This is a genomic window from Rhizobium phaseoli, from assembly GCF_001664385.1.
GTDB lineage: Bacteria > Pseudomonadota > Alphaproteobacteria > Rhizobiales > Rhizobiaceae > Rhizobium > Rhizobium phaseoli.
The window spans coordinates 341583-398335 of record NZ_CP013534.1 but is presented as its reverse complement, the minus strand read 5'-3'; the positions used below and the strand labels follow the sequence as shown (position 1 = coordinate 398335).

The window sequence follows — 56753 nt, the reverse complement described above, 5'->3', positions numbered from 1 at the left end:
AACGGCGAGCGGATCGAAGCCGATCTCGCGCTTGTCGGCATCGGCGCCCGGCCGAATGTCGAGATCGCCGAAAGGGCGGGGCTGACGATCGAAAACGGTATCGCCGTCGACAGCTATCTCCAGACCTCGGCGCCGGATGTTTTTGCGGCTGGCGACTGCTGCTCCTTTCCTTTGCCGATCTATGGCGGTCGCCGGGTGCGGCTCGAATCCTGGCGCAACGCCCAGGAGCAGGGCACATTGGCCGCGGCCAACATGCTCGGCCGTGGCGAAGCGGTCTCCGCCGTGCCGTGGTTCTGGTCGGATCAATACGACATGACGCTGCAGATAGCAGGCCTTGCCGAAGGGGCGGCCACGCACCAGCGCCGCGACCTCGGGGCGGGCGCCTTCATTCTGTTCCATCTCGATGCCGACGGACGATTGATCGCCGCGAGCGGCATCGGACCGGGCAATGCGGTGGCGCGCGATATCCGCCTTGCCGAGATGCTGATCGCAGCACGTGCCCATCCGGACCCGGCCGCACTCGCGGCCAGCGACATCAAACTGAAATCCCTGCTGGCCGCCTGAGCCGCCCGATATATTCAAAGGAATTGACGATGAAGAAACACAAGCGCGCGACCGTCGCCGACCTGCTGGCGGAAAAAGGCAAGCGCCAGCTCACCATGCTGCGCGTCACCTCGCTGGAGGAGGCGGAAGCGGCTGAAAAGGCGGGGATCGACATCGTCTCGGTGCCGCCATCGCTGCTCGGCCCGGTCTTCCGCGAGATTGCGCCGACGCCCTTTGCCATTCCCGGGCTCGAATATGGCGACCATGTCTCGGCGGAAGACTATCTGCGCGCCGCCTTTGCGGCGCTGAAGGCCGGCGGAGACGCGGTTTATTGCGCCGCCAGCCTGCAGACGATCCGGCGCATGCGCGATGAGGGCATCCCGGTCTGCGGCCATCTCGGGCTGATCCCGTCGAAGGCGACATGGACCGGCGGCTTCCGCGCCGTCGGCAAGACGGCGGCAAGTGCAGCCGAGATCTGGCGGCAGACCAAGGCGCTGGAAGAGGCCGGCGCCTTTGCCGCCGAAATCGAAGTCGTGCCGGGCGATGTCGCTGCCGCGATCAGCAGCAACACCTCGATGCTGATGATCTCCATGGGCGCCGGCAGCGGCTGCGACGCCCAATATCTCTTCGCCGACGACGTGCTCGGCGCCAATCGCGACCACTATCCGCGCCATGCCAAGGTCTACCGCAATTTCGCCGCCGAACACGACCGGCTGCAGCGCGAACGCATCGCCGCCTTCACCGAATTCGCCGAGGATGTCCGCACCGGCGCCTACCCGGAGAAGCGCCATCTCGTCGGTATCGACGAGGCGGAATTGAACGCTTTCCTGGATCGGCTGAACGGCGAGACGGGGAATAGCTTATAGTATTTGCTGGCTGAGGACTGAAAGATGCCTTTCGCTTGCCGCTCAAGGCGTTCGTCGCTGACGCTCCTCACCCCCTCATCTGCCCTACGGGCATCTTCTCCCCGCTGAGGAGAAGGGGAGCAAGCTGCACGATCGTCATTCCTTGGCCTCAAAGGAACGAGGCATTGCCACGATTCCCCTTCTCCCCAGCGGGGAGAAGATGCCGGCAGGCAGATGAGGGGGCGAGCGGCGAAGCCGCGAATGCGCTGGGCAAGCGAAGGGCCATATGCCGACGTGCCCTCTCTCCAGCCTCATCCTGAGAGCTTGTGAAGCTTTTGAGTTGGTGCGGTTCTGGCCGGTCTTGGCTGACCGATGCAATCGAACGTTAGACGATTGCGCGGTGCGTGCGGATGGTCGCTAGTTGGCGTTTGGGTGATGGCACTAGCTATCCATTGGCAAGCCGACGGCCTTGCAAGATATTGTTGGTGAGTGCGTAGCAGAGCACGACGGCACGGACCTTTTCGATACCGCGGACCGTCAATTGTCGCAGATTCCAGTTGCGCCAGCGGGCATGGATGCATTCGCAGATCGATCGGGGTTTGTACTGAGCCTTGCCCGCCTCGCTTGCCATGCGGGCCCGCCAGGTCGACACACCCGGACCGTCGCCGCGCCGCGGCAAGAAGGGATCGGTTCCGTGCTTGGACTGAGTGGGCGGACAAAAGACCTCAACCCCTTCGCCGTGCGCCCACTCGATATCTTCAGCGCTGCCAAAGCCGCCATCGGCGAGATAGCGCCGCGGCAGATGGCCGCTTAACGCGCGCAACCGCTCCAGCATCGGCCGCATGAGGCCGCGATCGGAGCCGGCATTGGTCACCTCGAGCCCGACCACGAACTGCTCACCGGCCGTGCTCGCAACCTGCACATTATAACCCGGACGGAAGCCGCCGTCGGCCATCTTCATCACCCGCGCCTGTGCATCCGTGCTGGAGGCGCGCGGCTCCTTCGGCTTTTTGCCATTGCCGCGCTTTTCTTCGCGCGCCTGACGCTGGCGCTGGATCTCGTCAAGAGCGACCTGGGCTGCTCTGACCCGCTCACCACGCTCGCGCGCCGCTCGTTCCCTGGCCGCTTTGATACGCCGAGTGCTGGCATCCGAACGCGCATCAACCTCGTGCTTGAGCTGATCCACAACCGCCTCGGCAATCGAAAGATGTCGATCAAGCTTCGCCTTGCGGCCGAACGAGGCGGCCCCCGCGCTCGCCCGGATCCGCACGCCATCCTGCGCCAGACTGTCGAGAGTGACGAGGCCGGCATCGGCAAGCGCCGCCAGATGCTCGGCCAGCAGCCGGTCGAGCAGATCGGCGCAACCAACCCGAAAATCCGACAGCGTGTGATAGTTCACCGAGACACCGCCGCACAGCCAGCGATAGACGTCGTGGCTCTCGCACAGCCGTTCCAGAGCCCGCGCGCTGCCTACACCGTCGCTGCTGGCATAGAGCCACAGCGCCAGCAAAAGCCGTGGCGAAATCGGCGGATGGCCCGGCCGGTGCTCGCGCGCTTTGATCCGACCTTCAAGCGCGCTCAGATCCAGCCCCTCGACATAGCTCCAAATGACGCGCACCGCGTGATCCTGGCCGATCAAGCTGTCGATATCGACGGCACGCAACTCGATCTGATCGCGCACCGGCTCACGCATGCGCGCCGCTCCGCGTCCCACCTGAGCACTGCGCCGCGCTCCATGCACCGGCAATCCTTCGAACAGGTCGTCGCCCACCATCATCCCCCAAGCAAATCAACGACCAAACAGAATCACAATCCAATCGCCTCCGCTACAAACATTCACAGGCTCTGAGGCGCGTAGCCCACAGGGCGAAGCCTCAAAGGGCGAGGCTGGCCACCGGACTCGGCAAATGAGGATGGTGTGGGCATCACCCCGAACTCATCGGCGCGCCATTGGCTTCCGTCCCGGCCTGTGTCAGGAATGGCCCATTCGGAACGGAGTATTCGGCCCCCTGTGACGATCGGCTTTGCGCATGCGGAATTGATTGCAGTGCTCGTCGCGGTGACGGGGGATGAGCCGCGTGTGCTGACGATCCGTTCCGGCAATGCGCTGCCGTCCGGCCCGTTCGAAATGGGCCATCGCACCCTGCAATCGGGCCTGCGCGAATGGGTGCAGGAGCAGACGGAACATCCGGTCGGCTATCTCGAGCAGCTCTACACCTTCGCCGACCGCGACCGGAACAATGACATTCCCGGCGGCCGGACGATCTCGATCAGCTATCTCGGCCTCGTCAACGAGCAGGCCGGCGCCGGCCGGCCGGGCTGGCACGGCTGGTACGACTATTTTCCCTGGGAAGACCACCGGCACGGCCGCCCGGCCGTGCTCGGCGAGATCATGACGCGTCTGAAGAGCTGGGCCGATGCCGATCCGGCCCGGCGCGACCTGCGCCATCGCCGCGCCGATTTCACCTTCGGCCTCGACGGCGGCGGCTGGAACGAGGATCTCGCCCTGCAACGCTACGAACTGCTCTATGAAGCCGGGCTTGTGGCCGAAGCCGGATGTTCTGCCGAGGCCAATCTCGGCCGGGCGATGTTTGCCGACCATCGCCGGATTCTCGCGACCGGTATCGCCAGGCTGCGCGCCAAGATCAAATACCGCCCTGTTGTCTTCGAGCTGATGCCGGAGAGTTTCACGCTTCTGCGGCTGCAGCGTACCATCGAGGCGCTCGCCGGGCTGACATTGCACAAGCAGAACTTCCGCCGCCTGATCGAACAGCAGGAATTGGTCGAGGAAACCGGCGGCACGGAAAGCGAAACCGGCGGCCGGCCGGCCAAGCTTTTCCGCTTCCGCCACACCGTGCTCGAGGAACGGGCGCTCGCCGGAACGAAATTACCGCTCTCCCGCAATTGACATATGCTCAGGACGAGAATATCTCTTTGCTCACGATATGCTCAGATAGAGTATAATTAGGAGCCGGCCATGAACCATCCTGTTTCCGCATCCTCGCTCTATGAGCGCGTCAGCCGCGTCATTCCCAAAGCCGAATGGATGTCGTTCGAGAACGATGTCGACGCCATCCTCGACCTCAAGCGCCGGCGCAATGCCGTCATTCTCGCCCATAATTATCAGACGCCGGAAATCTTTCACGGTGTCGCCGATATCGTCGGCGACAGCCTGGCGCTCGCCCGCAAAGCGATCGAGGTCGATGCCGATGTCATCGTGCTGGCCGGCGTGCATTTCATGGCCGAGACGGCCAAGCTCTTGAATCCGGAGAAAACCGTGCTGATCCCGGATCTCGGCGCCGGTTGTTCGCTGGCGGATTCGATCACGCCGGAGGACATCGCGCTGCTGCGCCAGGCCCATCCCGGCGTGCCTATCGTCACCTATGTCAATACTTCCGCCGCGGTGAAGGCCGCCTCCGACATCTGCTGCACCTCCGGCAATGCCAAGCAGGTGGTGGAATCGCTCGGCGTGCCGAAGGTGCTGATGATCCCGGACGAATATCTCGCCCGCAATGTTGCCCGCGAAACCGACGTCGAGATCATCGCCTGGCATGGGCATTGCGAGGTGCATGAACTTTTCACCGCCGACGATGTCCGCCAGCTGCGCGAAAATCACCCCGGCGTGACGGTGCTCGCCCATCCGGAATGCCCGCCCGACGTCGTGGCCGAGGCCGATTTCGCCGGCTCCACCGCCGTGATGTCGGACTATGTCGGCAGCCGGAAACCGGCCCGCGTCGTGCTGCTGACCGAATGCTCGATGAGCGACAACGTCGCCGTGCACCATCCTGATGTCGAGTTCATCCGGCCCTGCAATCTCTGCCCGCATATGAAGCGGATCACCCTCGCCAATATTCGCGCCGCACTTCAGGAAAACCGCCATGAAGTGACGGTCGATCCGGCAATCGCCGCAGCGGCGCGGCGCGCCGTCGAAAGGATGCTGGCGATATGAGCGAACGTCTCGATCATCTTGCCGGGCGCACCGTCATCGTCGGCAGCGGCCTGGCCGGGCTGATGACGGCACTGACGCTGGCGCCGGAACCCTCCGTCATCGTCACCCGCGCCGCCCTCGGCACACAGACCTCAAGCGCCTGGGCGCAGGGCGGCATTGCCGCCAGCATCGGCGCCGATGATAGTGCGGCGCTGCATCTTTCCGATACGCTTGCGGCCGGCGACGGGCTCTGCGACCGGACCGTCGCGGCCGGCATCATTGCCGAGGCGCCGGCGGCAATTGCCGCACTGGAACAGGCCGGCGTGCGCTTCGACCGCAATGCGAAGGGAGAATTCTCACTCGGATTGGAGGCGGCTCATAACCGCCGCCGCATCGTCCATGCCGAAGGCGATGGTTCGGGTGCGGCAATCATCGCCCCATTGGTACGGGCCGTGGCGCAGTCGCCTGCCATTTCAGTGCTCGAAGGCTTCGAAGCGCGGCGGATTCTGATGGACGGAGAAGGGGTCGCCGGCCTGCTCTGCGCGACCGCGGATGGGACTGCCATCCTGCCGACCGCGAAGGTGGTGCTGGCCACTGGCGGTATCGGCGGCCTTTATGATGCGACCACCAATCCGATCGGCAATTTCGGCCAGGGGATTGCGCTCGCGGCACGGGCGGGTGCCGACCTTGCCGACATGGAATTCGTCCAGTTCCATCCGACGGCGCTCGATTCTCGCCGCAGGCCCTTGGCCCTGGTCAGCGAGGCGGTGCGCGGCGAGGGGGCTCTGCTCGTCAATGAAAGCGGCGAACGGTTCATGGCCCGAATCCCGGGCGCCGAGCTTGCGCCGCGCGATGTGGTTGCGCGCGCCATCAGTGCCGAGATCGCCCGCGGCGGCAGGGTCTTCCTCGATGCCCGCGACGCGCTCGGCAGCCGGTTCGCTACACGCTTCCCTGTGATCGCAGCCCTTTGCGGCGAAGCCGGAATCGATCCGGCGAAAGAGCTCATTCCGGTGCGCCCGGCCGTTCACTACCACATGGGCGGCGTCGCAACCGATGCCAATAGCCGCAGCTCCGTTCCCGGCCTCTGGGTTGCCGGGGAGGCGGCCTCGACCGGCCTGCACGGCGCAAACCGGCTGGCCAGCAATTCGCTGCTGGAAGCGGCGGTCATGGGCATGCGGGCGGCGCGCGACATAGCGGGAATGCCGGCACGAACCGGCAGTCCCTTCCAATCCGAAAGGCTGCCGGCGCCGGCCGACGCATCGCTGGTCCGGCCGGTCGTCTCGCGCCATCTCGGCGTGCTGCGCAATGGCGGCGCGGTGCAGGACGCGATTGCCGCCCTGCTGCCGCTTGCCGAAATTGACGGCCCGGCCGCCGATCCGGCCATCGTCGCGCTTCTGATCGCCGTCTTTGCCGGTCTGCGGATGGAATCGCGCGGCGCCCATGCCCGCACCGATTTTCCGCTGAAGCTCGCCGATATCAAGCGTCGTCGGATGCGTCTGTCCGAGGCGCTGGAGATCGCCCGTGCAACACCGTCCTATGCCCTTGCCAGGAGTGCCTGAGATGAGCCTTACTCCCCTTCCGCGCCTGATCGTCGAGCCGCTGGTGCGGGCGGCATTGCTCGAGGATCTCGGCCTTGCCGGCGACATCACCTCGGCAGCGGTCATCCCCGGCGAGCATCGCTCGACGATGATGATGGCCGCCCGTCAGCCGGGCGTGATCGCCGGTCTCGACGCGGCCGAGCTCGCCTTCACCCTCGTTGATCCCGAGATCGTCATGCGACGCCATATCGAGGATGGCGACGCGGTCAAAACAGGCGACGTCATCGCCACGATCGAGGGTCCGTCGCGCGGCCTGCTCACCGCCGAGCGCACCGCGCTGAATTTCCTCGGCCATCTCTCCGGCATTGCCACCGTGACGGCAGAGATTGCCGCCGCCATCAGCGGCAGCAAAGCGTCTGTCGCCTGCACGCGCAAGACGACCCCGGGGTTGAGGGCGCTGGAAAAATACGCGGTGCGGGCCGGCGGCGGCATGAACCACCGTTTCGCACTTTATGACGCGGTGCTGATCAAGGACAATCACGTGGCGATATCAGGCGGCGTTGCCGAGGCGATCCGCCGGGCCCGGGCCGGCGTCGGCCATCTGGTGAAGGTCGAGGTCGAAGTGGACCGGCTCGATCAGCTGCATGAAGCGATGGAAACAGGCGTCGATGCCGTCCTGCTCGACAATATGACGCCGGATCAGCTGCGCGAGGCGGTCGCCATCGTCGCCGGCCGGGCCATCACCGAGGCATCCGGCCGGGTGATGCCGGCAACGGCCGCGGCCATCGCGGCTTCCGGTGTCGACCTGATTTCCGTCGGCTGGCTGACGCACAGCGCGCCGGTGCTGGATATCGGCCTCGATTTCGTCGCGGCCGCAACCGCGGCGGAAACTCGCGCCAAACGCGTCGCATCAGCGCTGTGAACCCTCGGCTGTGTCTGCTGAATTGCCGGCCAGCAAGCCTCGCCCGCCTGAAATAACGCAAGGCAATCCGCGTCGCCTACAAAGTGTTGGCAAGCATTTCCTGTCGGCCGACGCGAAAAAAATACAAATATTCGACGAAAAATTCGTTTTTCGATAGCAATACCGCTATGCGCGGACCGCATATGGCTCTAACATGTACCTGCGGGTGCGCACGCGCGCTTGGCTTTCAGGGGTGAGAAGCGGGATGCAACGGACATCCGGACAGATGCCGACGAATAGGCTCTGCCTGCTCGGAAGGCCGCGACTGCTGGCAGCGGGGAGGGAACTCTCCTTGCCGGAGAAGTCTTATTTTCTCCTCGCCATGCTCGCCGCCGAAGCCAATCTCGAACTCGACCGCGAGACCGTCAGGCGTCAGCTCTGGCAATCGGAATTGCCGGAAAAGCGCGCCGGCAGTCTGCGCCAACTCCTGGCGCGTATCGAGCAGAGCATTCCCGCCGACCTTCCGCCGCTGCTGGCGGCGACCCGAACCCATATCGGGCTTGCCGACGGCTGGGAAGTCGACGTTCATTTGCTGAAGCAGCGGGGGCCGCTCGCAGCAGAGGACATCGGCATCTTGAATGGCGAACTGCTTGAAGGCGCCAAGTCGCCGACCCAGGGGGCGGAGGACTGGCTGACCTTCGAGCGCCAGCGTGTCGACGAATTGCGTGCCGCCCATCTCACCCGGCTGGTCGAGACCGCCGAAGACAGATCGGACGAAGAACAGGTCGCCTTTGCCCGGCGGCTGCTGGAACTCGACCCAGCCAGCGAGACGGCTTATCGCGCCCTGATGCGCCTCTATGTCAGGATGAACGATCCGGCCGCGGCTCGTCAGGCCTATCTGAAGTGCAAGAGCCAGCTGAAGGACGACTTCGACACCGAACCGGAAGAAAGCACCACCGCGCTTGCCCGCGAACTCGGCCTGACCCCGGCCGCACAGGCCGCGGTCGAGCGCCCTTCTTCGACGCTCGGTGGCTTCGCCGGTCCACTCGGCGAGCCGCGGATCATCATCCTGCCGCCTGAAAGTATTTTTACCGATCCGCTGATGGAGCGCGTCGGCCGGGCGCTTCTCGAAGATGTCACCATCGGTCTCAGCCAGCAGCGCGGCTTCAAGGTGATCGCGGCCCATACGAGCCTCGAGATCCTCAGCCGCGCGGTCGATCCGGCGCGCGCCGTCCCCGGCCCGCTCGATCTCAGCTTCGATTATGCGGTCTATGTTACCATCCAGGGCCGTGACGAGGATGTCTATGCGACCTGCCGGCTGACGCGGACGACGACGTCGGAGGTGATCTGGGCCTTAGAACTGCCGCTGGTCATGCAAAAGATCAGCGAATCCTTCGCGCATCTGACACGGCGGATCGTTTCCTCGCTCGCCGACACGATCGAGCGCCACGAACTGGCGATGCCGATCGGTGATGCGCCGCCATCGGCCTACCGTCTGTATCTCGAAGGCAAGCGGCTGATCGCCCAGACCGATCTGCAGCATCTGCGCCAGGCGCGCAAATGGTTCAAATCCTCGCTCAATCGTTATGAACACTTCTCGGCCGCCCATGCCGGCGTGTCGCGCGCGCTCGGCATGGAATGGCTGATCCGCGGCATGCAGGACACGGATCTGCTCGACGAGGCGAATGGCGCCGCGCGGCTCGCCCAGCAGTCCGACCCGAATAGCGGCCGGGCCTTCCGCGAGCTCGGCTTCGTGGCGCTGTACCGGCGCCGTTTCGACGAGAGCCTGGAATACTTCCAGCAGGCCCAGGATCTCAATCCCAACGATGCCGACATCCTCGCCGATTATGCCGATGCCCTCTCCCATGACGGCGATTTCGATCGCGCACTGGAGCTCAGCCGCGCGGCCTTCAAGCTCAATCCGTTGCCGCCGGACTATTATTACTGGAACCTCGGCGGCATCCACTTCATGCGTGAAGAATATGAAAAGGCAATCAAGGCGCTGGAGCCGGTAAAGACCAAGCAGGCGACCGCTCGCCTGCTCGCCGCCTCCCATGCCATGGCAGGCGAAAAGGGGAAGGCCGGCAATTACGCCCGCGTGGTGCTCGAAAACTTCCCCGATTTCCGCAGTGAAGATATTCGCCATTTCGTCCCCGATCGCGATCCCGCCTTTACGGAACCGTTGATAAAAGGCCTACAATTGGCCGGTCTTCCTTAATTGCACGGCCTTTTAACGAAGCCTGTAACGCTTAAATGACGCGGACAATGTTTCTCTCCGATGGTTAACGGCAGCAACGCGCCGTCCAGCCAATTGGAGATGAACATGCAGACGAACGCTGAAACCAATGCTCAGACACAGTCCTTGCGCTTTTCCGCAGCGGCCAAAGCAGCCCTGAAGCAGGACCAACTCAACGTTTCTGCCAATGCGCTTGAGAGCCTGACGCATGCGCTGAGGTTCCGATAGGGACGAGATCGGTATGTCCGCTTTCGCCGACCTTGAAACGCTAGCCGATGACCTCGAACGATCATCGGCCGGCGTCAGCGACTATCATGACCGCGCGGTCACGCCGGCGCAGACATTGGCCGCCGTCAGGCCGCATCTGCGCGAATTCGGCATTACCCGCATCGGCCTGCTGACCGCCCTCGACGTGCTGAACATTCCCGTCGCCTTCGCGACGAGGCCGAACAGCCATACGCTTTCGGTCTTCCAGGGCAAAGGCATCGACAATGAGGCCGCCATGGCATCGGCGGCCATGGAGGCGATCGAGACGCGGATCGCGGAAATTGCGCCAGCCGATCTGACACGGGCGACCGTCGACAGCATGCGGGCGGAAGGTGCCGCCATGATCGATCTCGACAATGTTGCGCGCTGCGCGCCCGATGACATCGGCGGCGGCGCCATCCCCTGGTGCTCCGGGCTCGACATCCTCTCCGGCAGCAGCGTCTTCGTCCCCTGGTGGCTCGTCGGCCTCGACCATCGCGGCGAGCGGCCGTCGGGCTTCGAGCAGTCGAGTGATGGGCTCGCCTCCGGTAACACGCCGTCCGAAGCGGTCCTGCACGGGCTTTGCGAGCTGGTGGAGCGCGACGCCTGGGCCCTGACCCAGCTGAAATCGCCGCAGCGCCTCAAGGAAAGCCGCATCGACCCCGCCTCGTTCAGCGATGCGGTCATCGATGTCATGACCGACCGGATTTCGCGCGCCGGCATGCGCCTGCTGCTGCTCGACATGACCACGGATATCGGCGTCCCCGCCTTTCTGGCCGTGATCATGCCCGGCAATCTGTCCGATCGCGTCGATGCGCGCTGGACCCATGTCTGCGGCGGCTGCGGCTGCCATCCTGATCCCGTGCGTGCCGCGCTGCGCGCCATCACCGAAGCGGCGCAGAGCCGACTGACGGCGATCGCCGGCAGCCGCGATGATTTCTCGCCGCGCATCTACCAGCGGCTCGACAAGAGTGCGGCGATGCAGCAGGTGGTCGAACTCTGCGCGGGCGATGGCCGAATGCGCGCCTTCCAGCCCCGCCATCGCCGTCCCGCAACCATCCAGGAGACCATCGGCCATATTGCCGACCGGCTGACGGCGACCGGCATCGAGCAGATCGTCGTCGTCCCGTTTCCGCAACATCAGGCCCTGCCGGTCTCCGTCGTCAGGGTGATCGTACCGGGCCTCGAGGTGGATATATCAGGTCAGTACATCCAGCTCGGCCTGCGCGCCGTAAACACCATGAGAGGAGCCCAATCATGAAGGTTCTGTTCGTCGGTCCGAGCCTTGGTAGCGGCCTTGCCACAGCGAGAAACATGTCCCCCTGTATCGATTTCCGGCCGCCGGCCGCCTGCGGCGACATTCTCAAAGCGGTGGAGGACGGCGCCACGGCGATCGGTCTGGTCGACGGCTATTTCGGCGATCTGCCTTCGGTCTGGCACAAGGAAATTCTCTACGCGCTCGAACAGGATGTCGCCGTTGCCGGCGGCGCCAGCATGGGCGCATTGCGGGCGGCCGAATGCGCGCCTTTCGGCATGGTCGGGCTCGGCTCGATCTTCGAAGATTACCAGTCCGGGCGGTTGCTCGATGACGAGGCCGTGGCGCTGGTGCATGCGCCGCAGGCGCTCGGCTGGCTACCGCTTTCGGTGCCCTGGGTCGATTTCGAGCCGACGATCAACGCCCTTCATGCTGGCGGAGAGATTTCGTCGGGCGAGCGCAAGAAACTGCTGCTCTCCGGTCGCTTCCTGCATTTCTCCGAGCGGACCTATGCCAGGGTGGTGGACGAATGCCATTTCCGCAAGGCGCGCCGCGACTATCTCCTCGCCGCCCTGCGCAAGAACCGGGTCGAACGCAAGCGGGACGACGCGCGGCTGGTGCTGGAATGGCTGAACCGTGACGAATTCATGCCCGTCGACCGTGACTGGCACTTTGCCGCGACCTCTCACTGGGAGCTTTTGCACGCCGAAGTCACGCGCAATGTGACTGCTGTAACGCTTGTATAACGGTCACGGCGAAAAGATGCAGCGGTGATGGAATCTGAGGCCTTCATGGCCAAAGGGGCGGGACAATGTTTGAACAGCATAACGAAGGCACAGGCAGCGAATACGCAAGGATCTTCCGGCTGCTGTCGGCAGCCAAGGAGGAGGCTGAAAAGCTTCAGCTGCGCAACCTGATGCACCTGACGAACATGGCGCTGCTGCAGGTCGTCATCGATTGGGACGGCATAGATCCGGACAGGGAGCTAGACGTCAACCTCGAGAAACTGCTCGGCAGCAAGGCCAAGATCGCAATGAAGGACGCCAGCGAAAATCTGATCCTGATTGATCGCCATTGACCTTCATGCAGTCCGGTGGGATCGCGTGAAGGAGATCCGGCCTATTCGGCCGCTTCACCGTCCATCTGTTCGGTGTGGGCGATTGCCTGGACGAGCTTCAGGATCTTCTTGCGAAGCGCTTCGTTCTTGATCGAGAAGAACGCGGCGTTGAGAAGGACGCCCTCGCGCGAAATAACGAATTCCTCGCTGGGAGCGGGGTTGTCGTTGGCCGTATCAGGCGTGGACAGGTCGTCGAAGAACGTCCTGACGTCGACCTTCAGCGCGCCGGCGATTTCAACCAGCATGCTGGCGGAAACGCGATTGGAGCCTTTTTCGTATTTTTGAATCTGTTGGAATGTCACGCCGACGCGATCGCCCAATTCGGTCTGCGAAACTTTCCGCAGCAGACGCTGTATGCGGATGGTCTTCCCGACATGAACATCCACTGCATGCGGTTCTTCTTTCATTTTGTTTTCCCTCCTGAGGACACGGAGATGAGGTTATTCGCCATATCCGTGTCTGACAACTTTTACCTGAGTTACACAAAGCTAGCAATTGCCCGGCTGTAAGTCGTCCCAAACCGAAACATCACCTTGCTTCATATTAACAGGAGCAAAAAGCATGCCAAAGCAGTACTTTTGGACGACACATCACCTGATTTTGGGATGTGGCGTAGTCTCCGGGAGAGAGGGACGCTACCAATGGTGGCGACCGCCGGCATGCTCGGGGAATTACAGCGCCGCGGGCCGGAAAAGCTGCACAAAAGGCGCTGTAATATTTCGAATTAATTACCCTGAAATCGGTGCGATTTCGCAATTATGCCCCGCAAGAAAGGCGACTGGCGGACGTTGCCAGGCAAACCGTCGATCGAGCCCTACGCTCCTGTTGTCAGAGTGGAGATCTGATCGGCGTCGTAGCGGCGCCGAAGGTCGGCAAGCGCCGCCGGATCCGGAGAATCCTGGGCAGCGAGCGTGGCGAGCGCTTCGAAATAATGTTCGTGCCCAGGTGGAGAAAGAGTCATCAGCACGCGCGCAGGCTTGTCGCTGACATTGGTGATGTTGTGCGGCACGCCAGGCGGAATGAACAGGAAGGTGCCCGGCGTCGCGCGGATCGTCTTTCCGCCGACGTGCCAGACGCATTCGCCATCAAGCACATAAAAGGTTTCCTCCTGCACCCGATGGATATGGACGCCGGTGACGAACCCGGCCGGTATCGTCCAGTCGAACATGCTCGTGTGTTTGGTATCCTCGCCGGTGACAAGAAACACCGTGGGATGGCCACGCAGCATGACCCCCTTATTCTCGTTGGGCATGCGGATGACAGGGGAGGCGCAGCGGGGCATGCGGCTAAGCGCGTTTGACCCATGGGCCTTTGCCGCCTTCGATGCGCAGGCGATGAGCCATTTGCTGGGTGGCCGCTATGATGAAGCCTGTCTCGCCGCCTACCGGTCTGTTCAAGCCAATCCGGCACATAGCATCACGCATGTACAACTGGCCGCCGCGCTCGCCAAGCTCGGCCGGCCGGCGGAAGCGAGGGCGGCTGCCGCGCGGGTCGTCGAGCTGCATCCGACGTTCCGCTTCGGTCGCCAGTTCGCCAGCGTCGACTGCGCGCCGGCGCTCGCGAAATGCCTTGGGGACGCGCTGCGGGCCGCCGGTCTGCCGGAGTAGCCGGTAAAAGCCGCGTCAGAGTGACCAGAGCCGTCGGGCATTGGCGAAGAGCAGCTTCGAACGCTCCGCCTCGCTGCTGCCGGAGAGCGCGGCATGGGTCGCCGCGACCCAGGTGGAAAGGCCGCCGCCGAGCGTGCAGACCGGCCAATCGCTGCCCCAGACGACCCGGTCCCAGCCGAAACTTGCAATGACATGTTCGATATAGGGCCGCAGCGTCTGCGCCGTCCACGTCTCGGCATCGGCATAGGCGACGACGCCGGAAATCTTGCAGATGACGTTCGGCCGCCGGGCGATCTCCGATATGCCGGCCTTCCACGGCTGAAAGGCGTCCGAGCGGATATCGGGCACGCCGCAATGGTCGAGCACGAACTGGACGTCCGGCGCAAGATCGACGAGGGCGGCGACGCGTCCGGCCTGATGCGGCAACGTGCAGAGGTCGAAGGTCAGGCCGCTGCCGCCGATGCGCCTGATGTTTTCGCGAAACAGCGCGCCTTCCGAGACGTCGTCGGCCACGACATGCAGCACGCGGCGAAATCCCTTGACGAAGGGATTGGTCTTCTGCCGCTCGAGATAGGCGGCAAAGCCTTCATCTTCCGGCCGGCAGGAAACGATGGCGCCGGCAATCAGGCTGCCGGGCTTTTGGGCGATGCCGGCAATGTGGTCGGTCTCTGCCTGCATGGCAGCCGGATCGACATCGACTTCCATATGCAGCGCCGTGGTGATGCCGCAGCGGCGCGCTTCGGCTGCATAGGTCTCGTAGAGAAAATCCTGGTCGAGCGCAGGCACGCCGGAGAGCCAGGGGTAGGGGAGCGCCGACCGATCGATGATATGCAGATGGGTGTCGATGAGCACGGGTTCCTCCAAGGCTGGCTTGCGGCAACCTATCTCTGGTGAATGGATTGTTCAAATAAAAATTCCCGAGCTCAGGCCGGGATGATGACGTCGGCGCCGGCAAGCTGCGAGAGTTCGGCGGCGGTCTTCTGCACCAGCGTGATCGTCTGCGTGATGTCGGGGGCCGACGGTGCATTGACGAGCGCGATGAAAGGACAGGTCAGCGCGGCAATGCAGCGCCGATCCGGCCCGAGAACCGGCGCCGACAGATTGTAGACGCCGGAGGTCTGGGCGCTCGCCATCATTTCGTAGCCACGCTCGCGGATCTGATCGAGGCGATCGTAGAATTCGGCGCCGAGCTCGATATCGGCGCGGTTGCGCACATGTTCCGATATCATCATCTCCCGCTCCTCGTTACCGCGAAAGGCGAGCAGCACATGCCCCGAACCAGTGTCGAACAGGCTGATATGAGCGCCGATGCGGATCGAGAATCCCCAATAATCCGGCGCCTCCTGCTGGGCGATGACAACGGCGGCGCCGCGATCGAAAACGGCCAGGTGATTGGCCTGACGCGCGCGCTGGGCGAGATCGCGCATCAGCGGCGTGGCGTAGGAGGCGAGCCGTCGCACCGGCGCATGCAGCTGCGCAAGCCCGAAAAGCTTCAGCGTCAGCGAATAACGATCGCCGTCCAGCCGGGTGACGTAGCCGCGACGCACCAAGCGGTCGAGCATGCGATAGAATTCGTTGGGGCTGCGGTCGAGCCGCTTGGCGATTTCCGCCTGGGTAAGGCCGCTGTCGACGCCGGCCAGCAGTTCCAGGATGTCGAGGCCCTTGTCGAGGGCAGGAGCGCGGTAGCGGTCTGACTCGTCGGGCTCCATTCCATCCTCCTGTGAATATTAATCTGCATATACGCAGAACCGCGGCCGGAAAAGCAAAACTTCGCGCTTGACCCTTGGCCAATCGTCTGTTTGTCTATAAACAGACAAATTATTGCTGAAGACAGCTGCTCGACGGAACCGACGAGAAGCCCGGTATCGTGCCTCGCTTCAGGCGGGCCGCAACGCGCAAAGAGGGAAAATGGCAGGCGCTGACGGACAAGCTATTCCATCTCAGCCCGGCCTTCGCCAAGATATGACTATACGCACCGCCCGCGCAGACAATTCCAGAAAAGGCCCGTGACATGACAAACAGACTTTCCGGCAAGACCGTTCTCATCACCGCCGCCGGCCAGGGCATCGGCCGGGCAACGGCGGCAGCCTTTGCCGCGAACGGCGCCAAGGTCCACGCCACCGATATCAACACCGAGGCGCTGGCGACGCTGGCGGCCGAAACCGGCGTTTCGACCCACAAGCTGAACGTGCTCGAAGACGATGCGGTCAAGGCCCTCGTCGCCGAGATCGGCGCGGTCGACGTGCTGTTCAACTGCGCCGGCTTCGTCCATGCCGGATCGATCCTGGAGATGAAGGATGCCGATCTCGAATTCGCCCTCGACCTCAACGTCAAGGCGATGATCCGCACCATCCGGGCCGTGCTGCCTGGCATGCTCGCGCGCAAGGACGGGGCGATCATCAACATGGCCTCGGTCGCCTCCAGCATCAAGGGCGTGCCGAACCGCTTCGCCTATGGCGTCACCAAGGCGGCTGTGATCGGCCTCACCAAATCCGTCGCCGCCGATTATGTCGCCGACGGCATCCGCTGCAACGCCATCTGCCCAGGCACGGTGGAAAGTCCGTCGCTGCAGGACCGGATGCGCGCCGGCGGCGACTACGATGCGGCCCGCGCCGCCTTCATCGCCCGCCAGCCGATGGGCCGGCTCGGCTCGCCGGAAGAGATTGCCGACCTCGCCGTCTACCTCGCCGGCGCGACCTACACCTCGGGCCAGGCGATCGCCATCGACGGCGGCTGGACGATCTGACCCAGCGCATGTCGCGCAAGATCGTGCAGCGGTTTGCGATGACGACATGCGAAAACAAGAACTGAAAGCGCGGGGCGCGAAGATCGCAACGCACTTTCGCCGATGGGGAGGCCGGCAGGCTGCCGGTCGATCCGGCCATCGCAATCGGGAGGAACAACATGACCCGCATCACCGACCTTCGCGTCTTCGATCTCCGCTTTCCCACCTCACAAAGCCTGGACGGGTCCGATGCGATGAACCCCGATCCGGATTATTCGGCCGCCTATGTCATTCTCGATACGGACGCGCCTGATCTTGCCGGCCACGGCCTGACCTTCACCATCGGCCGCGGCAACGACATTTGCTGCATGGCGATCGAGGCGATGCGCCACCTCGTCGTCGGCGTCGAGCTTGCCGAGGTGCTCGCCCATCCCGGCAAATTCTGGCGGCATCTGACCAGCGACAGCCAGCTGCGCTGGATCGGCCCGGAAAAGGGCGCCATCCATCTGGCGACCGGCGCCGTCGTCAACGCCGTCTGGGATCTGCTCGCCAAGCAGGCGGGCAAACCGGTCTGGCGGCTCGTCGCCGAGATGTCGCCGGAAGAGATCGCCGATATCGTCGATTACCGCTATCTGACCGATGTGCTGACGCGCGCCGAAGCCGTCGAGATCCTCAAGCGCGCCGAAGCGGGCAAGGCCGAACGCATCGCTCTCCTCGAAAAGCAGGGCTATGCCTGCTACACCACCTCGGCCGGCTGGCTCGGTTATGAGGACGAGAAACTGCGCCGCCTCTGCCAGGAGGCGATCGACGCCGGCTTCAACCATATCAAGATGAAGGTCGGCCGCGATCTGGAAGACGATATCCGCCGTCTGCGGATCGCCCGCGAGGTGATCGGCCCCGACCGTTACCTGATGATCGATGCCAACCAGGTCTGGGACGTCGGCCAGGCGATCGACTGGGTCAAAGCGCTCGCCTTTGCCAAGCCCTTCTTCATCGAGGAACCCACCAGCCCAGATGACGTCGCCGGCCACCGCAAGATCCGCCAGGCAATCGGCCCGGTGAAGGTCGCGACCGGCGAGATGTGCCAGAACCGCATCATGTTCAAGCAGTTCATCGCCGAGGGCGCGATCGACATCGTCCAGATCGATTCCTGCCGCATGGGCGGGCTGAACGAGGTCCTCTCTGTGTTGCTGATCGCCGCCAAGTTCGGCCTGCCGGTCTGGCCGCACGCCGGCGGCGTCGGCCTCTGCGAATATGTGCAGCACCTGTCGATGATCGACTACGTCGCAGTGTCAGGCACCAAGGATGGCCGCGTCATCGAGTATGTCGATCACCTGCACGAACACTTCCTCGACCCCTGCCGGATCGAGAACGCCGCCTACATGCCGCCGACCCTGCCGGGCTTCTCCATCGAGATGAAACCGGCTTCGATTAGCGGCTATACATTTCGAGGCTGAGGAGCGCCGGCGGCGCGCTCGTCCCCGCCAGAACCCGGAGAGGGAATTCTCTGCTCTCAAACCAGCATCGACTGCTGGGCGGAGATACCTGCCGTCGCGCCCTGCGATATTGCCGTGGTGACCGAGTTCATGGCTGGGTTTGCGAGATCGCCGGCGGCGTAGATGCCCGGCATGCTGGTTTCGCGGCGCTCGTCGACCTTGAGGGCGATGCCGAAGGGCGTATCGACCGTGGCGAGGCCCAGTGATTCATGCAGGCTTGCGGACGGCTTGTTGCGCGGATGCGCAAACAGGATATCGACCCCGGCGTTGCGGCCGCTCTCGAGATTAACGGTGGTGATATGGCCCCGGTGTTGGGCGATTTCGGCGATCCGGCCGTCGATGACAGGTATATTGCGGCGCGCCAGGTCGGCGCGGATATCGGGCGCAATGTCGTGACCATCGGCGAAGACCGTCAACGTGTCGGTCCAGTCGTGATACAGCCTGACATAATTGTGCGACGGCGGACCGGACCAGACGAGGCCCCAATGCTGGTCGGCGACTTCAAAGCCGTCGCAATAGGGGCAGGGCACGATGGAAGTGCCCCAGCTTTCAGCAAAGCCGGGAACATCAGGCATCTGATCGGCGACGCCATAGCTCAGGATGAGGCGGCGCGCCCCAAGGCTTTCGCCATCGCCAGTGAGGACGGAGAAATCATCGATGGCGCCGGAGATGCTGTCAGCCCGGGCATTGACCAGCCTGACCGCGGGATAACGCGCCAGCTGCTTCCGCGCCTCGGCCAGGATGTCCAGCGGTGGCTTGTGATCGTGGCCGAGCAAGCCATGCGAGTGACCGGCGAAGCGATTGCGCGGCAGGCCCGTATCGAGAACGGTGACCCTGCGGCGGGCACGGCCGAGCTGAAGGGCGGCGGCGAGACCGGCAAAGCTGCCGCCGATGATGATGACGTCATCCATGGTGATAAGCTCCGTGCTGTTGAGCGAGTGTGATTGGCTGAGCCTTGACGCGTCTCGTCCACCGATCCGCATCGATATGGCCAAGCGGCTTAGAGACTCGATCTATGGGACAGGATAAAATCCGTTCGTTGGCTTGCATATTTCCGATACTGCGTGGTATCGTAAGACATGAATAACGATACTGTCAAGGATCTTAATGGTCGTGACCGAAAATAGTCGAGGCCGGCGCGGCCGGCCAGCCAACGAGGCGCTTGGCCAAACGATAGTCGACGCAGCATACGAACTCTTTGTGGAATTGGGTTTTCAAGCGACGACATTGGACAAGGTCACCCAGCGCGCGAAGATATCCAAGCTCAGCATCTATCGGCACTTCGAGAACAAAGAGGCGCTGTTCAGCGCGGCCATCGCGGACCGCTGCCATCAGTTTGCACCACAGGCCCTTTTTGAAGGCGTCGACGGTTCGGCCGAAGAGCAGCTCATGGCGGTGGGATCATCCCTGCTTCGCACGCTGTTGAGCCCGGACGTCCGTAGTGTCGAAGCCATGGTCATGGCCGACAAGACGAATCAAAAGTCGTTGAGCAAGCTCTATTACGAAGCCGGCCCCGCCCATGTCATCGCCCAAATCGAGGCCCTGTTGCGTCAGTTGCACGCGAAGGCGGTTCTGAACGTGCCCGATCCTCTCCAGTCCGCCCGCTTGTTTGGCGCGCTTTTCAAAGGATCCGATCTCCTGATTATTGCGCGCTTCGATCCGGCAAGAGCAGAGGACGACAACGAAATCGAATCCTATTGCCGGTCGGCCGTCGCCATGTTCATCGCCGCGCACGGTGGCAGCGGCCACGCGGGCGGATAACCCAGTCAAGAACGGATCAGAACAGGATATGGCATGGCAGAGAAAAATATTTATCAGGTAGCCGACTGGAATGGCCAAAGCGGGGAGCGCTGGGTCGCTTACCAGGCCCGGCTCGATGCCATGATGGCGGTGTTCGGCCAGGCCGCGATCGAAGCCGCCGCGCCCGCCATAGGCGAACGCGTGCTGGACGTCGGCTGCGGCGCGGGGGCGTCTAGTCTGGATTTGGCCGCCAGGGTCGGCGCGGGGGGCCAAGTGCTGGGCGTGGACATATCCGAACCGCTGATCGGCAGAGCGCGCGAGCGAGCGCCGCAGGACACGCCGGTCCTGTTCCAGGTGGCTGACGCCAGCAGCGCCGAGCTGCCCGAGGGCGCGTTCGATATCCTGTTCTCGCGCTTCGGGGTGATGTTCTTCGACGATCCGACAGGGGCGTTCGCCCATATGCGCCGTACGCTCAAGCCGGGCGGGCGGGTCGCTTTCGTCTGCTGGCGCGGCATGGCCGAGAACGATTGGGTGCGCCTGCCGATGGGCGCGATCAAGGGCATCCTCCCGCCGACCGCGCCGCCCGATCCCGAAGCATCCGGACCGTTCTCGTTCGGCGACCGGGGGCGGGTGGCGCGTATCCTGACGGCGGCTGGCTTCACCGATATCGCCATCGCGCCCTTCGATGCCTCCATCGCGTTCGGCGAGGGTGGGACGCGGGACGCGGCAATCGACGACGCGGTGGAGATGACGCTCAAGGTCGGCCCGCTGTCGCGCGCTCTCGCTGATCAGCCCGACGACATCCGCGCCCGCGCCTCGGCCGCGGTTCGTGCCGCCTTCGCGGACCGCCCCGGCGAGCGGTCGGTAATGATCGACGGCGCGGCGTGGATCGTCACGGCGCGCAATCCGGGAGGTTGACAGAGATTAACAGAGGAGACACGCCCCCGCTTTGAACAAAGTCAAAGGCGACAACCGCCCTATGTCTGAGCGTGCATTTGAGGGAAGGCAAGCCTGGTTGCCTTCCCTCTGTGTTTACCGGCGCTTTTTACGCCAGGGCGCATTCTGCTGCCAGTCGCCGGCCATGATGCTCCCGTAGGGGATCACCTCGTCGACCACTTCGGCGAGGCCGTAGTGCTCGATCTGCGCCCGCACGTTCGCAGCGCTCTTGTAGGCACTCGGCAGTTCCGACAGATCGGCGAAACCGGAGAAGAACCGCGTGTCGAGACCGCTTGTTTCCTTCTCCAGGATAGCCGCGATGTTGTTCGGGCTCAGACCTCGCGAATCCGCCCCATACTCCGCGGACAGCTGCCGCATATGGGCGCTGCGTGAAAAGTTGCGGCCGGCGCCATGCGGCGAGAAGCCGAGGCCATGGGCAGCGTTCGAGCCGCGAACGATCAGGATCGGCTCCGCCATATTGAGCGGAATGATGGTCAGATCGGTCGCGTCATGCGCCCAGTTGTCGAAGGCAGGGGTGGCACCCTTCCCGTGGTAGAACAGCCCGTCCGACTTCCGGAAGACGAAATTATGCTCGTTCCAGAAGCGGTCCGCGACCTTGGCCGAGAGCTTTTCCGCCGCCATGTCGTGAAGGACATAGTGGTTCTCTTTCGTCCACTGGCGGATCGTCTGCAGCGCCGACCAGTAAAGCTCACCCTCCTCGGTATCCGCCGGAATCCAGGCATTTTCCCGATGCGTCTCGGGCGAAATGCGCTCCCGAAACTGGTTGGCGACCTTCATGCCCTTGTCGTAGAGCCGCGCGCCCGGCGCTCGCGAGCCGTGGTGGGTCACAAGCGCGCTTTCACCGGTCGACTTCATCGTTCCGACATAGGCGAAATGATTGCCGTCGCCCTGGGTGGCGAAATGCTCGATGCCAGCGCTCAGCGCACCATCGCGCAGATAGGGATTCTGCTGGAAGGCCGAAAGCGTCGCCTCGGAAGGCTTGAGCTGCGCGCCGCGCGCACGACCGCCCGGACCGAAATGCGTCACCGCGTGCATGGCATCCAGGAGCGACTTCGGATCCACGCCAGGAAAGATCGAAATCGCCATGGAGCAGCAGATATCGGCCGAATGCATGCCGGGATGGATCGCTTCGGACGCCACTACGCCGCCGACCGGGATCGTTCCGACCGGACCGGCCGGGCAGGCGTCCGGCATGATCGCCGCGGCCCGGACGACCGGCGTGCGCACCAGCGCCCGCATCGTCGCGTTGACCTTCTCGACATTGTCCTGCTCGAAGGCGTTCTCGGCGCGGATATTGGAATAGATCTCGATATCGTTATCGGCCTTCAAGGCAAGCGTCGGCCCGGGCTGGAAGGCCCTTGCCGCCTCCAGCGCATCGGTCACCGAGCCACCCTGGCTCAAAACCGCGTTGGCCGCATCGAGAGCCGGGCGAAACCACTTCCCCTGGCTCATGCCGGCATCGATCAAATCCTGTCCGCTCATTACCGCTATCATTGTCTTTTCTGCGTCTGCAGTCCTTCTTGTTCAGTTTGCTTCTCTTCACCTGCCGGCATTCGCCGGGGTAGTCCGTTCCTGCATGTCAGGAGCTTGCAGCGGCGACGAGGGTGGACGAAACCGGATGGCCTCGCTCGTGCCAGAGAGCGTATGCCCAGGAGGAGTCGAACCTGCCAGACCATCCAACTTTGGAGGCTGTAGTTCCGTCCGGCATTCGCCACTGCAATCTTCGTCATGACGACAAGTGTCCGGGGAACAGCTTGCTCTACCAACTGAGCTACAGGACCAGGCCCTGGCGAGAATCGAGCTCGCGACACAGATGTAGTTCCCCATGCATTCGCCATGTCATTCCATGTCCGTGACGACAAGGTGTGGTGAAACGTCCTGCTCTATCCGCTGAGCTACGGGTCCGTGAACTGGAGGACCCGACGGGATTCGAACCCGCGACCAGGAGATTAACGATCTGTAGTTTCATCCGGCATTCGTCACGGCTCCCCGCGCCGTTCACGGCGGCGCGAGGATATGCTTCCTGTGAGCCCGTCAGAGCTCGATTGCCTCGATGGCTTTCACCCAGCCATCCGCTCCTTTGCTGTTGGCCGCGAAAGCCGTGATCACCCCGTAGATGGAGTCCGAGAAGCCACCGATGTTGAGCACGTCTTCCCGCGTCGGCGCCTGCGTCGTGGCGTGGGGCTGGATGTCGAGGCAGACCAGCTTTGCAGCCGGGTTGACCCGCTTGATCCTGGCCCATTCCGTCATGACTGCCGTCGGCTGGCCGCTGCCGCGCGCATCCACCCAGGACTGATTGTCCGAGATGAACACCACGAGATCGACCTTGGTCTTCTCGTTTGCCAGCATCTTCAGCGGTGCGGAGCGCTTGGTTCCGCCGCCACCGATTTTCGCCAGCTTACCGGCATTGGTCATCACCGAATCCCGCTTGTTGAGGCTGACGCGCACCACGTCATTCTCGAACGGCAGCACCCGCGCCTTCGGGTTGCGCTGCAGGAACGCCGCGGTCATCAGACCGGCGACGTCGATGCAACGGACCGAGGACGTCCCGCCCTTCCGGTAGCCGGTCACGGGCGAGCCCATAGAGCCCGACACGTCGGGGCAGAGCACCACGTTGCCCATCACGGACGGCACATTGGCGATGGCGATATCCATCGCGTCCTGAAGCGCATCCCGCACGACATCCGGAACTTGGCCATCGACCATCTTCCACGCCATCATCAACTGATAGGGGAAGACCTTTGCCTTGCGGATTTCCTCCGGATCGGCAAGCCGCGCCGCCAGCGCCTCGGCAAAACCCTCGACCTCGAACACGCCGTTGCGTGCAAAGGTGTTGAGGTTCTGCCGCACCATCTGCCAGCCGCCCTTGCGGGCGATCTCGACCCAATGCTCTCGCGTCAGCGGCAGCGAGGTCAGCATCTGAAACGGCACATCAGGCACCGGCCCGGTCTGGTCACGCCGGAACGCTTCCAATGCCTTGATGAGTTCCGGCAGCGCCGCGTAGTCGTGCGGCTTGCCGATCGCCCAGGCATAAAGCGCCTTGCGCTCCCCTGTGGCCGGCTTCGGATGCACCATGCGGATGACGTCGGCGAGCGAAGGATCGTTTCCGACCATCGCACGCAGGATCTGCTCGGTGCTGGCCCGTTCGAGCCATGCCTGCACCACCTTTTTCGGGCGTGTGCCGAGCGACTTGCGACCCGTGGCGCCGGAGCGCATGACCTGCACGAAGCCGCGCAGCATCTTGCCGCTCTTCACCACCCGCGGAAATGCACGGGCGAAGGCATCGCTCTGAAGGCTGGAGAGCATGGCGAGCAGCGTCACCGGCATGTCCTTCATGTGACCTTTTCGGCGGCGTAAACAGCCAGCTTGGCGAGAAATTCCGGCTCGACCTGAAGGGCGAGCGTCTTTACCGCTTCGAGCTGCTCAGCCCCGTCTGCATAGAAGGTGCCGTTGAAGGTGCCGGTAACGGCATACTGCGCCAGCGCCTCACGCGGCGTTAGCCGGTAGGCAGGGGCCGCCTCATGATTTTTTGTGTCCGTTCCCGGAAGCAGTTTTCCGAGGTAGGTTTTGAAGATCGCCTTGTTGACCATGACAGCCCCTCTTGTGTGGTTCGTGCCAGATACCTTTCAAGACGCGTGCCAGTTTCAAGAAAAGAACATCTCCCGCCTGCATTTTTATTTTATCTGTTTGTTTTAAAATATTAAATCTTTCAGAGCCTTCACGCACAATCATGAATTGCGAAATCCACATCCCGATTATATTATCGCAAACTATATAGCTTTATAATTTTGGATAAGCCATGAAGCGCCGCGTCGCCATCAGCATATTGGGAACCACCCTGGACGCAGGGAAATGGGAAAATCGCTGGAGCCGCTGGCGGCCGAATGTCGCGCTCTGCCAGCAAGCGGGCCTGTTCATCGACCGACTGGAGCTGATCCACGACAACCACTCGCAAGCTCTCTGTCACCGTATCGTTGCCGACATCGGGACCGTGGCGCCGGCAACGGAGGTGCGGAGCAATGTCATCAATTTTCGGGATCCCTGGGATTTTTCGGAGGTCTATACCAACCTCAGGGACTTTGCCCGCAACTACAACTTCGACCCCGAAACGGAAGACTATCTCGTCAACATCACCACCGGCACCCATGTCGCACAGATCTGCTGGTTCTTGCTGACCGAAGCCCGCATCATTCCCGGCCAGCTGCTGCAGCTCTCGCCGCCGCGCGACCGCGAGCCGGAGCAGGATTTCGCCGGCACGCACCGGATCATCGACCTCGATCTGTCCCGCTATGACGAGATCGCCAAGCGCTTCGCTTCCGAGCGGGAAGACGCTGCTTCTTTCCTGAAATCCGGAATTTCGACCCGCAACGCCGCCTTCAACAGAATGATCGACGAGATCGAAAGGGTGGTGATCCGCTCGACGGCGCCCGTTCTGCTGACCGGGCCGACCGGTGCCGGCAAGTCGCAACTCGCCCGCAGGATCTACGAGCTGAAGAAGAGCCAGCGCAAGGTCAGCGGTCCGTTCATCGAGGTCAACTGCGCGACGCTGCGCGGCGACCAGGCCATGTCCACCCTGTTCGGCCATGTGAAGGGCGCCTTTACCGGCGCGGCCGGCGAGCGTGCCGGCCTGCTCAAGTCCGCCGACAAAGGCGTGCTGTTCCTCGACGAGATTGGCGAACTCGGCCTTGACGAACAGGCCATGTGCCTGCGCGCGATCGAGGAAAAGAAGTTCCTGCCTGTGGGCGCTGATCGGGAGGCGTCCGCAGACTTCCAGCTGCTTGCCGGCACCAATCGCGATCTTGGCGAGGATGTGCGCAAAGGCAGGTTCCGCGAAGATCTCTATGCCCGGCTGAATCTCTGGACGTTCCGGCTGCCGGCCCTGCGCGAGCGCAAGGAGGACATAGAACCCAATCTCGACTTCGAGCTCCGGCGCTATCTGGAACGAGAAGGCGAAAATGTGACTTTCAACAAGGAAGCACGCAACCGCTACCTGACTTTCGCAACTGGCCCACAAGCCGTCTGGAGCGCCAACTTTCGCGATCTCTCGGCGTCGGTGACGCGTATGGCGACCCTCGCGCCGCATGGGCGCATCACGACCGACGTCGTTGATAATGAAGTCCGGCGGTTGAATGCGTTTTGGCGCAGTTCGATTGACGACGGCAGGGTGGATCTGATCATTGACGAAGCGCTGGGTGCAGAGACGGCCGCTCGCCTCGATCGCTTCGACACGGCCCAGCTTGCCACCGTTCTTCACACCTGCCGTCAACACGCCACGGCAAGTGCTGCGGGCAGAGCCCTGTTTGCGATGTCGCGACTGGAGAAAAAGAGCAGCAACGACGCCGATCGCCTGAGTAAATATCTCGCGCGCTTCGGCCTCAGATTCGAGGATATTAGGAAAGCCGGATAAAGGCTTGTGGTAACCGGTGCTCCACTCCCACGCTGCCCTGTCTGGGCTAATCTGTGATCGGCTTTCCATGGACGAGCAACGGGAGTTTCTCCATGGAGAGTACATTAGAGGTTTTCACGACCAGGAAGCCTGGGCGTGAGGTTCACCTATCGAACGCCTTCTGGAGCAAAGCACACGTTCCACTTGATGCCGCTATTTAACGCATTATTGCTTCAATGTCACAGCCGAAGAACCTCTCCGCCGAGGCCTTCTCCAATCCTGCATTCACGCCAGAGCTACTGTACGCTGCAAATCTACGATGTTGCCTCATCAATGACACGCCCCATGGCATATGACGGCTGGTAACCTGGCAACACGTTACCAGTGGGTCTGATGGAACGCATCAACGCGTCTCGGGACTTGCCTACGATTGCACCTGCTTTTCGCAAGCCAAAAACGTATGGACCCACGTCAGCAGGCAGTGAATTGAGCGACAATCCCAACTCTTTATCGGAAAGATGGGCGACAGATGCTGCCAGTTCAGCGACCTTCCTTTCCATCGCCGCGTATTCCTTCGTCAGGAGGAGTACGATGTTGTCAAAATCGCTCCAAAACTCTTCCGGCAAATCACGACGAATCGCGGCCATGTCGTCCCCAGCGGCCATTGCTTCCCACATTGCCAATGGCGTGCAGCGTGAGATCAACGCGTGGATACGACGGTACTCGGAGCCTTTGAGTTTGAGGCGCAAGCCATTTGTGAATCTAACGACAAATCCCTCGTTGTCGCGTGGGAGCGTTGCAGTATGGAGCATCATGTCCGCGATATTCCCGAACTCATGGCGTTCGGCCGCACGCCATCCCAACGCTTGGCTGGTCGTTCGAACCTCGTCGTAGGTTACTTCAAGACCTGAAGCGTGGTAGGCCGCCAACATCACCATGGCAGGCTCCGCATATCGCACGACAATTCTGTTTTCCGGATATACCGCCTCGAACAGATATGTCGTATCCGGCGACAGACCGGAGAGATCGTGGGCATCCAAGCGTGCTTGAGCCCATAGGGCCTGTTCGGAGTCGAACGCGCCTTTGGTGGCTGCGTGCCAACGGCCAGCATCATTGAATACGATTATCAGGCTACCATCGAGCTTTTCGAACGTCTCAAACGGCAGATCGGGTACTTCGCCATGCCGCTCGCCGACATTGAAAAACTTCGGAAACGGCGTGGCAACGACCCGACCAGCGCCCTCGTCCACAATGAGACCGCGAGCGATTAGCGAAAACTGATCCCAACCATCCTCATATACGCACCGGGGGGTATAGATGTAGAGCTGCAAAGTACCGGTTGCGTTCTGACGGCGATGGACATGGCCGAGCCCTTGGGCTCGCTTCAAGCCAGCGATAAGGTCGGGAAACGGGATTTGGCGTGCAGGGTGTATCGGGTCGTTCATCTTTTCACAGCACCCTCTTTTATCGCCTTCAGAATTAATTTTGGCTCAATTTATCAATTGTTCAGCCGTTCCGCGCCGTCAAACGCGAATTACTAATGGATTTGATTGTCCGCTCTGATGGATGCAACGCCTATTGGGTTCGGACACAGCCTTTGCCAATCATTTCGCTACTGGCGTTCGCGATCCCCGCGTCGAAGCGTGAAACCGATCCGAGAGAACGGGTCGATCAATCATGCTAATTTCGCTCAATCGTCGATCTTTGTGCCGGCACGGCCCTCACGCGCCTTCCTTTTCAGCGCTCGCCGCCATATGCCTGAGTTCGTCCCAGAGGCTTTCGGCGAAGCTGCGCAGAACGGTGAGTTCGAAGCTGTCATCGCCGGTGCGGACGATCTGGACGGAGATATGGCCGACCATGGTCATCGCCGAACTGCCTTCCGGGAAAACGGCGGGATCGAGATCGATGGCGGTGCCTTTTGAGAGAAGCAGCCGCGAGGATCGGCCTGAGATGCCGATGCGCACGCGCCCGTGGCTCTGGTCCATGACGAAGGCTTTTCCCGCAAGTGCTGCCGCAAGGGCGGCAAGGCTGGTGGGGGAAAGCGGCTCGTTGCCGGCGACGAACCATTGGCGGAAGCCAGCCTTGCGGATCGAACTGTTCGCAAGGCCGGCTTTGGCCAGCTCGGTGGCCAGTGCCGGCGGCTCGATCGCGCCGAGCACGTGCAGCAGATGGCCTTCCGGCAGGGCTTCCAACCGGAGGCCGGACCCTGACATGCCGTTATATCTGGCGTCGGCGAGAACCGGTCTGTGCTGGGCAAGATCAGGCATGAAGCTTCTCGTTTTCGGGGTCGATGAAGACGGGATGGCAGAGCACCGCATCGGTGTATTCATTGTGCAGGCCGTTCCAGACCGTCACCTTCTCACCGATGCGCTCCGGCCCGCGCCGGACGAGCGCCAGGCCGATCTTATGGCCGAGCGTCGGCGAAAAGGCGCTTGAGGTGACGTAGCCCTGATCGTTTTCGAGCGTCGCCGCCGCACCCTCGGCAAGGATATGCGAGCCGGTGCGGAAGCTGCTTACCGGATTGAGCGGCTTGACGCCGACGAGGCGCGGGCGCTCGGGATCCTGCAGGCCTTCGCGGGCAAGCATCGCCTTTCCGATGAAATCCGGCTTGGTTGATGAGACCATGCGCCCGAAGCCGAGATCGCCTGGCGTGACCGTGCCGTTGATCTCGGCATGAGTGACATGGCCCTTTTCGATGCGCAGGACGCCAAGCGCTTCGGCGCCGTAGGCGCAGATGCCGTGTTTCTCGCCCGCCGCCATGATGGCGTCGGCAACGCTCTCGCCGTAGCCGGCCGGCACGGCCAGCTCGTAGGCGAGTTCGCCGGAGAAGGAGATCCGGAACAGCCGGCCTTCGAGCCGGCCTGCGAATAGCGACACCTTGCGGGCGCTCATGAACGGGAAGGCCGCATCGGAAAGATCCTCGTCGACGATTTCCGAGAGGATCGCGCGCGACTTCGGCCCGGCCACGGCCATCTGCGCCCATTGATCGGTCGAGGAGGCGAAGCAGACGTCGAGTTCCGGCCACAGCGTCTGGGCGCAGAATTCGAGATGGGTCAGCACGCCGGCGGCCAGCGCCGTCGTCGTCGTCATGAAGAAATGGTCGTCGCTGAAGCGGCTGGTGGTGCCGTCGTCATAGATGAAGCCGTCCTCACGCAGCATGATGCCGTAACGCGCCTTGCCGACGGGAAGCTTGGCGAAGCCGTTGCAATAGACGCGATCGAGGAAGATCGCGGCGTCGCGGCCGAAGATTTCGATCTTGCCGAGCGTCGAGACGTCGCAGAGGCCGGCATTTTCGCGGATATTCAGCACTTCGCGGTCGACGCTGTCGCGCCACGTCGTCTCGCCGGCGCGCGGGAACCAGGAGGAGCGATACCAGAGGCCGGTTTCGACGAAGACCGCACCATTCTTCTCAGCCCAGCCATGCAGCGGCGATTTGCGCGCCGGCTGGAAATCCTTGCCGCGCGACGCGCCGGTCAGAGCGCCGAAGGAAACCGGCGTATAAAAGGGCCGGAAGGTCGTCGTTCCCACTTCGGCGGGCGAAACGCCGCGCGCCTCGGCCAGAATGCCGATGGCGTTGATGTTGGAAAGCTTGCCCTGGTCGGTCGCCATGCCTGATGTGGTATAACGCTTGGCAAGCTCGACATGGCCGTAGCCTTCGCGCACGGCAAGCCCGAGGTCCTTGAGGTGCACGTCGTTCTGATAGTCGACGAAGGCCTTGCCTTTCGAGCCTTTCACCGACCAGAGCGGCTTTGCATGCGGAGCCGTCTCGGGAGCTGAAACAAAGGCCGGTTCCGCTGAAAAGCCGATTGCCTGCAATGCGGCGGCGGCCTTCGACGCGCCATCGCCGAGGCAGGCCGTGGTTTGCGCAAGGCCGGCGGCCGCGCCGGCAACGGCGAGGCCGTCCTGTGATGCCGGCGCCAGAAAGGCCGAAGACTCCTCGGACCATTGCGGCTTGCCGCCGCGATGGCAGGCCAGATGAATGACCGGGCTCCAGCCGCCCGACATGGCGAGCGCATCCGCGTCGATCCGGCGAATGCCGTCTGCGGTCTCGATGCTGACGCCGCGCAGGCGCTTGCCGCCCTCTGCATCGATGACCCGGGCGCCCCGCAGAACCTCGGCGCGGCCCTGCCAGCCCTTGCCGCCATCGGCGCGGCTGTCGACGATCGCGGCAACTCGAAGGCCGACGGCTTCGAGGTCGGCGGCGGTGTCATATGCGGTATCGTTGGTGGTAAAGATCACCGTGCTTTGGCCTGGCGCCACCGCCTGCCGATTGAGATAGCTGCGCATGGCGCCTGCCATCATCACGCCGGGAATATCGTTGCCGCCGAAGACGAGCGGCCGCTCCTCGGCTCCCGTCGCCAGAATCGCCTGGCGGGCGACGATGCGCCACAACCGTTCGACGGGGCGCTCCGGATCGGGCAGCGCCACATGCTTCTGCACACGTTCGACCGCACCGAAAACATTGTCGTCGTACCAGCCGAACACGGTCATGCGCGGCAGGCGGCGCACATTCGCCAGCCCTTCGAGTTCGGCCAGCAGCTCGCCGAGAACAGCGTCCGCCGGCTTGCCGTCGACGGCACCGCGGGAAAGCAGGCTGCCGCCGAGTTCGGCGCCTTCGTCGGCAAGGATGACGCGCGCACCAGCGCGCCCCGCCGTCAGCGCTGCGGCGAGACCGGCGGGACCGGCGCCGATCACCAGCAGGTCGCAATGCGCCCAGCATTTCTCATAGGCGTCGGGATCGGCTTCGTAGGAGGCGCGGCCGAGGCCCGCCGCCTTGCGGATCACCGGCTCGTAGAGCTTTTCCCAGAGAGCCGCCGGCCACATGAAGGTCTTGTAGTAGAAACCGGCGCTGAGGAAAGGCGAGAGCAGGCCGTTGACGGCGCCGACATCGAAACCGAGCGAAGGCCAGCGGTTCTGGCTCTTGGCCGTCAGCCCCTGGTAAAGCTCGATCATCGTCGCGCGCGTATTCGGTTCGGTGCGCCCGCCGCTGCCGGTCGTCACCAGCGCGTTCGGTTCGGCGGCCCCCGCCGTCAGAATGCCGCGCGGGCGGTGATATTTGAAGCTGCGGCCGACGAGCTGGATACCGTTGGCCAGCAGCGCCGAGGCGAGCGTGTCGCCCGGATGGCCTTCCAGCGCTTTGCCGTCGAAGGTGAAGCCGAGTGTCGCGGCCCGGTCGATGCGGCCGCCGGAGGAAAGACGGAAACTCGTCATGCCGGTTCTCCGCCGAGCTTGGCAAGGGCGGCATCCCTGACACCATGAACCTTATGGGTGACGGTATCGCGCTCGACGATCAGCCAGCGGCGGCATCCGGAAGAGTGGTGCCAGTATTCGCCGTGCCGGCCCTTCGGATTATCGCGCAGATAGACATAGTCGTACCAGGCATCCGCGCCGGCATCCGGCGCCGGCCGGACCAGGTTCGCATCGCCGCGGATCGAGAATTCCTCCTTGGGCCGGACGCCGCAATGGGGACAAGAAATCAGGCTCGCCATGTTGAGTGTCCTCAGTGCAGATTGGGCTGGGCGCCGACGCCCTTTTCGTCGATCGGATAGCCGCGTGCGAAACGGTCGAGCCGGAAGGCGCGGGCCGTCTGGTGCGGCGTGTTGCGGGCGATCAGGTGGGCGTAGCAGAAGCCGGAGGCGGGCGTCGCCTTGAAGCCGCCGTAACACCAGCCGGCGTTGAGATAGAGATTGTCGATATGGGTGCGGTCGATGATCGGCGAGCCGTCCATGCTCATGTCCATGACCCCGCCCCAGGAGCGCAGAAAACGCACCCGCGACAGCGACGGGATCATCGCCACGCCGGCTTCAGCGACATGCTCAACTGTTGCCAGATTGCCGCGCTGAGCATAGGAATTATAGCCGTCGATATCGCCGCCGAAGACGAGGCCGCCCCTGTCCGACTGGGACACATAAAAATGCCCGGCGCCGAAGGTGACGACATTGTCGATGAAGGGTTTCAACCCTTCGGACACGAAGGCCTGCAGCACATGGCTTTCGATCGGCAGGCGAAGGCCGGCCATATCGGCGACGACGGTGGAATTGCCGGCCGCCGCCAGCGCCAGCTTGCCGCAGCCGATAAAGCCCCTGCTGGTCTCGACGCCGGTCACCTGGCCGTTTTCGCGGCGGATGCCGGTCACCTCGCATTGGGTGATGATGTCGACGCCGAGGCTGTCTGCGCCGCGGGCATAACCCCAGGCGACCGCATCATGGCGCACCGTGCCGCCGCGCGGCTGGTATAGACCACCCATGATCGGGAAACGGGCATTGTCGAAATCGAGGAACGGAAGCTTCTTGCGCACAGCCTGCCGGTCGAGCAGCTCGGCGTCGACGCCGTGCAGCCGCATGGCATTGCCGCGGCGCGTATAGGCATCGCGCTGCGCGTCGGAATGAAAGAGGTTGAGCACGCCGCGCTGCGAGACCATGGCGTTGAAATTGAAGTCCTGTTCCAGCCCCTCCCACAATTTCATCGACAGCTCGTAGAAGGGATTGTTGCCGGGCAGCAGGTAGTTCGAACGGATGATCGTGGTGTTCCTGCCGATATTGCCGGAGCCGAGATAACCCTTTTCGAGGACGGCGACATTGGTGATGCCGAACTCCTTGGCGAGATAATAGGCGGTGGCAAGGCCGTGGCCGCCGCCGCCGACGATGACGACTTCGTAATGCGGCTTCGGCGCGGGGTCGCGCCAGGCAGGCGCCCAGCCCTTGTTGCCGCGAAGGCCGTTCAGGAAAATCGAGAGAGCGGAGTAGCGCATGGGTCAATCCGAATAGAATGGCCGCATGATGCCAGAAAGACTGGCGCGGACTTGCGCAATTAGGACGCTATTGAATATAAAAGGGACATGTCCTCACCCGATACCAGAAATGTCCAGGAGATCGGCTTCATCCTGATCCCAGGATTCGCGCTGATGTCCTACGCTTCGGCGACGGAGCCGTTGCGGGCGGCAAATCTTCTGGCCGGACGCGATATCTATCGTCTGCGGACCTTCTCGCCGGACGGCGCGCCTGTTCTCTCCTCCTCCGGTGTGCCGGTGCCGGCCGAACCTCTTCCTGTAAGGGGAGCAGGACTCGGCACCGCCTTCGTCTGCGCCGGCGGCTCGCCGCGGGACTGGCGCTATCCGGGCGTACTCGCCTGCCTCAGGCAGCTGTCGCGCGAAGGTGTCAGGATCGGCGGCATTTCGGGCGGTCCCTATCTGATGGCGGCCGCCGGACTGCTCGCCGGCCGCGACTTCACCATCCACTGGGAGTACGCCGCCGCTCTTCTCGAGGCCTTCCCCGATCTCTCGCCGCGCCAGGCACGCTTTATGATCGACGGCAGCAGAATCACCTGCGGCGGCGGCATCTCAGCGCTCGACATGATGCATGTGCTGATCACCGAGCGCATGGGGCCGGATTTCGCCCGCCGCGTCAGCGACTGGTATCTGCACACCGAGGTCAATGAGCCGGCAGCGCCCCAGCGCGCGTCGCTCGCCGAGCGTTACGGCGTCCATCATCCCGGCCTGCTCAGCGTGCTCGAACGCATGGAAGAGACGATCGAGATGCCGCTCGACCGCGCCGCCATGGCGCGCATCGCCGGTGTTTCCGCCCGTCATCTCGACCGGCTCTTCTCGGCCCATCTCGGCACCACCTTCCTCGATCAATATCACAGGATCCGGCTGCAGCATGCTCACCGCCTGCTGAAGCAGAGCCCACTTTCCGTCTCGGAGATCGCGGTAGCCACCGGCTTTTCCAGTCTCAGCCACTTTTCCCGGATGTTCCGCGCCCTTTATGGCATTGCGCCGCGGCAGGCGAGGCGGGATTAGGTTTTCTTCACGGTTGAGGAACCTTCACCGGGGGGATAGGTTGGCATCGGGACAAAAGAGCAGGCGGCGGGACATTCATGACAACCAAGCGTGAAGCGGCAGATCAACCGGAACAGGCGCATGGCGGGCGCCCCCCCTTTTCCCAGGACCCGCACGCCGTTCGGGAGCCGAAGGAAAACAATCTCGAAATGGCGATCGGCCATGAGGTGCGCGCCTACCGCAAGAAACTCGGCATCACGGTCACCGACCTCGCCGCCGCCACCGGCATTTCGCTCGGCATGCTGTCGAAGATCGAGAACGGCAACATTTCGCCGTCGCTGACGACGCTGCAATCGCTGTCGCGGGCGCTCGGCGTGCCGCTGACCGCTTTCTTCAGGCGCTACGAGGAACCGCGCAATGCCGTCTTCGTCAAGGCGGGAGAGGGCGTCGAGCTCGAACGGCGCGGCACGCGCGCCGGCCATCAATATAATCTGCTCGGCCATATCGATAACAATCCGAGCGGCGTCATCGTCGAGCCCTATCTCATCACGCTGACGGCCGATTCCGATGTCTTCCCGACCTTCCAGCACGAGGGCATGGAGTTCCTCTACATGCTCGAGGGCGAGGTGGTCTATCGCCACGGCGACCAGCTTTTCCAGATGCAGCCGGGCGACAGCCTGTTCTTCGACGCCGATGCGCCGCATGGGCCGGAACAGCTGGTGAAACTGCCGAGCCGCTACCTCTCGATCATCAGCTATCCCCAACAAGTCACTAGAGGCTAATATTGCCTTAAAAGAAAAATTTATTCCTCTCAGTTGAAGACTTCAAACAGAGCTGTTACTCCTTTCGCAACATGAACGGAGGCACACGCTATGTGCGGCATTGTTGGATTGTTCCTCAAGGACAAGAGCCTTGAACCCCAGCTGGGAAATCTGCTCTCGGATATGCTGATCACCATGACGGATCGCGGCCCGGATTCGGCCGGCATCGCGATCTATGGCGGTTCTGCCGAGGGCAAAGCCAAAATCACCATTCAGTCCGCCAATCCGGGCGCGGACTTCGAAGGCCTCGCCGGCGACCTCGAGAAGGCCGGCATCAAAGCCGAGGTCTCGGTCAAGAGCACGCACGCAGTCCTCGAGCTTGATGTCTCCAAGCTTGGCGCCGTGCGCGAGGCGCTCGCAGAGATACGCCCAGCGGTCCGTCTGATGGGATCGGGCGAAAGCGTCGAAATCTACAAGGAAATCGGACTTCCAAGAGAAGTCGTGGCGCGCTTCGGCGTGCGTGCGATGAGCGGCACCCACGGCATCGGCCATACCCGCATGGCGACCGAATCCGCGGTCACCACGCTCGGCGCCCATCCGTTCTCGACCGGCGCCGACCAGTGCCTGGTGCACAACGGCTCGCTGTCCAATCACAACAACCTGCGCCGCGAACTGATCCGCGAAGGCATGAGCTTCGAGACGCAGAACGATTCCGAAGTCGCCGCCGCCTATCTCACAGCCGAAATGGCCAAGGGCAAGGATCTCGGCCAGGCGCTGACCGGCGCGCTCGACGATCTCGACGGCTTCTTCACCTTCGTCGTCGGCACCAGGTCCGGCTTCGGCGTGGTGCGCGACCCGATCGCATGCAAGCCCGCCGTCATGGCCGAGACCGAGCAATATGTCGCCTTCGGTTCGGAATACCGCGCGCTGGTCAACCTTCCCGGCATCGAGAATGCCCGTGTCTGGGAGCCGGAGCCGGCAACCGTTTACTTCTGGGATCACGACAAGGCCGCCTGAGGGGCGTCCGAAAGCCAAGAGGCGGCGCAGACCGCCTCCCAGACAAACGAGGCTTCCAACGAGGAATCAATGCCCACATTCGATCTTTCCAACACCCCTCTTCGCGAGTTGAACAGCGCGCTGCACGCTCTTTCCAAAGGCGCCAACGACACCGAATTCGAAGTCATCAACCCGCGCGGCAGCCACGCCGTCGCCGTCGGCATCGACAGCCCGGTCACGGTCGCGGTCAGGGGATCGGTCGGCTATTACTGCGCCGGCATGAATGACGGCGGCACCATTACGGTTCATGGGTCGGCCGGTCCGGGCGTTGCCGAAAACATGATGTCGGGCACCGTCGTCATCGAAGGCGACGCCAGCCAGTATGCCGGCGCCACCGGCCGCGGCGGCCTGCTCGTCATCAAGGGCAATGCGGCCTCGCGCTGCGGCATTTCGATGAAGGGGATCGACATCGTCGTTCACGGCAGCATCGGCCACATGTCGGCCTTCATGGGCCAATCCGGCCATCTCGTCGTGCTCGGCGATGCCGGCGATGCGCTGGGGGATTCGCTCTACGAAGCCAAGCTTTTCGTCCGCGGCGAGGTCAAGAGCCTCGGCTCCGACTGCATCGAGAAGGAGATGCGGCGCGAGCATCTGGAAAAGCTTGCCGAGCTGCTCGACAAGGCAGGGGTCACGGGCGTCAGGCCCGAAGAGTTCAAACGCTACGGCTCGGCCCGCAAGCTCTACAATTTCAACATCGACAACGCCGACGCGTATTGAGGCGAGGGACATCCATGAGCTATCACAACCCCTATACCCCACCACGCAAATCCGCGACCTTCGACGACTATACGCTGGCCGAAATCCGCCGCGCGGCGGCGACCGGCATCTATGATATCCGCGGCGCCGGCACCAAGCGCAAGGTGCCGCATTTCGACGATCTCTTGTTTCTCGGCGCCTCGATCTCGCGCTATCCGCTCGAAGGCTATCGGGAGAAGTGCGACACGACGGTGGTGCTCGGCTCGCGTTTCGCCAAGAGGCCGATCACGTTGAAGACGCCGATCACCATTGCCGGCATGAGCTTCGGCGCGCTGTCCGGCAATGCCAAGGAAGCGCTCGGCCGCGGTGCGACGATTGCAGGCACCTCGACGACCACAGGCGATGGCGGCATGACGGATGAGGAACGCGGCCATTCGCAGACGCTGGTCTACCAATATCTGCCCTCTCGCTACGGCATGAATCCGCGGGATTTGCGCCGCGCCGATGCCATCGAAGTCGTGGTCGGCCAGGGCGCCAAGCCCGGCGGCGGCGGCATGCTGCTCGGCCAGAAGATCTCCGACCGCGTCGCCAATATGCGCAACCTGCCGAAGGGCATCGACCAGCGCTCGGCCTGCCGCCATCCGGATTGGACCGGCCCTGACGATCTCGAAATCAAGATCATGGAGCTGCGCGAGATCACCGATTGGGAAAAGCCGATCTACGTCAAGGTCGGCGGCGCGCGTCCCTATTACGACACCGCCCTTGCCGTGAAGGCAGGTGCCGACGTCGTCGTGCTCGACGGCATGCAGGGCGGCACGGCGGCGACCCAGGATGTCTTCATCGAGAATGTCGGCATGCCGACGCTCGCCTGCATTCGACCGGCCGTACAGGCGCTGCAGGAGCTCGGCATGCATCGCAAGGTGCAGCTGATCGTTTCGGGCGGCATCCGCTCCGGCGCCGACGTTGCCAAGGCGCTGGCGCTCGGCGCCGATGCGGTGGCGATCGGCACGGCCGCACTCGTCGCAATCGGCGACAACGATCCCCGCTGGGAAGAGGAATATCAGAAGCTCGGCTCGACGGCCGGCGCCTATGACGACTGGCATGAAGGCAAGGATCCGGCCGGCATCACCACCCAGGACCCGGAGCTGGCAAAACGGCTCGACCCGGTCGCGGCCGGCCGCCGTCTCGCCAACTACCTCAAGGTGATGACGCTCGAGGCGCAGACCATCGCGCGTGCCTGCGGCAAGAACCATCTGCACAACCTCGAGCCGGAAGACCTCGTCGCACTGACGATCGAGGCGTCGGCCATGGCGCAGGTGCCGCTCGCCGGCACCAACTGGATCCCCGGCAAGGCCGGTTTTTAAGAACACCCGGCCGGGCGCGTTTGGGAGGATGCGGCCGGCTTCATCATCAAGTGTCTAAGATCAACATAAGGGGACAAACGTGACACTGGACCTCTCGCAATACGCCGCCCAAAAAGGCATCAAATATTTCATGATCAGCTATACGGACCTGTTCGGCGGCCAACGCGCCAAGCTGGTCCCGGCCGAAGCCATCGCCGATATGCAGAAGGATGGCGCGGGCTTTGCCGGCTTCGCGACCTGGCTCGACCTGACGCCGGCCCATCCCGACTTGTTCGCCGTTCCCGACGCTTCCTCCGTCATCCAGCTGCCCTGGAAGAAGGACGTCGCATGGGTCGCCGCCGATTGCGTCATGGACGACCAGCCTGTCGAACAGGCGCCGCGCGTGCTTCTGAAAAGACTGATAGCCGAGGCTGCGAAAGAGGGGCTCAGGGTCAAAACCGGCGTCGAGCCGGAGTTCTTTCTCATCTCGGCCGACGGCTCGGTGATTTCGGATCAGTTCGATACCGCCGAGAAGCCTTGTTACGATCAGCAGGCGGTGATGCGCCGCTACGACGTCATCGCCGAGATTTGCGACTATATGCTCGAGCTCGGCTGGAAGCCCTATCAGAACGACCACGAGGATGCGAACGGCCAGTTCGAGATGAACTGGGAATATGACGATGTTCTGAAGACGGCGGACAAACACTCCTTCTTCAAATTCATGGTCAAGTCGGTCGCCGAAAAGCACGGGCTTCGCGCCACCTTCATGCCGAAGCCCTTCAAGGGCCTGACCGGAAACGGCTGCCATGCCCACATCTCGGTCTGGGACCTCGAAGGCAGGGTCAACGCCTTCGCCGACAAGGAAATGGCTTTCGGGCTTTCGGCGCAGGGCAAGACCTTCCTCGGCGGCATCATGAAACATGCCTCCGCACTTGCCGCGATCACCAATCCGACGGTCAATTCCTACAAGCGCATCAACGCGCCGCGCACCACCTCCGGTGCCACCTGGTCGCCGAACACGGTGACCTGGACCGGCAACAACCGAACCCACATGGTGCGCGTGCCGGGGCCGGGACGTTTCGAACTGCGCCTGCCGGATGGGGCGGTCAATCCGTATTTGCTGCAGGCGATCATCATCGCCGCCGGCCTCGACGGCATCCGCAGCCAGGCAGATCCCGGTCCGCACCACGATATCGACATGTATGCCGAGGGGCACCTGGTGAAGGACGCGCCGCGGCTGCCGCTCAACCTGCTCGACGCGCTGCGCGCCTATGATGCCGACGAGGGCCTGAAGGCGGCGATCGGATCGGAATTTTCCGCCGCCTACCTCAAGCTCAAACATCGGGAATGGAACGCCTACTGCTCGCATTTTACCGAGTGGGAGCGGATGAGCACGCTCGACATCTGAGCGGCCGACCGACATCTTCGATGAGCGCCGACACGCCGGGCTGACAAGCTTCGGCGTGATCGCATCCCCAGGCAGCTGATCCGGCCAAGAAAGAGACAGCCATGAAAAACGTCGTACTCACCGTATCCTGCAAATCGACGCGCGGAATTGTTGCGGCGATTTCGAGCTATCTGGCCGAGAAGGGCTGCAACATCATCGACAGCTCGCAGTTCGACGATCTCGATACCGGCAAGTTCTTCATGCGCGTCAGCTTCATTTCGGAAGAGGGTCTGGCCGGCTCGGCGATCAGCGCCGATTTTGCCGCCGTCGCCGCGCCCTTCGAGATGGACTATGAGTTCCACGACAGCGAAAGCCGCATGAAGGTGCTGCTGATGGTGTCGCGCTTCGGCCATTGTCTCAACGACCTGCTCTACCGCTGGAAGATCGGGGCGCTGCCGATCGACATCGTCGGCGTCGTCTCCAACCACTTCGATTACCAGAAGGTCGTCGTCAACCACGACATCCCCTTCCACCACATCAAGGTGACCAAGGAGAACAAGCCGCAGGCCGAAGCCCAGCTGGTCGAGCTCGTCAATCAGACCGGCACCGAGCTGATCGTGCTCGCCCGCTACATGCAGGTTCTCTCCGACCAGCTCTGCAAGCAGATGTCGGGCAAGATCATCAACATCCACCATTCCTTCCTGCCGTCCTTCAAGGGCGCCAACCCCTACAAGCAGGCCTATGAGCGCGGCGTCAAACTGATCGGCGCCACTGCCCATTACGTCACCGCCGATCTCGACGAAGGCCCGATCATCGAGCAGGACACGGCCCGCATTACGCACGCCCAGAGCGCCGAGGACTATGTCTCGATCGGCCGCGACGTCGAAAGCCAGGTGCTGGCGCGGGCCATCCACGCCCATATCCACCACCGCACCTTCATCAACGGCAACCGCACCGTCGTCTTCCCGGCAAGCCCCGGAAGCTACGCCTCCGAACGCATGGGCTGAGGCAGGCAAGACTTAGGACGCAGCGCGCTTTCCGAAGCCGAATGTCTTGCGCAGGCTGCTGTCGACCGCCTTTGCCGGCATAAATCTGCGCAGCCGGCTTAGAAGCGTCGCCTGGCCGCCGGCCGGTTGACGCATTTTGTAGGGGCCGTTGATTGCCGCCAATATCTTCTCCGCGACTGTTGCAGCCGACGGCGCGGTTTTGATCTGGGCTTGTACTGCCTTGATCGTCGCCTCGGCTTGCGCTGCGTAGGCTCCCAAGGGCGCCGCGGTCTGCGCCGCATTTACGTCGAGCTTGGTGTTGGTGAAGGTCGGTTCAACCAGCACGACGCGCACGTTGAACTCACGAATCTCATGATCCAGCGATTCCGACAGTCCTTCGAGCGCATGTTTGCTGCTGGCATATATTCCCATGAACGGCGCAGGCAGGAAGCCGAGGACCGAGCTGATATTGATGATCAGCCCGCTGCGAGCGGCGCGCATGGAGGGCAAGGCAGCGCGGATCATGCGCAAAGGGCCGAAAACATTGGCATCGAATACCGTGTGCGCTTCGGAAGGCGACGTGTTCTCGACAGGGCCGACCAGCGAAACGCCGGCATTGTTGACCAGGATGTCAATCTTGCCCGCCTCGGACAAAACCCATTGAACAAAATTGGAGACCGAAGCGTCATCGGTCACGTCGACAGTTCCATAGCGCACGCCGGGAATGGCGTTGACGCGGTTAGGGTTGCGTACGCCCCCAAAGACCTGGAAGCCGTGTTGTGTGAGAAGGCGGGCTGACGCTTCACCGATACCGGAGGATGCGCCGGTAATAACGACAACTCTGTTTTGGGACATGCATGCTCCTTGGCTTTTGGCGCGAGTGGTTGATGACGTGCTTCAATAGAAGGTCGGAACTTTTCACCCCGTCGCCAAAGGACAGCTCCTCAGAACCTGGCACCAAAGCACGTAAGATTTCGATCGACATCTATAATCGCCTTAGATGTCAATCGAAATATAAAATCAAGCACTTTTTGTTTTGCGGCGATTTTTCCGATCAACGCGCCACCAAAACCGCACGGGCGTGGCGCCGAACCGGAAGGCCCGCCGACATTTCGGCGGGGAGCAGCATGAGCCTGAACGGGCTCAGGATTTCGGCGCGGCAGTTCCCGCTCGGTTTCGCGCGACCATTTCGTCATGAGTCAAGCCCGTGCCTGCCGCGAAGAATTCCTTGATCAGGGCGTCGCGATTGTCGGCTGCGCGGAATCGATCCGCCGATCGCAGCGCCTCCTTCAGCTCATTTGCTGCAATCTCCGTGCAATAGGCAGGGGTGCCGGGCTGCTGACGCCAGGACGCTGCCAGCCCTCCTGCATCCAGCCCATCGAAACCGGTGGCCTCAACCAGCCCTATGGCAATCGCCTTTGCTTCCGGAGCATCGCCTGCAACCGGAATGGCGATGCGTCCATCCGTGCCGTCAGGCTGCCCCTTCTCCGCCAGCGTCGCCGCCAGCACGGCGTTCCAGGCCTTGACGACGGGCCTGCCGATTTGGCCGCTCACCCAAACGCTTTCGGGCATGCCGCCATCGACGTCGGCGATCGCACCGTCGCGAAACGGATAATAGTTTGACGTATCGATCACCACGACGTCTTCAGGCACGTCATCGAAGAGCCCAGCGAGACCGCGATAGTTTGCGAACGGGATCGAAAGTACGACCACCTCAACACCCCCGACGGCCTCTTCCTTCGAAACGGCAGCCGCTCCGATATCGCCGGCAAGCTCGCGGATGGTGTCGGGACCCTTCGAATTGGCAAGTTTGACCGCATGGCCGGCGGCGGCGAGTTTTCTCGCCAGCGTCGCGCCGATATTCCCGGCACCGATGATTCCGATCTTCATGGGATGTCCTTTCTCTGATGTGGAAGTAAGCCCGTCTCAATCGCGGGTGGGGCGAGCGAATGCGTGCAGAGTGTCGCGCAGACCAGCCCCGCGTCCGTGAGCTGGCGGGCGGTTTTGATCTGCCGGTGACCGCCCAACATGCGGCACGCAGAGCTTCACCCTGACGTCTCGCGGTCCTCTGTGCCGAGCGCTTTCATGATGAAGCGGATTTGGGCATGGACGCTGACTGCGGCGGCCTCACCCTCCTGAACGCGCTGTTCGACCAGAACCGGATGGGAAAACGGCAAGAAGGCGGTGACGATGCTGTGCGCCGCTTCGTCGGCGTCTCCGACTTTGAACTCGCCCGCCTGCTGCCCCTCGCGGACAAGGGCTTTGAGGATTGCCAGGATGTGATCATTGTGCGCGTTGAGGGTTGCCCAACTTCCATCCGTGGCGGCGACAAGCAGTTGGTGGATTGGTCTGTCCTCCACCAAGGTTCTCGCGCTGTGCCGGTGAATGGCGGTCAAAAGATCAGCCAGCTTTTTGCTCGCCGACGCATCCGATCGTGCAATTTCCAGCGCGATTTCAGCAACCTCTTTGACAACCAGTCCGCAGACGGAACTGTTGATCGCCGTCTTCGAGGGAAAGAAGCGATAGATATTGGCGCGGCTCATGCCGAGTTCCGAGGCGATGTCAGCGACCGACGTCTTATGATAGCCGATCCGCCGAAAATACCTTTCCGCCACCTCGAGAATCCGCGTCCGCGACTGCTCGAGATCACTTGTTATCGGGTCCGCAAAATTCATCACCCCTCCGGAGAGCATCACTCGGCAGCCATTGCTGTCGGTAGTTCCACTTCCTTCGATGAATTTTCATGGCCTTCATTTTTCGTCGGCTTGATGCGGAACCAAGTCGCGTAGAGAGCGGGAAGGAAGAGCAAGATCATCACGGTTCCGACTGCCGTGCCACCGATCAGCGTGTAGGCCATCGACCCCCAGAACACCGAATGGGTGAGGGGAATGAAGGCAAGGACGGCGGCAAGGGCTGTCAGGATGACGGGACGCGTCCGCTGCACCGTCGCCTCGACGACGGCGTGATAATCGTCGAGACCGGCTGCCTTGTTCTCCTTGATCTGTTCCGTCAGGATCAGCGTGTTGCGCATCAGGATTCCGGCCAATCCGATCAATCCGAGAATGGCGTTGAAGCCGAACGGCTGGTTGAAGAGCAGCAGCACCGGAACCGCCCCGGCAAGACCGAGCGGCCCCGTCAGCATAACCATGGTCATCGTCGACAGGCTGCGGACCTGCAGCACGATGACGATCAGCATGGCAGCAACCATCGCCGGGAAGATTTTGACGAGGGCGGCGTTGGCCTTGAGCGACTCCTCGATGTTCCCGCCCATCTCGATACGATACCCGACAGGAAGCGAGGCGATCAGCGGCTGGAGCGCCTTCATGACCTGCTGGGATACCTCGGGGGGCTGCGTCGCCTCGTCGATATCGGAACGGATCGTGACAACGGGCGTGCGGTCGCGACGTTTCAGGATCGGCTCTTCGAACCGGATTTCGGAATGACCGATCTGATCGAGCGGAACCTGTCGGCCGTCCCGGCTCATCAATGAGAAGTCTGCCAATCGCGACGGATCAAGCCGGTTGTCGCCAGCACTGCGTGCGATGACAGGCACGTTGCGGATATTCTCGCGAACCTCGGTTATCGGAATTCCGCTCAGCAGCAGCTGCATCTGCTGGGCTGCCTCCGCCGGCGAAAGGCCGATCAGGCCCAGCCGTTCCTGGTCTGGAACGAAGCGCACGACCGGTGTGCGGTTGCCCCAATCACGGTTTGCCTGACGTACATCCGGCACGCTCTTCATGATCTCCAGGGCCTTTTCGGAGAGCCGGTACAATTGGTCGGTGTCAGGCCCCATGATGCGGAATTCGACCGGAAACGGCGTATAGGGACCGAATACGAGCTGGGTGACCCGGACATAGGCTTCCGGAGCAAGCCCATCCGATATGGCTGCGCGCAGGCGAAGCTTCAAAGCCTCGCGTGTGTGAGCGTCAGGGGTGAGAACGACGATCTTGGCGAAGGACGGATCCGGCAACTCGGGCGCCATGGCAAAGAAGAAGCGGGGAGCGCCCTGACCGACATAGCTCGTCACTGTCTTCGCTTCCGGCTGCTGTTGCAGCCACTCTTCGAGCTTCCCGACCGTGGCGGCCGTCGTCTCGATACTGGTCCCTTCAGGCATGCGGACTTCAACCAAAACCTCCGGACGATCCGACGTCGGGAAGAACTGCTGCTTGACCGATCCCATGCCCACGACAGAGACCCCCATGACGATGGCAACCACCGCACAGGTGACGAACTTGTGGCGCACTGTAAATTCGATCATCCCCCGCAGGCGGCGGTAGTTCGGGGTGTTGTAGATGGCGTGATGGCCGCCTTCGACCGGCTTGATCGCCGGCAGCATCTTGACGCCGAGGTAGGGCGTGAAGATCACCGCGACAATCCAGGATACGATGAGGGCAAAGCCGACGACCCAGAAGATGTTGCCGGCATATTCGCCGGCGGTCGACCGGGCAAAGCCCACCGGCATCAGCCCGATGATCGTCACGAGCGTGCCCGACAGCATCGGGGCCGCGGTATGGCTCCAGGCATAGGCGGCGGCCTTGATGCGATCCATCCCTTCTTCCATCTTTACCACCATCACCTCGATGGCGATGATGGCGTCGTCAACCAGGAGGCCGAGCGCCAGGATGAGCGCACCAAGGGTGATGCGATCGAAGAAACGGCCGGTCTCCAGCATGATGAGGAAGACGACGGCAAGGGTGAGCGGGACGGCCAGAGCGACGACAATGCCGACACGCCAACCGAGACTGACGAGGCTGACGAACAAGACGACGCCGAGCGCCATGGCGAATTTCAGCATGAACTCGCCGACGGCTTCGTCGATGTTGACGGCCTGGTCACTGACCTTGGCGAGCGTCATGCCGAGCGGCAGGGTCTTGGCGATCGCGGCCGATCTTTCCTCCAGCGCCTTGCCAAGCTCCAGACCGTTCCAGCCCTGCTGCATCACCGCGGCCAGCATGATGGCGGGCTCGCCGTCATGGCGGATGAGATAGGTGGCCGGGTCTTCATAGCCGCGCCGCACTTCGGCAAAATCCGAGAGTTTCAAGGTGCGTCCGGCCGCGACGATCGGCGTGTCTGATATCGCCTGGATGCTGTCATAGGCGCCATCGAAGCGAATGAAGACCTGCGGCCCGCGCGTATCGATCGATCCCGCCGGCGTCACGGTGTTTCGCCGCTGCAAGGCAGCCGCGATGTCCTGGGCTGAAATGCCGAGCGTGGCGAGCTTGGCATAGGAGAATTCGACGAAGATCTGTTCGGGCCGCTCGCCCAGGATGTTGATCTTCTTGACTCCAGGCACATGCAGAAGATCCTGGCGGATCACCTCGGCCTGGCGCACGAGCTCACGCATCGGCATGCCCTTGGCCTTCAGCGCATAAAGACCGAAGCTGACATCGGAGTACTCGTCGTTGACAAAGGGACCGAGCACGCCCCTCGGCAGGTTGCGCGCCTCGTCTCCAAGCTTCTTTCGCGCCTGATAGAACTCCTCCTCGACGGCCGTGGACGGCGTGCTGTCCTTCAAGGTGACGGTCAAGAAGGCGTATCCCGGCCGCGTTGTCGTCTCGACACGATCGTACCAGGTGAGTTCCTGGAGACGCTTTTCGAGCGGCTCGGCGACCAGATCCTGCATCTCGCGCGCAGTCGCGCCCGGCCACACGGTCGTCACGGTCAAGGTTTTGATGGTGAAGGAGGGGTCCTCGGCGCGCCCGAGCTTGACGAAGGCATAGGCGCCGGCGGCGGCCAAGAGAACGATGAAGAACAGCGTAACGGCCCGCTCGCGAACGGCGAGCGCGGATAGATTGAAGGTCATCAGTTTGCCGCCTCTGCCTGTTCCACCTTGGTGCGCACGCTGGCGCCGTCCTGCAGCAGATGGGCGCCGAGTGCGACGACCGGCTCGCCAGCATTGACGCTGGAAACCACCGCCACCTCCTCACCTAATTGTTCTATTTTCACCTGCCGGAAGTGGACGGTCGAAGATTGCGCATCGAAGACCCAGACGCCGGTTCGGCTGCCATCGTCCAAGACGGCGCCGACCGGCACCGCGGCATGCGATTGACCAGTGCTGCTGGCGATTCTGATCGTCACCGTCGCACCGAGCGGCGCCGAAGCTGCAGCGCCATCGAGAACCCAACGCGCCTCATAGGTGCGGGTCTGAGGATCGGCAGCATCCGAGATCTGCCGAAGCCGCGCCTTGTCCTGCTGGCTCTCGTTTCCGTAGATGCTGGCGTCGGCTATCTCGCCGATTTGCGGCCGCAACGACTCCGGAAGCCAGACGAGCGCTTCGCGCGGGCCGGCCTGCGCCAGACGGATCACGGTTTGTCCCGCCGTCACGACTTGACCCGGCTCTCCGAGCGTTTCGACAATGGTCCCGTCAGCATCGGCAACCAACAAAGAGTAAGTTGCGGCGTTTTCAGCGACCCTTGCCTCCGCTTCCGCTGCAGCCAGTTGAGCCGTTGCAGTATCGAGCGCAGCCTTTGCCTGTTCATAGCGCTGCGGCGAAGCCGCCGCCAAACCGCTTTTCGCCAAAGCGGCGTAGCGTCTCTCGTCGGCTTGCGCCTGGGTCAACACAGCTTGCGCGGAGACCACTGCATTGTGTTTCGCCGTCAGTGCGAGACGCAGATCGGTCTCATCGATGCGCATCAGAGGCTGGCCGGCCTTGACCTGCTCGCCAACATCCACATAACGCTGCATGATCTTGCCGGGCACACGAAAACCGAGATTGCTCTGCACCCGGGCGGCAATGGTGCCCGTAAAGGTGCGTTCGGCCGTTTCCGGCTTCTTCGCTTCCACCAGTTTTACGAATGGCGGCGCGATTCGGGGATCGGCGGCTTGCGCGCTTTTTTCCGAGGAGACCCCGAAAAGCACGAACGTCGTGGCGCCGGCAGCTGCCATAAGGCCGAAAGAGGCGAGAAGGATTTTGCGGTTCATGTCGGTAAGCCTTATTGACGGGCTGAATTAGATTGCGATCTAACTCTAATTCTGCTATAGATGTCAAATGAAATCTAATTGGAGATCGCAATGAGAGTCAGTCGCGCTCAAGCAGAGGCCAATCGTGAAACGGTGATCAATGTCGCAAGCCGGCTTTTCCGAGAGCATGGATTCGACGGCATCGGGCTGAAGGATCTGATGAAAGGGGCCGGCCTCACCCAAGGCGGCTTCTACAAGCAGTTCGCGTCGAAGGATGATCTTGCCGCGCTGGCCTCTGGGCGAGCAATGGAGAGCGCCATTGGCAGGTGGTCGAGGGTTGCCGCCGGAAGCGCCGATCCCTTCGCCGCGGTTGTCGGCATGTATCTGTCGGCCGGCCACCAGGGAGAGAAAGGTGACGGCTGCCCCTTGGCAGCACTTGGGTCCGATGCGGCGCGCCAGAGTGAAGAGGTGCGACTTCCGTTCCAGAATGGCATCGAGGCGCATCTTCAGGTTCTCGACGAATTGATCCCGGCATCGGACGGCGCGAAACCCTATGACAAAGCCATGGTCGTCCTGTCCCTCATGGTGGGCGCCGTAACCATCTCTCGCATCATGACCGATCAGGGCATGTCGGAGCGTCTGCTCGAAGCGGCCGCTGATGCCGTCAAGCGCATCGCGGGCGAAACAGCGGAGGGATGAGATCACCGGCTCTGCACCGTCATTGCCGGAAATGATCAGCGCAGGCAAATGGCCTCACCGCTCCTCACCCGCGAATTCAGAGGTCCTCATGATCCATAACGCCGCTCCCGGAAGCCCCGGAAGCGACGCCTCCGAGCACACGGGGTGAGTCGCCGAAGGGTTAACGCAGCGCTAAGAACCGCGGTGATGCTGTCGACGTGATCGCCGAGCAACAGATCTTCATTCCGATCATAGATGAGGATTATTCACTCTTCATATTAATTCAATCTTTTCATCTGCTTAAGCAAAATCTTCGACTGATGGAAGCGACATTACGTTAGGGAATTTCGAAGCTGCGTTAACTTTTTGTTAACCATGTCGGCGGTAGACATGGTCAACGATTTCTTCACACAGATGACCAAAGTGCTAACAGACGCTCGCTCTATCCGCATCAAGGGCCGCTCTTTCCTGGCGGTCATGCTCTCCCCGGACCTTCCGTTCGACGATTGGCTGGCGAGGCTCGACGATCTGGCCGCGCGTTCGGCCGGCTTCTTCCTCGGACGCCCCGTCGTGCTCGACGTGACGGACTTGCAGATCGATAAGCCGCAGCTGAAGGAGCTTATTGCCGAGCTCGGCAAGCGCAATGTCAGCATCATGGGCATCGAGGGCGCGCGGCCTTCCCTTCTCGGCGCGGGCATGCCGCCAGCGCTCAAAGGCGGCCGCTCCGCCTCCGACATCGAGGTTCAGGCAAGCGAGCCTGTCGAATCGTCGAGCAAGCCGGCGGCTCCCGAGATCCGCCCGGCAACGACGCAATCGATCGTCATCCGCGAACCGGTGCGCTCCGGCCAATCGGTGATCTTCCCGGAAGGCGACGTCACCATCGTCGGGTCGGTTGCCTCGGGCGCCGAGGTCATCGCCGGCGGCTCGGTCCACATCTACGGGGCGCTGCGCGGCCGCGCCATGGCAGGATCCATCGGCAACGCATCGGCGCGGATCTTCTGCCGCAAGCTCGAGGCCGAGCTGGTGGCCATCGACGGTATCTACAAAATGGCGGAAGACATGGCGCCCAATCTTCGCGGACAGGCTGTCCAGCTCTGGCTCGAAGATGATGCGATCATGGCGGAAAAACTGACCTGACCACAGCGCCGCGCGTCTTCAAAAGACGCGCAAAGGACGCGGCGTAACACTTGAATTACTGCGGCACGGCAAAGGAGAGAGAAATGGGGAAAGTGATCGTCGTCACGTCAGGCAAGGGCGGGGTCGGAAAGACGACCTCGACCGCCGCATTGGGCGCGGCGCTGGCGCAACGCAATGAAAAGGTCGTCGTCGTCGATTTCGACGTCGGCTTGCGCAATCTCGATCTGGTGATGGGGGCCGAACGCCGGGTCGTCTACGACCTGATCAATGTCATCCAGGGCGACGCCAAGCTCACCCAGGCGCTGATCCGCGACAAGCGGCTGGAGACGCTGTTCCTGCTGCCGGCGTCGCAGACGCGCGACAAGGACAATCTGACGGCCGAGGGCGTCGAGCGAGTCATCAACGATTTGAAGCGCTATTTCGACTGGATCATCTGCGACAGCCCCGCCGGTATCGAACGCGGCGCAACGCTTGCCATGCGCCATGCCGATGTCGCCGTCGTCGTCACCAACCCGGAAGTGTCGTCGGTGCGCGATTCCGATCGCATCATCGGGTTGCTCGATGCCAAGACTGCCAAGGCCGAACGCGGCGAGCGGATGGAAAAGCACCTGCTGCTGACCCGCTACGATGCCAACCGCGCCGAACGCGGCGACATGCTCAAGGTCGACGACGTGCTGGAAATCCTCTCCATCCCGCTGCTCGGCATCGTGCCGGAAAGCATGGATGTGCTGCGCGCCTCCAACGTCGGTGCGCCGGTCACGCTGGCCGAAAGCCGCAGCCCGGCAGCCATGGCCTATTTCGATGCCGCTCGCCGGCTCGCCGGCGAGACCCTGCCGATCGCCATCCCCGAGGAAAAGCGCAATATTTTCGGCAAGCTTTTCGGACGGAGGGCGGCATGAATATTTTCCGCCTCTTCAACAAGCAAAGAACCGCGCCCGCCGCCCGCGAACGCCTGCAGGTGCTTCTTGCCCACGAGCGCGCCTCGGCAGGATCGGACCTGGTCACCCTGCTGCGCGAGGAAATCCTTGCGGTGATTGCCAAGCACGTCGAACTCGACCACGACAAGGTGCAGGTGACGATCGACCGCAACGAATTTGTCTCGACGCTCGAGATCGACGTCGAAATCCCGCTAAACGCGGCCGTGCAGGCCGCTTGAGGGCGCCGCGAAGCGCCGGTCAACTTTTCGAAAAGCCGCCATGGAAACATGCCGGCTTTTCGTATTCTACAGCCCGGTCACGCCAGAGGCCGGAAGGCTCAGCGGCCGCCCTCGATCTTGCGGTGGCGCTGCGCAATCCCGCCTTTGCCATAGGGATAATCGAGCGGCTGCGGCGCGCTGACCTCGTTGAGCCTGGCCATTTCCTCGTTGGAAAGCTCGACCTTCATGGCGCCGAGATTGTCAGCCAGCTGCTCGGGCGTGCGGGCGCCGAGAATGACCGAGGTGACGGCCGGCTGCGCCGCCGTCCAGGCGAGCGCCACCTGCGCCATGCTGACGCCGCGGGCCTTGGCGATCTCTTCGACCGCGCCGATGATCGCCCAGGTGCGTTCCTGGGCATTGCGCGGCGCATAGGATTCGCTGCCGCGATTTGGGTTCTCACCGAGGCGGGTAGCGCCGGTCGGCATCTGGTCGCGCTTGTACTTGCCGGTCAGCCAACCGCCGCCGAGCGGCGACCACGGCAACAGGCCCATGCCGGCATCCTGGCAGGCAGCAACGATCTCCAGCTCGATGTCGCGCGCCAGCAGGCTGTATTGCGGCTGCAGCGTCACCGGCCGCGTATAACCCCGCGCCTTGGCAATCTCCGACGCCTTGGCGATGTGCCAGCCGACATAATTGGAGAAGCCGTAATAGCCGATCTTGCCTGACGAAACCGCATCGTCGAGGAAGCGCAGCGTCTCTTCGATCGGCGTCAGCGCGTCCCAGGCATGCATCTGATAGAGATCGATCTGCTCAAGGCCGAGGCGGCGGAGCGAATCGTCGAGCGCCTGGCCGAGATGCCGGCGCGACAGGCCGATATCGTTGGGGCCGTTGCCCATCGGAAACCGGCCCTTGGTGGCGACGATCGCCTGGCGGGCCTCGGTCGGACGCGCCTTCAGCCAGCGTCCGATGATCTCTTCCGATTTGCCGGCGCTGTAGACATCGGCGGTGTCGATGAAATTGCCGCCCCAGGCGAAGTAATCGTCGAGCAGCTTGTGCGAGGCCGCCTCGTCGGCCTCTGCGCCGAAGGTCATGGTGCCCAGGCAATAGGCGGTAACGACGGCCCCGCTGGGACCGAGCTTGCGATAATCCATGTCTTCCTCCTCATGCGGAGGCCCGCAGCCGACGCGCAAAATCGCCGGGGTAGAAGCCGGGGCTTCCGCAATCCAATGACAATGTCGAGCTTGAGGCGGCCTCTGCCGCCAGGTCACGTCTGGCGCCCGGGGCTCATCCAGAGCAGGGGCGAGGGCAGCATAACCAATCCCGCCTCCGCCACAAGTGGGAAAACATATTCCCGCCCGCCGCGCTAGCGGCGATAGTCATGCATTTCTGGAAAACGCGCCGGCGATCAGATCGGCTGCGGCAACCCCGGTCTCGTAGGCGCCGTGCGCCGTCGAATAACGCGAATGCGAACAAGCTTCGCCGGCAAAGAAGATTCGCCCGTCATGTGGTGCTGCGAGGACCGCACGCTGATCGGAGGCGCCGGGTTGGGCATAGGAATAGGAGCCGCCGATATGGGGTGCGGCCGCCCAGGCCGAAATCGCCGCCAGCGACAATTCCTTGCGGATATCCGCGCCAAATTGCCCTGCCAGCTCGTCGGCGGCGAAGGCAAAGGCAGCCTCGCTGCCCTCTCGCTCGAGATCGTGCGCGAGGTCGCCGGCAAAATAGCCTTCGACAACAGCAGCGCCGAGTGGCCGGAGCTGATAGGTGCCGGTTGCGCCGCGGCTGATGGCGCCGAGCATATGGGTATCGGCCGGCAGCGCCTCAGGATGCGCAAGCCCGAGGAAGAGCTTGTCGGCGAGGCCAAGGGGCAAACGGGCGGCCGCCTGCGTTTTATCGGGCAAGGGCGGGTCGAAGGCGATTTTTTCGGCGGCAAGCATATTCGTCGAAACGGTCACAAGCACGGCGCGGGCACTCAGCACCCCCTGGTTCGTCTCGATGCCGATGCGGCCGGTATCGCGGTGGTCGATGCGCCTGACGTTGACGCCGAGCCTTGCCGGAACCGGCCTGCCATAGAGTGCGATCAAGGTTCCATAACCCTCGCGCACCCGCCAGTCGGGGCCGGGGCCGGGATCGTATCTGTTGTAATCGGCGACCGACGAGCGTTCCAGTTCGGCACCGGTGATATAGGTCCCGATCGCCCGGATCTGGCCGTTCCAGGGATTGCCGGGCTCGAGCGCTGCGGCCAGATCCGTATCATCGCCGTCATGGCTGTCGAGCCGTTCGAAATAGGCGCCGATCGCCTCTTGCGCGGCTTGGGTGTCGGCCTCGTCCCGCTGCAGCCGCCGTCCGCCGTTCCAGGGCGCCGGTGTGCGGTCGACCGTCAATCCGACCTCATCGGCAATCGCCGTCCAGGCATTGGTCCGCGCCCCGTGCAACCAGCCGCAGCCGAGATCGAGCGCGACATCGGATGCTCCCGGCAGCCCGACCGTCCAGGCCCTGCCGCCGAGACGGTCGCCGGCTTCCAGCAACAGGATGGAAAGATCCGGACGGATCGCCTGCAGGCGCCGGGCGGCGGCAACGCCGGCGGCGCCACCGCCGATGATCACCACGTCCTTGTCGGCGCCCTTGTCGGCACCCTTGCCGTTGTCACCGGGCATGTCTTCTCCCCTGGCTGCTGACGCCCAGCTAAACTTTCCTGTCCATGAAAGGCAAGGCCTGGGTATAGCGCCCGGCGGGCGGTGGATTAAACCGCGCCTGCGTGACATATAGCTCCGATGAGCGTGCAGAGAGATTCGCAACTCGACATGTTTGCCAAGCCGTCGCCGGCGGCGGCGAAGGTGCGCGCTCCATCGCGCCGGCCGCCGTCGCAACCGGACGCCCGCTCCGATGAAGACATGGCGCGCGCACTTGAAGAGAGCGGCAACTACCGCATCCTTAGGAAACTGACCGGCCGCCCGATTGCCTCGGTCAGACGGCCGGAATTTTCGCGGCTCGGCGTCGTTCTCGACACGGAAACGACGGGTCTCAACCATCGCAGCGACGAGATCATCGAAATCGGCGCCGTCGCCTTTACATTCGACGACGATGGCGCAATCGGCGATATCGTCGGCATCTATGGCGGCCTGCAGCAGCCGTCGCGGCCGATCCCGCGGGAAGTCACCCGGCTGACGGGGATCACCGATGCGATGGTCGAAGGACAGGTGATCGACATCAGATCGCTCAGCGATCTGATCGAACCCGCCGATCTGATCATCGCCCACAATGCCGGTTTCGACCGGCCGTTCTGCGAGGCCTTCTCGCCGCTCTTTACCGGCAAGGCCTGGGCATGTTCGGTGTCGGAAATCGACTGGAGCGCGCGTGGCTTCGAGGGCACCAAGCTCGGCTACCTCGTCGGCCAGGCCGGTTATTTCCATGAGGGCCATCGCGCGGTGGACGACTGTCACGCGCTCTTGGAAATCCTCGACCGCCAGCAAGGCGAGGGTGAAAGCCCCTTTGCCGAGCTCTATCGGGCCAGCCAGCGCTCGCGCATCCGGATTTTCGCCGAACACAGTCCCTTCGAAATGAAGGACCATCTGAAGGCGAGGGGCTATCGCTGGTCTGACGGAAGCGACGGCCGCCTGAAATCCTGGTGGATCGAAGTCGGCGAAGAAGACCTCGGTGACGAACTTTCCTATCTGCGCGCGGAAATCTACAGATGGCGAGAGGCGGACCCGCCGACCGTGCGGCTGACGGCCTTCGATCGCTTCAAACCTTGACCGCGAAGCGGTTCGGATCCTGAACACCCCTGACACGACCCATGCAAACGCCGCATAGGTGCAGTGATGCATTGGCGCTGCAACAACCGCGGGTCTCATATTATATACAGCGCATCGAAGCGAACGAAGCCCCAAGGACTGGCAGCTAGGCTTCGAAAGCCCACGGAAAGGGGATCATCATGAACGTAGCACGCTCTTTCAACAATTGGCGCAAGTACCGTCAGACGGTCGCTGAACTGGGCCGTATGACCACGCGCGAACTGGACGACCTCGGCATCGGCCGCGGCGAAATTCGCTCCATCGCCCGTGCAGCCATCGGCCGCTAACGGCCCGACAGACGACCATCTTCGAGCCTTGCCCAGCGCCTGCTTCTCCCGAGCGGGCGCTTTGCTTTTGCGGCGTCTGCCAGCCATGAGCATTTCGCATAATGCATGGCTGCCTTGCAAAGAAATGCCTATCGACTGGGCAGAAAATAAGTATGATTATTTCCATCGAAGCGATGCATCTCCTCCCGCATCTCTTCGATATGCAGGCGCCCATCCTCCTCCCAGGGTCGCCTGCGGGAACGACAGCACTCCTCCTCCCAGCTGTCGTTCGGTTCTTTTCGAAAGCCTGCCGCACCTCCTCCAGCGGCAGGCTTTTTCGTTTTGGCCACCTACAAACGGACCGCGCCGCATGCGGCCGCTTGCCATGGTGATATCTCAGTTCTGCTTCAACGCCCCACGGCCTCGTATCTCGCCGAGCAAGCGCCGACAAAGCTGTTGACACCGAACTTGTCGTACAACTATGTAACCAGACGGATACCACCGCCGCGGAAAACGTCTGAGATGACCCGCTTTCCGCAATAGCGGCACTGCCTGACGACAATGAAGCTGAAGGAAAATTGACATGCAGATCGATGTGAGGCACGCCTCCCACCCCGAGGCCGTGCGCGGTTACGACACCGAAACGCTGCGGCGTCACTTTCTGGTCGAAACCATCTTCGAAGGCGGCGAGATCCGGCTGACCTATTCCCATTACGACCGCATGGTCATCGGCGGCGCCACTCCGTTCGGCGCTGGGCTGACGCTGACGGCGCCGACGGCGATCGGCCAGGAAACCTTCCTTGCCGAGCGTGAACTCGGCGCCCTCAACATCGGCGGCGCCGGCCGCATCATCGTCGACGGCGTAAGCTACGATCTTGCCAAATATGATTGCCTCTACGCCGGCAAGGGCGCCAGGGACATCAGGTTCGAGAGCGCGGATGCCGCCAATCCGGCCAAGTTCTATCTGGTCTCGACGCCGGCCCATCAGACGCATCCGACCGTGCTGCTCACCCGCGAAAAGGCCCGCCACCTGACGCCGGGCGAAGCGGCGACGGCCAACAAGCGGTCGATCTACCAGTTCATCCACCCGGAGGTCTGCCAGTCCTGCCAGCTCACTCTGGGCTTCACCATGATCGAGCCGGGCAGCGTCTGGAACACCATGCCCGCCCACACGCATGACCGGCGCATGGAAGCCTATCTCTATTTCGATCTCGAAGCCGAGCAGCGCGTCTTCCACTTCATGGGCGAGCCGCAGCAGACCCGGCACATGCTCGTCGCCAACGAACAGGCGGTCATCTCGCCGCCCTGGTCGATCCATTCCGGCGCCGGCACCAAGAATTACAGCTTCATCTGGGCGATGGCCGGCGACAACAAGAGCTTCACCGACATGGATCACATCGCCATTGCGGATCTGAGGTGAGCGCCGTGGCCAATCCCTTCGACCTTTCCGGCAGGACGGCCGTCGTCACCGGCGCCAATACCGGCATCGGCCAGGCCATCGCCGCGGCGCTGGCCGGGGCCGGCGCCTCGATCGTCGCCGTCGGGCGCTCCTCGATGGACGAAACCGAAGCACTGGTGAAGGAAGCGGGCAGCCGCTTCCACGTCATCAAGGCCGATCTCGGCACCATCGAGCCGGTCAAGGGGATCGTCGCCGAGGCCATCCAGACTTTCGGCGGCCTCGACATCCTCGTCAACAATGCCGGCATCATCCGCCGTGCCGATGCGCTCGACTTTACCGAGGAAGACTGGGACGCGGTGATCGACGTCAACCTGAAGACGGCCTTCTTCCTGTCGCAGGCGGCCGGTCGTCACATGGTCGACAAGGGCAGGGGCAAGATCATCAACATCGCCTCGCTCCTGTCCTTCCAGGGCGGCATCCGCATCCCATCCTATACCGCCTCGAAAAGCGGCCTTGCCGGGCTGACCAAGCTGCTTGCCTGCGAATGGGCCGGCAAGGGCGTCAACGTCAACGCCATCGCACCGGGCTATTTCGTCACCAACAACACGACGGCGCTGCGCGAGGATCCGGATCGCAATGCCGCTATCCTCGCCCGCATTCCGGCCGGGCGCTGGGGGAAGCCTGATGAACTCGGCGGTGCGGCCGTCTTCCTGGCGTCGTCGGCATCCGACTATGTGCATGGCACGGTGCTGCCCGTCGATGGCGGCTGGCTGGCGCGGTGATCCACCTCGCCGGATGACCGGTATAGATCTGTCGCACCGTCCGTCGTTTTGCCTTTCCGGCCGGCATGCGTTAGCACAGGGGTAGCGGTCGCCGCCGCCACCTCGACAGGCAGGATTTCGATCGGGAATGACGGAT

52 protein-coding genes and 1 pseudogene (2 of these 53 cut by a window edge) are annotated in these 56753 nt (G+C 62.8%); 33 read left to right on the top strand and 20 right to left on the bottom strand.

Annotated features, from left to right (window positions below):
- Positions 1-564, top strand: partial view of an NAD(P)/FAD-dependent oxidoreductase gene (locus AMC88_RS25210; RefSeq protein WP_064826286.1) — the final stretch only. The gene continues 663 nt to the left of window position 1, outside the view; only the last 564 of its 1227 coding nucleotides appear in the window; the start codon falls outside the window, past its left edge; the stop codon is at positions 562-564.
- A gap of 29 nt (positions 565-593) precedes the next feature.
- On the top strand, positions 594-1409 hold the full coding sequence (locus AMC88_RS25205) for a 3-methyl-2-oxobutanoate hydroxymethyltransferase (RefSeq protein ID WP_064826285.1): 816 nt from the start codon (positions 594-596) through the stop codon (positions 1407-1409).
- A gap of 424 nt (positions 1410-1833) precedes the next feature.
- Here AMC88_RS25205 and AMC88_RS25200 read toward each other — a convergent pair whose 3' ends face one another.
- On the bottom strand, positions 1834-3165 hold the full coding sequence (locus AMC88_RS25200; RefSeq protein ID WP_081277729.1) for an IS1182 family transposase: 1332 nt from the start codon (positions 3163-3165) through the stop codon (positions 1834-1836).
- A gap of 201 nt (positions 3166-3366) precedes the next feature.
- Here AMC88_RS25200 and AMC88_RS25195 point away from each other — a divergent pair, with 201 nt between their 5' ends.
- From AMC88_RS25195 to AMC88_RS25160, 9 genes are all read left to right on the top strand, one after another.
- Positions 3367-4296 carry an NUDIX hydrolase gene (locus AMC88_RS25195; RefSeq protein ID WP_170965729.1) on the top strand — a complete coding sequence of 310 codons (930 nt, stop codon included), beginning with the start codon at positions 3367-3369 and terminating at the stop codon, positions 4294-4296.
- A gap of 69 nt (positions 4297-4365) precedes the next feature.
- A complete protein-coding gene (gene nadA / locus AMC88_RS25190; protein WP_064826284.1) occupies positions 4366-5337 on the top strand; it encodes a quinolinate synthase NadA in 972 nt (323 codons plus the stop codon).
- Positions 5334-6875 carry an L-aspartate oxidase gene (locus tag AMC88_RS25185; RefSeq protein ID WP_016736774.1) on the top strand — a complete coding sequence of 514 codons (1542 nt, stop codon included), beginning with the start codon at positions 5334-5336 and terminating at the stop codon, positions 6873-6875. The genes nadA and AMC88_RS25185 overlap by 4 nt, the downstream gene beginning before the upstream one ends.
- Complete coding sequence (gene nadC / locus AMC88_RS25180; protein WP_184328703.1) at positions 6853-7776, top strand: carboxylating nicotinate-nucleotide diphosphorylase; 924 nt, start codon at positions 6853-6855, stop codon at positions 7774-7776. Before AMC88_RS25185 ends, nadC begins: the two co-directional genes overlap by 23 nt.
- Positions 7777-8020: 244 nt before the next feature.
- Positions 8021-9973: a BTAD domain-containing putative transcriptional regulator gene (locus tag AMC88_RS25175; RefSeq protein ID WP_029532006.1), complete on the top strand. Its 1953-nt coding sequence runs from the start codon at positions 8021-8023 to the stop codon at positions 9971-9973.
- A 105-nt stretch (positions 9974-10078) separates the two neighbouring features.
- Positions 10079-10219, top strand: coding sequence for a hypothetical protein (locus AMC88_RS33755; protein ID WP_016736772.1), 141 nt, complete (start codon positions 10079-10081; stop codon positions 10217-10219).
- A 13-nt stretch (positions 10220-10232) separates the two neighbouring features.
- Positions 10233-11498: a YcaO-like family protein gene (locus AMC88_RS25170; RefSeq protein ID WP_012490728.1), complete on the top strand. Its 1266-nt coding sequence runs from the start codon at positions 10233-10235 to the stop codon at positions 11496-11498.
- Positions 11495-12238 carry a TfuA-like protein gene (locus tag AMC88_RS25165; protein ID WP_012490727.1) on the top strand — a complete coding sequence of 248 codons (744 nt, stop codon included), beginning with the start codon at positions 11495-11497 and terminating at the stop codon, positions 12236-12238. The genes AMC88_RS25170 and AMC88_RS25165 overlap by 4 nt, the downstream gene beginning before the upstream one ends.
- Positions 12239-12303: 65 nt before the next feature.
- Positions 12304-12570 carry a hypothetical protein gene (locus tag AMC88_RS25160; protein WP_004668299.1) on the top strand — a complete coding sequence of 89 codons (267 nt, stop codon included), beginning with the start codon at positions 12304-12306 and terminating at the stop codon, positions 12568-12570.
- Between the two features lie 41 nt (positions 12571-12611).
- Here AMC88_RS25160 and AMC88_RS25155 read toward each other — a convergent pair whose 3' ends face one another.
- Both AMC88_RS25155 and AMC88_RS25150 read right to left on the bottom strand, forming a co-directional pair.
- Positions 12612-13016 (bottom strand): helix-turn-helix domain-containing protein, encoded by a 405-nt coding sequence (locus AMC88_RS25155; protein ID WP_004668301.1) that lies wholly within the window; start codon positions 13014-13016, stop codon positions 12612-12614.
- Positions 13017-13423: 407 nt separating this feature from the next.
- A complete protein-coding gene (locus tag AMC88_RS25150; protein ID WP_064826282.1) occupies positions 13424-13891 on the bottom strand; it encodes a cupin domain-containing protein in 468 nt (155 codons plus the stop codon).
- Between AMC88_RS25150 and AMC88_RS25145 the strand changes: the two genes are divergently transcribed.
- Positions 13836-14216 carry a tetratricopeptide repeat protein gene (locus AMC88_RS25145; RefSeq protein ID WP_225880719.1) on the top strand — a complete coding sequence of 127 codons (381 nt, stop codon included), beginning with the start codon at positions 13836-13838 and terminating at the stop codon, positions 14214-14216. The genes AMC88_RS25150 and AMC88_RS25145 overlap by 56 nt on opposite strands.
- Before the next feature lie 15 nt (positions 14217-14231).
- Here AMC88_RS25145 and AMC88_RS25140 read toward each other — a convergent pair whose 3' ends face one another.
- The gene (locus AMC88_RS25140) at positions 14232-15068 is read right to left on the bottom strand and encodes an amidohydrolase family protein (protein ID WP_064826280.1); all 837 of its coding nucleotides are present in this window, start codon (positions 15066-15068) and stop codon (positions 14232-14234) included.
- Between the two features lie 71 nt (positions 15069-15139).
- Complete coding sequence (locus AMC88_RS25135) at positions 15140-15925, bottom strand: IclR family transcriptional regulator (protein WP_064826279.1); 786 nt, start codon at positions 15923-15925, stop codon at positions 15140-15142.
- Between the two features lie 302 nt (positions 15926-16227).
- Between AMC88_RS25135 and AMC88_RS25130 the strand changes: the two genes are divergently transcribed.
- Positions 16228-16962: an SDR family oxidoreductase gene (locus tag AMC88_RS25130; protein WP_012490722.1), complete on the top strand. Its 735-nt coding sequence runs from the start codon at positions 16228-16230 to the stop codon at positions 16960-16962.
- A gap of 158 nt (positions 16963-17120) precedes the next feature.
- Positions 17121-18398, top strand: a complete 1278-nt coding sequence (locus AMC88_RS25125) for an L-fuconate dehydratase (RefSeq protein ID WP_064826278.1) — start codon at positions 17121-17123, stop codon at positions 18396-18398.
- Between the two features lie 56 nt (positions 18399-18454).
- Here the strand turns inward: AMC88_RS25125 and AMC88_RS25120 are convergent, their stop codons facing one another.
- Entirely contained in the window at positions 18455-19348 is an 894-nt protein-coding gene (locus AMC88_RS25120; RefSeq protein ID WP_064826277.1) for an NAD(P)/FAD-dependent oxidoreductase, read from the bottom strand.
- Between the two features lie 202 nt (positions 19349-19550).
- Here AMC88_RS25120 and AMC88_RS25115 point away from each other — a divergent pair, with 202 nt between their 5' ends.
- The gene (locus tag AMC88_RS25115; RefSeq protein ID WP_041684009.1) at positions 19551-20198 is read left to right on the top strand and encodes a TetR/AcrR family transcriptional regulator; all 648 of its coding nucleotides are present in this window, start codon (positions 19551-19553) and stop codon (positions 20196-20198) included.
- Positions 20199-20231: 33 nt separating this feature from the next.
- The gene (locus AMC88_RS25110) at positions 20232-21095 is read left to right on the top strand and encodes a class I SAM-dependent methyltransferase (protein WP_064826276.1); all 864 of its coding nucleotides are present in this window, start codon (positions 20232-20234) and stop codon (positions 21093-21095) included.
- 114 nt (positions 21096-21209) lie between these two features.
- Here AMC88_RS25110 and AMC88_RS25105 read toward each other — a convergent pair whose 3' ends face one another.
- Entirely contained in the window at positions 21210-22616 is a 1407-nt protein-coding gene (locus AMC88_RS25105; RefSeq protein ID WP_064826275.1) for an RtcB family protein, read from the bottom strand.
- Between the two features lie 552 nt (positions 22617-23168).
- A pseudogene (locus tag AMC88_RS25100) lies at positions 23169-24724 on the bottom strand (RNA-binding protein).
- Between the two features lie 209 nt (positions 24725-24933).
- Between AMC88_RS25100 and rtcR the strand changes: the two are divergent.
- The gene (gene rtcR / locus AMC88_RS25095; RefSeq protein ID WP_064826274.1) at positions 24934-26541 is read left to right on the top strand and encodes an RNA repair transcriptional activator RtcR; all 1608 of its coding nucleotides are present in this window, start codon (positions 24934-24936) and stop codon (positions 26539-26541) included.
- A 293-nt stretch (positions 26542-26834) separates the two neighbouring features.
- Here the strand turns inward: rtcR and AMC88_RS25090 are convergent, their stop codons facing one another.
- From AMC88_RS25090 to AMC88_RS25070, 5 genes are all read right to left on the bottom strand, one after another.
- Complete coding sequence (locus tag AMC88_RS25090; RefSeq protein ID WP_064826273.1) at positions 26835-27965, bottom strand: RNA ligase; 1131 nt, start codon at positions 27963-27965, stop codon at positions 26835-26837.
- A 276-nt stretch (positions 27966-28241) separates the two neighbouring features.
- Positions 28242-28787: a sarcosine oxidase subunit gamma family protein gene (locus AMC88_RS25085; protein ID WP_016736759.1), complete on the bottom strand. Its 546-nt coding sequence runs from the start codon at positions 28785-28787 to the stop codon at positions 28242-28244.
- Positions 28780-31731 carry a sarcosine oxidase subunit alpha family protein gene (locus AMC88_RS25080; protein WP_064826272.1) on the bottom strand — a complete coding sequence of 984 codons (2952 nt, stop codon included), beginning with the start codon at positions 31729-31731 and terminating at the stop codon, positions 28780-28782. Before AMC88_RS25080 ends, AMC88_RS25085 begins: the two co-directional genes overlap by 8 nt.
- A complete protein-coding gene (locus AMC88_RS25075) occupies positions 31728-32009 on the bottom strand; it encodes a sarcosine oxidase subunit delta (protein WP_064826271.1) in 282 nt (93 codons plus the stop codon). The genes AMC88_RS25080 and AMC88_RS25075 overlap by 4 nt, the downstream gene beginning before the upstream one ends.
- 11 nt (positions 32010-32020) lie before the next feature.
- The gene (locus AMC88_RS25070) at positions 32021-33271 is read right to left on the bottom strand and encodes a sarcosine oxidase subunit beta family protein (protein ID WP_064826270.1); all 1251 of its coding nucleotides are present in this window, start codon (positions 33269-33271) and stop codon (positions 32021-32023) included.
- A gap of 87 nt (positions 33272-33358) precedes the next feature.
- Between AMC88_RS25070 and AMC88_RS25065 the strand changes: the two genes are divergently transcribed.
- The 7 genes from AMC88_RS25065 to purU all read left to right on the top strand — a co-directional run bounded on the left by AMC88_RS25065 (position 33359) and on the right by purU (position 40547).
- Positions 33359-34318 (top strand): GlxA family transcriptional regulator, encoded by a 960-nt coding sequence (locus AMC88_RS25065; RefSeq protein WP_064826269.1) that lies wholly within the window; start codon positions 33359-33361, stop codon positions 34316-34318.
- 77 nt (positions 34319-34395) lie between these two features.
- Positions 34396-35079, top strand: a complete 684-nt coding sequence (locus AMC88_RS25060) for a helix-turn-helix domain-containing protein (RefSeq protein ID WP_064826268.1) — start codon at positions 34396-34398, stop codon at positions 35077-35079.
- A 90-nt stretch (positions 35080-35169) separates the two neighbouring features.
- Positions 35170-36075, top strand: a complete 906-nt coding sequence (locus AMC88_RS25055) for a class II glutamine amidotransferase (protein WP_064826267.1) — start codon at positions 35170-35172, stop codon at positions 36073-36075.
- Positions 36076-36144: 69 nt separating this feature from the next.
- A complete protein-coding gene (locus AMC88_RS25050; RefSeq protein WP_064826266.1) occupies positions 36145-36831 on the top strand; it encodes a GltB/FmdC/FwdC-like GXGXG domain-containing protein in 687 nt (228 codons plus the stop codon).
- A gap of 14 nt (positions 36832-36845) precedes the next feature.
- Positions 36846-38174 (top strand): FMN-binding glutamate synthase family protein, encoded by a 1329-nt coding sequence (locus AMC88_RS25045; protein WP_064826265.1) that lies wholly within the window; start codon positions 36846-36848, stop codon positions 38172-38174.
- A gap of 79 nt (positions 38175-38253) precedes the next feature.
- On the top strand, positions 38254-39561 hold the full coding sequence (gene glnT, locus AMC88_RS25040; RefSeq protein WP_064826264.1) for a type III glutamate--ammonia ligase: 1308 nt from the start codon (positions 38254-38256) through the stop codon (positions 39559-39561).
- A 101-nt stretch (positions 39562-39662) separates the two neighbouring features.
- The gene (purU, locus tag AMC88_RS25035; protein WP_012490703.1) at positions 39663-40547 is read left to right on the top strand and encodes a formyltetrahydrofolate deformylase; all 885 of its coding nucleotides are present in this window, start codon (positions 39663-39665) and stop codon (positions 40545-40547) included.
- A 12-nt stretch (positions 40548-40559) separates the two neighbouring features.
- Here the strand turns inward: purU and AMC88_RS25030 are convergent, their stop codons facing one another.
- The 5 genes from AMC88_RS25030 to AMC88_RS25010 form a co-directional block, all read right to left on the bottom strand.
- Positions 40560-41381: an oxidoreductase gene (locus AMC88_RS25030; protein WP_012490702.1), complete on the bottom strand. Its 822-nt coding sequence runs from the start codon at positions 41379-41381 to the stop codon at positions 40560-40562.
- Positions 41382-41669: 288 nt separating this feature from the next.
- Entirely contained in the window at positions 41670-42416 is a 747-nt protein-coding gene (locus AMC88_RS25025; protein WP_010024580.1) for an NADPH-dependent F420 reductase, read from the bottom strand.
- 155 nt (positions 42417-42571) lie between these two features.
- Complete coding sequence (locus tag AMC88_RS25020; RefSeq protein ID WP_064826263.1) at positions 42572-43201, bottom strand: TetR/AcrR family transcriptional regulator; 630 nt, start codon at positions 43199-43201, stop codon at positions 42572-42574.
- A gap of 17 nt (positions 43202-43218) precedes the next feature.
- Complete coding sequence (locus AMC88_RS25015; RefSeq protein ID WP_064826262.1) at positions 43219-46329, bottom strand: efflux RND transporter permease subunit; 3111 nt, start codon at positions 46327-46329, stop codon at positions 43219-43221.
- Positions 46329-47447, bottom strand: coding sequence for an efflux RND transporter periplasmic adaptor subunit (locus AMC88_RS25010; RefSeq protein WP_064826261.1), 1119 nt, complete (start codon positions 47445-47447; stop codon positions 46329-46331). Before AMC88_RS25010 ends, AMC88_RS25015 begins: the two co-directional genes overlap by 1 nt.
- 90 nt (positions 47448-47537) lie before the next feature.
- Between AMC88_RS25010 and AMC88_RS25005 the strand changes: the two genes are divergently transcribed.
- From AMC88_RS25005 to minE, 4 genes are all read left to right on the top strand, one after another.
- Positions 47538-48125, top strand: coding sequence for a TetR/AcrR family transcriptional regulator (locus AMC88_RS25005; RefSeq protein WP_016736747.1), 588 nt, complete (start codon positions 47538-47540; stop codon positions 48123-48125).
- Positions 48126-48518: 393 nt separating this feature from the next.
- Complete coding sequence (minC, locus tag AMC88_RS25000) at positions 48519-49241, top strand: septum site-determining protein MinC (protein WP_012490696.1); 723 nt, start codon at positions 48519-48521, stop codon at positions 49239-49241.
- Positions 49242-49324: 83 nt separating this feature from the next.
- Complete coding sequence (minD, locus tag AMC88_RS24995) at positions 49325-50140, top strand: septum site-determining protein MinD (RefSeq protein ID WP_041683996.1); 816 nt, start codon at positions 49325-49327, stop codon at positions 50138-50140.
- On the top strand, positions 50137-50397 hold the full coding sequence (gene minE / locus AMC88_RS24990) for a cell division topological specificity factor MinE (RefSeq protein WP_012490694.1): 261 nt from the start codon (positions 50137-50139) through the stop codon (positions 50395-50397). The genes minD and minE overlap by 4 nt, the downstream gene beginning before the upstream one ends.
- Before the next feature lie 98 nt (positions 50398-50495).
- Here the strand turns inward: minE and AMC88_RS24985 are convergent, their stop codons facing one another.
- On the bottom strand, positions 50496-51527 hold the full coding sequence (locus AMC88_RS24985; protein WP_064826260.1) for an aldo/keto reductase: 1032 nt from the start codon (positions 51525-51527) through the stop codon (positions 50496-50498).
- Between the two features lie 225 nt (positions 51528-51752).
- Positions 51753-53033, bottom strand: a complete 1281-nt coding sequence (locus AMC88_RS24980; RefSeq protein ID WP_064826259.1) for a flavin monoamine oxidase family protein — start codon at positions 53031-53033, stop codon at positions 51753-51755.
- A 117-nt stretch (positions 53034-53150) separates the two neighbouring features.
- On the opposite strand from AMC88_RS24980, the gene AMC88_RS24975 reads away from it, so the two are divergent.
- The 5 genes from AMC88_RS24975 to AMC88_RS24955 form a co-directional block, all read left to right on the top strand.
- A complete protein-coding gene (locus AMC88_RS24975; protein WP_064826258.1) occupies positions 53151-54131 on the top strand; it encodes a 3'-5' exonuclease in 981 nt (326 codons plus the stop codon).
- Positions 54132-54310: 179 nt separating this feature from the next.
- The gene (locus AMC88_RS24970) at positions 54311-54457 is read left to right on the top strand and encodes a DUF1127 domain-containing protein (RefSeq protein WP_004669789.1); all 147 of its coding nucleotides are present in this window, start codon (positions 54311-54313) and stop codon (positions 54455-54457) included.
- 562 nt (positions 54458-55019) lie between these two features.
- Positions 55020-55856 (top strand): 5-dehydro-4-deoxy-D-glucuronate isomerase, encoded by an 837-nt coding sequence (gene kduI / locus AMC88_RS24965; protein ID WP_064826257.1) that lies wholly within the window; start codon positions 55020-55022, stop codon positions 55854-55856.
- Positions 55853-56617, top strand: coding sequence for a 2-dehydro-3-deoxy-D-gluconate 5-dehydrogenase KduD (gene kduD, locus AMC88_RS24960; RefSeq protein WP_010013452.1), 765 nt, complete (start codon positions 55853-55855; stop codon positions 56615-56617). Before kduI ends, kduD begins: the two co-directional genes overlap by 4 nt.
- A 127-nt stretch (positions 56618-56744) precedes the next feature.
- Positions 56745-56753, top strand: the beginning of a protein-coding gene (locus tag AMC88_RS24955; protein WP_064826256.1) for a FadR/GntR family transcriptional regulator. The gene runs 738 nt beyond the window's last position; 9 of the gene's 747 nt are visible here — the first part of the coding sequence; it begins with the start codon at positions 56745-56747; its stop codon lies off the right edge, out of view.

What these genes read in the sequence shown, in the direction of transcription:
- AMC88_RS25205 (WP_064826285.1), top strand. Translation starts at nt 594, where the DNA reads ATGAAGAAACACAAGCGCGCGACCGTCGCCGACCTGCTGGCGGAAAAA.
- AMC88_RS25200 (WP_081277729.1), bottom strand. Translation starts at nt 3,165, where the DNA reads ATGATGGTGGGCGACGACCTGTTCGAAGGATTGCCGGTGCATGGAGCG.
- AMC88_RS25195 (WP_170965729.1), top strand. Translation starts at nt 3,367, where the DNA reads ATGGCCCATTCGGAACGGAGTATTCGGCCCCCTGTGACGATCGGCTTT.
- nadA (WP_064826284.1), top strand. Translation starts at nt 4,366, where the DNA reads ATGAACCATCCTGTTTCCGCATCCTCGCTCTATGAGCGCGTCAGCCGC.
- AMC88_RS25185 (WP_016736774.1), top strand. Translation starts at nt 5,334, where the DNA reads ATGAGCGAACGTCTCGATCATCTTGCCGGGCGCACCGTCATCGTCGGC.
- nadC (WP_184328703.1), top strand. Translation starts at nt 6,853, where the DNA reads ATGCCCTTGCCAGGAGTGCCTGAGATGAGCCTTACTCCCCTTCCGCGC.
- AMC88_RS25175 (WP_029532006.1), top strand. Translation starts at nt 8,021, where the DNA reads ATGCAACGGACATCCGGACAGATGCCGACGAATAGGCTCTGCCTGCTC.
- AMC88_RS33755 (WP_016736772.1), top strand. Translation starts at nt 10,079, where the DNA reads ATGCAGACGAACGCTGAAACCAATGCTCAGACACAGTCCTTGCGCTTT.
- AMC88_RS25170 (WP_012490728.1), top strand. Translation starts at nt 10,233, where the DNA reads ATGTCCGCTTTCGCCGACCTTGAAACGCTAGCCGATGACCTCGAACGA.
- AMC88_RS25165 (WP_012490727.1), top strand. Translation starts at nt 11,495, where the DNA reads ATGAAGGTTCTGTTCGTCGGTCCGAGCCTTGGTAGCGGCCTTGCCACA.
- AMC88_RS25160 (WP_004668299.1), top strand. Translation starts at nt 12,304, where the DNA reads ATGTTTGAACAGCATAACGAAGGCACAGGCAGCGAATACGCAAGGATC.
- AMC88_RS25155 (WP_004668301.1), bottom strand. Translation starts at nt 13,016, where the DNA reads ATGAAAGAAGAACCGCATGCAGTGGATGTTCATGTCGGGAAGACCATC.
- AMC88_RS25145 (WP_225880719.1), top strand. Translation starts at nt 13,836, where the DNA reads ATGACCCCCTTATTCTCGTTGGGCATGCGGATGACAGGGGAGGCGCAG.
- AMC88_RS25150 (WP_064826282.1), bottom strand. Translation starts at nt 13,891, where the DNA reads ATGCCCCGCTGCGCCTCCCCTGTCATCCGCATGCCCAACGAGAATAAG.
- AMC88_RS25135 (WP_064826279.1), bottom strand. Translation starts at nt 15,925, where the DNA reads ATGGAGCCCGACGAGTCAGACCGCTACCGCGCTCCTGCCCTCGACAAG.
- AMC88_RS25130 (WP_012490722.1), top strand. Translation starts at nt 16,228, where the DNA reads ATGACAAACAGACTTTCCGGCAAGACCGTTCTCATCACCGCCGCCGGC.
- AMC88_RS25125 (WP_064826278.1), top strand. Translation starts at nt 17,121, where the DNA reads ATGACCCGCATCACCGACCTTCGCGTCTTCGATCTCCGCTTTCCCACC.
- AMC88_RS25120 (WP_064826277.1), bottom strand. Translation starts at nt 19,348, where the DNA reads ATGGATGACGTCATCATCATCGGCGGCAGCTTTGCCGGTCTCGCCGCC.
- AMC88_RS25110 (WP_064826276.1), top strand. Translation starts at nt 20,232, where the DNA reads ATGGCAGAGAAAAATATTTATCAGGTAGCCGACTGGAATGGCCAAAGC.
- AMC88_RS25105 (WP_064826275.1), bottom strand. Translation starts at nt 22,616, where the DNA reads ATGAGCGGACAGGATTTGATCGATGCCGGCATGAGCCAGGGGAAGTGG.
- rtcR (WP_064826274.1), top strand. Translation starts at nt 24,934, where the DNA reads ATGAAGCGCCGCGTCGCCATCAGCATATTGGGAACCACCCTGGACGCA.
- AMC88_RS25090 (WP_064826273.1), bottom strand. Translation starts at nt 27,965, where the DNA reads ATGAACGACCCGATACACCCTGCACGCCAAATCCCGTTTCCCGACCTT.
- AMC88_RS25085 (WP_016736759.1), bottom strand. Translation starts at nt 28,787, where the DNA reads ATGCCTGATCTTGCCCAGCACAGACCGGTTCTCGCCGACGCCAGATAT.
- AMC88_RS25080 (WP_064826272.1), bottom strand. Translation starts at nt 31,731, where the DNA reads ATGACGAGTTTCCGTCTTTCCTCCGGCGGCCGCATCGACCGGGCCGCG.
- AMC88_RS25075 (WP_064826271.1), bottom strand. Translation starts at nt 32,009, where the DNA reads ATGGCGAGCCTGATTTCTTGTCCCCATTGCGGCGTCCGGCCCAAGGAG.
- AMC88_RS25070 (WP_064826270.1), bottom strand. Translation starts at nt 33,271, where the DNA reads ATGCGCTACTCCGCTCTCTCGATTTTCCTGAACGGCCTTCGCGGCAAC.
- AMC88_RS25065 (WP_064826269.1), top strand. Translation starts at nt 33,359, where the DNA reads ATGTCCTCACCCGATACCAGAAATGTCCAGGAGATCGGCTTCATCCTG.
- AMC88_RS25060 (WP_064826268.1), top strand. Translation starts at nt 34,396, where the DNA reads ATGACAACCAAGCGTGAAGCGGCAGATCAACCGGAACAGGCGCATGGC.
- AMC88_RS25055 (WP_064826267.1), top strand. Translation starts at nt 35,170, where the DNA reads ATGTGCGGCATTGTTGGATTGTTCCTCAAGGACAAGAGCCTTGAACCC.
- AMC88_RS25050 (WP_064826266.1), top strand. Translation starts at nt 36,145, where the DNA reads ATGCCCACATTCGATCTTTCCAACACCCCTCTTCGCGAGTTGAACAGC.
- AMC88_RS25045 (WP_064826265.1), top strand. Translation starts at nt 36,846, where the DNA reads ATGAGCTATCACAACCCCTATACCCCACCACGCAAATCCGCGACCTTC.
- purU (WP_012490703.1), top strand. Translation starts at nt 39,663, where the DNA reads ATGAAAAACGTCGTACTCACCGTATCCTGCAAATCGACGCGCGGAATT.
- AMC88_RS25030 (WP_012490702.1), bottom strand. Translation starts at nt 41,381, where the DNA reads ATGTCCCAAAACAGAGTTGTCGTTATTACCGGCGCATCCTCCGGTATC.
- AMC88_RS25025 (WP_010024580.1), bottom strand. Translation starts at nt 42,416, where the DNA reads ATGAAGATCGGAATCATCGGTGCCGGGAATATCGGCGCGACGCTGGCG.
- AMC88_RS25020 (WP_064826263.1), bottom strand. Translation starts at nt 43,201, where the DNA reads ATGAATTTTGCGGACCCGATAACAAGTGATCTCGAGCAGTCGCGGACG.
- AMC88_RS25015 (WP_064826262.1), bottom strand. Translation starts at nt 46,329, where the DNA reads ATGACCTTCAATCTATCCGCGCTCGCCGTTCGCGAGCGGGCCGTTACG.
- AMC88_RS25010 (WP_064826261.1), bottom strand. Translation starts at nt 47,447, where the DNA reads ATGAACCGCAAAATCCTTCTCGCCTCTTTCGGCCTTATGGCAGCTGCC.
- AMC88_RS25005 (WP_016736747.1), top strand. Translation starts at nt 47,538, where the DNA reads ATGAGAGTCAGTCGCGCTCAAGCAGAGGCCAATCGTGAAACGGTGATC.
- minC (WP_012490696.1), top strand. Translation starts at nt 48,519, where the DNA reads ATGACCAAAGTGCTAACAGACGCTCGCTCTATCCGCATCAAGGGCCGC.
- minD (WP_041683996.1), top strand. Translation starts at nt 49,325, where the DNA reads ATGGGGAAAGTGATCGTCGTCACGTCAGGCAAGGGCGGGGTCGGAAAG.
- minE (WP_012490694.1), top strand. Translation starts at nt 50,137, where the DNA reads ATGAATATTTTCCGCCTCTTCAACAAGCAAAGAACCGCGCCCGCCGCC.
- AMC88_RS24985 (WP_064826260.1), bottom strand. Translation starts at nt 51,527, where the DNA reads ATGGATTATCGCAAGCTCGGTCCCAGCGGGGCCGTCGTTACCGCCTAT.
- AMC88_RS24980 (WP_064826259.1), bottom strand. Translation starts at nt 53,033, where the DNA reads ATGCCCGGTGACAACGGCAAGGGTGCCGACAAGGGCGCCGACAAGGAC.
- AMC88_RS24975 (WP_064826258.1), top strand. Translation starts at nt 53,151, where the DNA reads ATGAGCGTGCAGAGAGATTCGCAACTCGACATGTTTGCCAAGCCGTCG.
- AMC88_RS24970 (WP_004669789.1), top strand. Translation starts at nt 54,311, where the DNA reads ATGAACGTAGCACGCTCTTTCAACAATTGGCGCAAGTACCGTCAGACG.
- kduI (WP_064826257.1), top strand. Translation starts at nt 55,020, where the DNA reads ATGCAGATCGATGTGAGGCACGCCTCCCACCCCGAGGCCGTGCGCGGT.